The 57,671-nt window shown below is 70.6% G+C and carries 46 protein-coding genes and 1 pseudogene (2 of these 47 running past the window's edge); 25 read left to right on the plus strand and 22 right to left on the minus strand.

Annotated features, from left to right (window positions below; genetic code table 11):
* Positions 1 to 682, minus strand: the 5' portion of a protein-coding gene (locus ABZ463_RS21560; RefSeq protein WP_352015995.1) for an SDR family oxidoreductase. It extends 89 nt beyond the left edge of the window; 682 of the gene's 771 nt are visible here — the first part of the coding sequence; the start codon lies at positions 680 to 682; the stop codon falls past the left edge of the window.
* Positions 683 to 782: 100 nt separating this feature from the next.
* On the opposite strand from ABZ463_RS21560, the gene ABZ463_RS21565 reads away from it, so the two are divergent.
* The 5 genes from ABZ463_RS21565 (at position 783) to ABZ463_RS21585 (ending at position 4,577) form a co-directional block, all read left to right on the plus strand.
* Positions 783 to 1,379 carry a CGNR zinc finger domain-containing protein gene (locus ABZ463_RS21565; RefSeq protein ID WP_362778285.1) on the plus strand — a complete coding sequence of 199 codons (597 nt, stop codon included), beginning with the start codon at positions 783 to 785 and terminating at the stop codon, positions 1,377 to 1,379.
* A gap of 395 nt (positions 1,380 to 1,774) precedes the next feature.
* A complete protein-coding gene (locus ABZ463_RS21570) occupies positions 1,775 to 2,563 on the plus strand; it encodes a hypothetical protein (RefSeq protein ID WP_362778288.1) in 789 nt (262 codons plus the stop codon).
* A gap of 15 nt (positions 2,564 to 2,578) precedes the next feature.
* Positions 2,579 to 3,454, plus strand: a complete 876-nt coding sequence (locus ABZ463_RS21575; protein WP_362778291.1) for a DUF3037 domain-containing protein — start codon at positions 2,579 to 2,581, stop codon at positions 3,452 to 3,454.
* A 60-nt stretch (positions 3,455 to 3,514) separates the two neighbouring features.
* On the plus strand, positions 3,515 to 3,721 hold the full coding sequence (locus tag ABZ463_RS21580) for a hypothetical protein (protein WP_362778294.1): 207 nt from the start codon (positions 3,515 to 3,517) through the stop codon (positions 3,719 to 3,721).
* A gap of 157 nt (positions 3,722 to 3,878) precedes the next feature.
* Positions 3,879 to 4,577 carry a hypothetical protein gene (locus ABZ463_RS21585; RefSeq protein ID WP_362778296.1) on the plus strand — a complete coding sequence of 233 codons (699 nt, stop codon included), beginning with the start codon at positions 3,879 to 3,881 and terminating at the stop codon, positions 4,575 to 4,577.
* Here the strand turns inward: ABZ463_RS21585 and ABZ463_RS21590 are convergent.
* On the minus strand, positions 4,526 to 5,728 hold the full coding sequence (locus ABZ463_RS21590; protein WP_352015990.1) for a histidine kinase: 1,203 nt from the start codon (positions 5,726 to 5,728) through the stop codon (positions 4,526 to 4,528). The genes ABZ463_RS21585 and ABZ463_RS21590 overlap by 52 nt on opposite strands.
* Positions 5,722 to 6,405, minus strand: coding sequence for a response regulator transcription factor (locus ABZ463_RS21595; RefSeq protein ID WP_362778299.1), 684 nt, complete (start codon positions 6,403 to 6,405; stop codon positions 5,722 to 5,724). Before ABZ463_RS21595 ends, ABZ463_RS21590 begins: the two co-directional genes overlap by 7 nt.
* A gap of 235 nt (positions 6,406 to 6,640) precedes the next feature.
* Here ABZ463_RS21595 and ABZ463_RS21600 point away from each other — a divergent pair, with 235 nt between their 5' ends.
* The gene (locus tag ABZ463_RS21600; protein WP_362778301.1) at positions 6,641 to 7,753 is read left to right on the plus strand and encodes a sensor histidine kinase; all 1,113 of its coding nucleotides are present in this window, start codon (positions 6,641 to 6,643) and stop codon (positions 7,751 to 7,753) included.
* On the plus strand, positions 7,750 to 8,406 hold the full coding sequence (locus ABZ463_RS21605; protein ID WP_362778303.1) for a response regulator transcription factor: 657 nt from the start codon (positions 7,750 to 7,752) through the stop codon (positions 8,404 to 8,406). The genes ABZ463_RS21600 and ABZ463_RS21605 overlap by 4 nt, the downstream gene beginning before the upstream one ends.
* Positions 8,407 to 8,416: 10 nt before the next feature.
* Here ABZ463_RS21605 and ABZ463_RS21610 read toward each other — a convergent pair whose 3' ends face one another.
* On the minus strand, positions 8,417 to 9,070 hold the full coding sequence (locus ABZ463_RS21610) for a response regulator transcription factor (RefSeq protein ID WP_362778305.1): 654 nt from the start codon (positions 9,068 to 9,070) through the stop codon (positions 8,417 to 8,419).
* Complete coding sequence (locus tag ABZ463_RS21615) at positions 9,060 to 11,126, minus strand: histidine kinase (RefSeq protein ID WP_362778307.1); 2,067 nt, start codon at positions 11,124 to 11,126, stop codon at positions 9,060 to 9,062. Before ABZ463_RS21615 ends, ABZ463_RS21610 begins: the two co-directional genes overlap by 11 nt.
* A 175-nt stretch (positions 11,127 to 11,301) precedes the next feature.
* On the opposite strand from ABZ463_RS21615, the gene ABZ463_RS21620 reads away from it, so the two are divergent.
* Positions 11,302 to 11,934 carry a hypothetical protein gene (locus ABZ463_RS21620; protein WP_362778309.1) on the plus strand — a complete coding sequence of 211 codons (633 nt, stop codon included), beginning with the start codon at positions 11,302 to 11,304 and terminating at the stop codon, positions 11,932 to 11,934.
* A 216-nt stretch (positions 11,935 to 12,150) separates the two neighbouring features.
* On the opposite strand, the gene ABZ463_RS21625 is transcribed toward ABZ463_RS21620, so the two are convergent.
* Positions 12,151 to 12,822, minus strand: a complete 672-nt coding sequence (locus tag ABZ463_RS21625) for a DUF2306 domain-containing protein (RefSeq protein ID WP_352015983.1) — start codon at positions 12,820 to 12,822, stop codon at positions 12,151 to 12,153.
* A gap of 128 nt (positions 12,823 to 12,950) precedes the next feature.
* The gene (locus tag ABZ463_RS21630) at positions 12,951 to 13,553 is read right to left on the minus strand and encodes an ABATE domain-containing protein (protein ID WP_362778312.1); all 603 of its coding nucleotides are present in this window, start codon (positions 13,551 to 13,553) and stop codon (positions 12,951 to 12,953) included.
* A gap of 98 nt (positions 13,554 to 13,651) precedes the next feature.
* Between ABZ463_RS21630 and ABZ463_RS21635 the strand changes: the two genes are divergently transcribed.
* Genes ABZ463_RS21635 through ABZ463_RS21650 form a run of 4 tightly spaced genes read left to right on the plus strand, consistent with a single transcriptional unit; the run spans position 13,652 to position 15,679 of the window.
* Positions 13,652 to 14,104, plus strand: a complete 453-nt coding sequence (locus ABZ463_RS21635) for a VOC family protein (RefSeq protein ID WP_352015981.1) — start codon at positions 13,652 to 13,654, stop codon at positions 14,102 to 14,104.
* 10 nt (positions 14,105 to 14,114) lie between these two features.
* Positions 14,115 to 15,011 (plus strand): pyridoxamine 5'-phosphate oxidase family protein, encoded by an 897-nt coding sequence (locus ABZ463_RS21640; RefSeq protein ID WP_362778315.1) that lies wholly within the window; start codon positions 14,115 to 14,117, stop codon positions 15,009 to 15,011.
* Positions 15,012 to 15,036: 25 nt separating this feature from the next.
* On the plus strand, positions 15,037 to 15,219 hold the full coding sequence (locus tag ABZ463_RS21645; protein WP_352015979.1) for a ferredoxin: 183 nt from the start codon (positions 15,037 to 15,039) through the stop codon (positions 15,217 to 15,219).
* Between the two features lie 13 nt (positions 15,220 to 15,232).
* The gene (locus tag ABZ463_RS21650; RefSeq protein ID WP_352015978.1) at positions 15,233 to 15,679 is read left to right on the plus strand and encodes a nuclear transport factor 2 family protein; all 447 of its coding nucleotides are present in this window, start codon (positions 15,233 to 15,235) and stop codon (positions 15,677 to 15,679) included.
* Here ABZ463_RS21650 and ABZ463_RS21655 read toward each other — a convergent pair.
* Positions 15,668 to 16,858, minus strand: coding sequence for an MFS transporter (locus ABZ463_RS21655; protein WP_362778319.1), 1,191 nt, complete (start codon positions 16,856 to 16,858; stop codon positions 15,668 to 15,670). The genes ABZ463_RS21650 and ABZ463_RS21655 overlap by 12 nt on opposite strands.
* Positions 16,859 to 16,942: 84 nt before the next feature.
* Between ABZ463_RS21655 and ABZ463_RS21660 the strand changes: the two genes are divergently transcribed.
* Positions 16,943 to 17,395 (plus strand): helix-turn-helix domain-containing protein, encoded by a 453-nt coding sequence (locus ABZ463_RS21660; protein WP_362778321.1) that lies wholly within the window; start codon positions 16,943 to 16,945, stop codon positions 17,393 to 17,395.
* A 17-nt stretch (positions 17,396 to 17,412) separates the two neighbouring features.
* Here the strand turns inward: ABZ463_RS21660 and ABZ463_RS21665 are convergent, their stop codons facing one another.
* Positions 17,413 to 20,286, minus strand: coding sequence for a BTAD domain-containing putative transcriptional regulator (locus ABZ463_RS21665; protein ID WP_352015975.1), 2,874 nt, complete (start codon positions 20,284 to 20,286; stop codon positions 17,413 to 17,415).
* A 402-nt stretch (positions 20,287 to 20,688) separates the two neighbouring features.
* Between ABZ463_RS21665 and ABZ463_RS21670 the strand changes: the two genes are divergently transcribed.
* On the plus strand, positions 20,689 to 21,228 hold the full coding sequence (locus ABZ463_RS21670) for a GNAT family protein (protein WP_362778324.1): 540 nt from the start codon (positions 20,689 to 20,691) through the stop codon (positions 21,226 to 21,228).
* Positions 21,229 to 21,276: 48 nt separating this feature from the next.
* On the opposite strand, the pseudogene ABZ463_RS21675 reads toward ABZ463_RS21670, so the two are convergent.
* The 3 genes and pseudogenes from ABZ463_RS21675 to ABZ463_RS21685 form a co-directional block, all read right to left on the minus strand.
* Positions 21,277 to 21,411 (minus strand): annotated as a pseudogene (locus ABZ463_RS21675) (IS5/IS1182 family transposase); the annotation flags it as partial.
* A gap of 173 nt (positions 21,412 to 21,584) precedes the next feature.
* Positions 21,585 to 21,857 (minus strand): hypothetical protein, encoded by a 273-nt coding sequence (locus ABZ463_RS21680; protein WP_352015973.1) that lies wholly within the window; start codon positions 21,855 to 21,857, stop codon positions 21,585 to 21,587.
* A 489-nt stretch (positions 21,858 to 22,346) separates the two neighbouring features.
* Positions 22,347 to 22,982 (minus strand): hypothetical protein, encoded by a 636-nt coding sequence (locus ABZ463_RS21685; RefSeq protein ID WP_362778327.1) that lies wholly within the window; start codon positions 22,980 to 22,982, stop codon positions 22,347 to 22,349.
* 126 nt (positions 22,983 to 23,108) lie between these two features.
* Between ABZ463_RS21685 and ABZ463_RS21690 the strand changes: the two genes are divergently transcribed.
* A complete protein-coding gene (locus ABZ463_RS21690) occupies positions 23,109 to 24,212 on the plus strand; it encodes a hypothetical protein (protein WP_362778330.1) in 1,104 nt (367 codons plus the stop codon).
* Here ABZ463_RS21690 and ABZ463_RS21695 read toward each other — a convergent pair.
* Together ABZ463_RS21695 and ABZ463_RS21700 are read right to left on the minus strand one after the other, a co-directional pair.
* Complete coding sequence (locus ABZ463_RS21695) at positions 24,140 to 24,814, minus strand: response regulator transcription factor (protein ID WP_352015969.1); 675 nt, start codon at positions 24,812 to 24,814, stop codon at positions 24,140 to 24,142. The two genes, ABZ463_RS21690 and ABZ463_RS21695, sit on opposite strands and share 73 nt — an antisense overlap.
* On the minus strand, positions 24,811 to 25,863 hold the full coding sequence (locus tag ABZ463_RS21700) for a histidine kinase (protein WP_362778333.1): 1,053 nt from the start codon (positions 25,861 to 25,863) through the stop codon (positions 24,811 to 24,813). Before ABZ463_RS21700 ends, ABZ463_RS21695 begins: the two co-directional genes overlap by 4 nt.
* Positions 25,864 to 25,950: 87 nt before the next feature.
* On the opposite strand from ABZ463_RS21700, the gene ABZ463_RS21705 reads away from it, so the two are divergent.
* Positions 25,951 to 26,508, plus strand: coding sequence for a hypothetical protein (locus tag ABZ463_RS21705; RefSeq protein ID WP_362778336.1), 558 nt, complete (start codon positions 25,951 to 25,953; stop codon positions 26,506 to 26,508).
* 21 nt (positions 26,509 to 26,529) lie between these two features.
* On the opposite strand, the gene ABZ463_RS21710 is transcribed toward ABZ463_RS21705, so the two are convergent.
* Positions 26,530 to 26,925, minus strand: a complete 396-nt coding sequence (locus ABZ463_RS21710; protein ID WP_362778339.1) for a DUF6069 family protein — start codon at positions 26,923 to 26,925, stop codon at positions 26,530 to 26,532.
* A gap of 131 nt (positions 26,926 to 27,056) precedes the next feature.
* On the opposite strand from ABZ463_RS21710, the gene ABZ463_RS21715 reads away from it, so the two are divergent.
* The gene (locus ABZ463_RS21715) at positions 27,057 to 28,205 is read left to right on the plus strand and encodes a histidine kinase (protein ID WP_362778342.1); all 1,149 of its coding nucleotides are present in this window, start codon (positions 27,057 to 27,059) and stop codon (positions 28,203 to 28,205) included.
* A complete protein-coding gene (locus tag ABZ463_RS21720) occupies positions 28,193 to 28,846 on the plus strand; it encodes a response regulator transcription factor (protein ID WP_362778345.1) in 654 nt (217 codons plus the stop codon). The genes ABZ463_RS21715 and ABZ463_RS21720 overlap by 13 nt, the downstream gene beginning before the upstream one ends.
* Here the strand turns inward: ABZ463_RS21720 and ABZ463_RS21725 are convergent.
* On the minus strand, positions 28,839 to 29,996 hold the full coding sequence (locus ABZ463_RS21725) for an FAD-dependent oxidoreductase (protein WP_362778347.1): 1,158 nt from the start codon (positions 29,994 to 29,996) through the stop codon (positions 28,839 to 28,841). The two genes, ABZ463_RS21720 and ABZ463_RS21725, sit on opposite strands and share 8 nt — an antisense overlap.
* A 138-nt stretch (positions 29,997 to 30,134) precedes the next feature.
* Here ABZ463_RS21725 and sigJ point away from each other — a divergent pair, with 138 nt between their 5' ends.
* Complete coding sequence (gene sigJ / locus ABZ463_RS21730; protein ID WP_362778349.1) at positions 30,135 to 31,055, plus strand: RNA polymerase sigma factor SigJ; 921 nt, start codon at positions 30,135 to 30,137, stop codon at positions 31,053 to 31,055.
* A 291-nt stretch (positions 31,056 to 31,346) separates the two neighbouring features.
* Here sigJ and ABZ463_RS21735 read toward each other — a convergent pair whose 3' ends face one another.
* Entirely contained in the window at positions 31,347 to 32,231 is an 885-nt protein-coding gene (locus ABZ463_RS21735) for an NAD(P)H-binding protein (RefSeq protein ID WP_362778351.1), read from the minus strand.
* 102 nt (positions 32,232 to 32,333) lie between these two features.
* On the opposite strand from ABZ463_RS21735, the gene ABZ463_RS21740 reads away from it, so the two are divergent.
* Entirely contained in the window at positions 32,334 to 33,239 is a 906-nt protein-coding gene (locus tag ABZ463_RS21740) for a LysR substrate-binding domain-containing protein (RefSeq protein WP_352015960.1), read from the plus strand.
* A 60-nt stretch (positions 33,240 to 33,299) separates the two neighbouring features.
* Here ABZ463_RS21740 and ABZ463_RS21745 read toward each other — a convergent pair whose 3' ends face one another.
* Positions 33,300 to 39,863 carry an RHS repeat-associated core domain-containing protein gene (locus ABZ463_RS21745; RefSeq protein ID WP_362778355.1) on the minus strand — a complete coding sequence of 2,188 codons (6,564 nt, stop codon included), beginning with the start codon at positions 39,861 to 39,863 and terminating at the stop codon, positions 33,300 to 33,302.
* Between the two features lie 283 nt (positions 39,864 to 40,146).
* Here ABZ463_RS21745 and ABZ463_RS21750 point away from each other — a divergent pair, with 283 nt between their 5' ends.
* The 4 genes from ABZ463_RS21750 (at position 40,147) to ABZ463_RS21765 (ending at position 53,772) form a co-directional block, all read left to right on the plus strand.
* On the plus strand, positions 40,147 to 44,526 hold the full coding sequence (locus ABZ463_RS21750; RefSeq protein WP_362778357.1) for a LamG domain-containing protein: 4,380 nt from the start codon (positions 40,147 to 40,149) through the stop codon (positions 44,524 to 44,526).
* A 2-nt stretch (positions 44,527 to 44,528) separates the two neighbouring features.
* Positions 44,529 to 46,049 carry a right-handed parallel beta-helix repeat-containing protein gene (locus tag ABZ463_RS21755; RefSeq protein ID WP_362778360.1) on the plus strand — a complete coding sequence of 507 codons (1,521 nt, stop codon included), beginning with the start codon at positions 44,529 to 44,531 and terminating at the stop codon, positions 46,047 to 46,049.
* A gap of 196 nt (positions 46,050 to 46,245) precedes the next feature.
* Complete coding sequence (locus ABZ463_RS21760; protein ID WP_362778363.1) at positions 46,246 to 50,493, plus strand: hypothetical protein; 4,248 nt, start codon at positions 46,246 to 46,248, stop codon at positions 50,491 to 50,493.
* Between the two features lie 147 nt (positions 50,494 to 50,640).
* Positions 50,641 to 53,772, plus strand: coding sequence for an AAA domain-containing protein (locus tag ABZ463_RS21765; RefSeq protein WP_362778365.1), 3,132 nt, complete (start codon positions 50,641 to 50,643; stop codon positions 53,770 to 53,772).
* Between the two features lie 89 nt (positions 53,773 to 53,861).
* Here ABZ463_RS21765 and ABZ463_RS21770 read toward each other — a convergent pair whose 3' ends face one another.
* From ABZ463_RS21770 to ABZ463_RS21785, 4 genes are read right to left on the minus strand one after another with little or no spacing between them, the layout of a single operon-like run.
* Entirely contained in the window at positions 53,862 to 54,770 is a 909-nt protein-coding gene (locus ABZ463_RS21770; protein WP_362778367.1) for a class I SAM-dependent methyltransferase, read from the minus strand.
* A complete protein-coding gene (locus tag ABZ463_RS21775; RefSeq protein WP_362778369.1) occupies positions 54,743 to 55,366 on the minus strand; it encodes a cysteine hydrolase family protein in 624 nt (207 codons plus the stop codon). The genes ABZ463_RS21770 and ABZ463_RS21775 overlap by 28 nt, the downstream gene beginning before the upstream one ends.
* On the minus strand, positions 55,363 to 56,418 hold the full coding sequence (locus ABZ463_RS21780) for an isocitrate/isopropylmalate family dehydrogenase (RefSeq protein WP_352015952.1): 1,056 nt from the start codon (positions 56,416 to 56,418) through the stop codon (positions 55,363 to 55,365). The genes ABZ463_RS21775 and ABZ463_RS21780 overlap by 4 nt, the downstream gene beginning before the upstream one ends.
* A 47-nt stretch (positions 56,419 to 56,465) precedes the next feature.
* Complete coding sequence (locus ABZ463_RS21785; protein ID WP_362778373.1) at positions 56,466 to 56,987, minus strand: EF-hand domain-containing protein; 522 nt, start codon at positions 56,985 to 56,987, stop codon at positions 56,466 to 56,468.
* Positions 56,988 to 57,452: 465 nt separating this feature from the next.
* On the opposite strand from ABZ463_RS21785, the gene ABZ463_RS21790 reads away from it, so the two are divergent.
* Positions 57,453 to 57,671, plus strand: partial view of an isochorismatase family protein gene (locus ABZ463_RS21790; protein WP_352015950.1) — the 5' portion only. It continues 336 nt past the right edge of the window; 219 of the gene's 555 nt are visible here — the first part of the coding sequence; the start codon lies at positions 57,453 to 57,455; its stop codon lies off the right edge, out of view.

Below are 57,671 nucleotides of genomic sequence, written 5' to 3' on the forward strand. Positions count from 1 at the left end.
CGACCTCCATGGGCTCTCCGATGCGGTGCAGGGCCGCGATGCGCTCGATCACGTCGGCTTCGAACTCCGGGTCGGCCAGTGCCGCGGCCGTCCCGGGAGTACGGACGAAGGTCGGGGCGACGTTGTTGACCGTGATCCCGTACGGGCCCCACTCCACCGCGAGACAACGGGTGAGGTGGGCGACGGCGGCCTTGGTCATGCAGTACACGGACTCTCCGGGCAGGGCCACCTCGCCGGCCTGCGACCCCAGGTTGACGATCCGTCCGTATCCCTGGCGGATCATGACCCGGCCCGCGGCCTGGCTGGTGAGGAAGACGCCCTTGAGGTTGATCGCGACCGTCCGGTCGAAGTCGGTCTCGGTGACGTCCTCGGCCGGGTTGCCCGGCGCCACGCCCGCGTTGTTGACCAGGATGTCGATCCGGCCGAACCGGTCCGTCACGGCCTCCACGGCTCCGGCGATCTGGCCGGGGTCGGCCAGATCCATCTGCAGGGGCAGCGCCGTACGGCCCAGCGCCCGGATCTCGGCGGCCAGGCCGGAGTCCGCGCCGACGTCGCGCAGTCCCAGGGCGACGTCGGCCCCGGCGTTGGCCAGTGCCAGCGCGATCGCCCGGCCGAGGCCACGCGCCGCACCGGTGACGAGGGCGACCCGCCCGGCCACGCCGAAGTCGGGAAACGATGTCACGGAGCCTCCTGTCGACGGCGGAAGCCCGCACGTTCGTCATTACCGTAATGGTTTAGCTCATGACATTACACCGCTGCCGACGAGCCCGTAGGCTGCCCCTGTGTCCACCGTTGTGCCCGCCGCACCCGCCGCGACGACGGGCGGCAGCCCACTGACGCCCTCCCCTGCCGCCGAGCTGGTACTGGCCTTCGTCAACACCCGGGCGCTGCGCGGTGAGCGGGAGCGCCTGGCGGACACCGAGTCCTTCCGCGACTGGCTGGCCGCCGCCGGGCTGGCGGACTCCGGCGTCCGCGTCACCGCGACCGACCTGGCCGCGGCACGCGAACTGCGCGAGGCCCTGATCGGCGTCCTGCTCTCACACGCCGGCGCCCCGGTCCGCGACGAGGACGTCGACCGCCTGCGGCGCTTCGGGGAGCTGTATCCGGTCCGTCCCGTCGTCGGCGTCCTCGACGCCGCGCTGTGCCCGGTCGCCGGAGGTACGGCGGGCGCCTTCGCCCGGGTGCTCGCGTCCGCCGCCGAACTGGCCCTGCGCGGGACGTGGAGCCGGGTGAAGGCGTGCCGCAACCCGCCCTGCGAACTCGGCTACTACGACCGCTCCCGCAACCAGGCCGCGGTTTACTGCGACGCCCGCACCTGCGGCGCCCAGATGGCGACACGGGCGTACCGGGCCAGAGCCAGGGCGAACTCCGGTCCGTAGGTTCGGAGGCCGGATCCAGGCATTTTCTTGGTCAGACATCGGTCCCCTGCCGGACCCACCCGGAAACGATCACATTGGCGTTCTCACAGCAATCAGACGTGTCCCCAACCGTCCGTTTCCGCGCCGCATACAGGTCCATCAACGTCCCCGACAACCAAACGTCCCGCAGGCGGTGATCTCCGGGATCCGCGCCACCGGCATCCACTCGGCCGGCCCTGCCCCCAGTTCACCCATAACCCGACCTCACGCGTGAGGAGGCAGGTTGCGCTCGGGGACGACCAGGATGGTTCCTCTCATGTTGGCGGATCTCCCGGATATTTCCCGCTGCCCGTACGAAGACACATGTGATCCTCTATGGTTCTGCCGGTCGGGCAGGACGGCAGGCAGGAGGGCCAATGGCCGACTTGAGCGAGTGGTCGAGCCTGGTCACAGGCCGCCACGACGATTTCGACTCCCTCACCGTACGCGCCTTGACAGGTGGTGCGATGGGCCAGTCGTTCGCCAGCCCGTTTCCCGTGATCGGCAGTGACAACCGCAGGTATTTCGTGAAGGCGCTGGAAGGCTGTCCTGAACACGCTCGCGGATCTCTAGCCGTGGAATACGTCGTCGCCCAGGTGGGACGACTCATCGGGGCTCCTGTCTGTGACAGCGGCCTGATCCGCATCCCGGATGATCTCGCGGGTTGGCCGATGCCGTTCGGCAAGCTCCAGCCAGGGATCGCTCACGCCTGTCTCGCACTGGACCGTGCCATCGAGACTCGGCCACAGCTGACCAGCCGGACTCAGGATGACAACCGTAGACGTCAGGTCGGTGTCTACGCCCTTTACGACTGGTGTTTCGGGTCAGACCCTCAGTGGCTGCACGATCTGAGCAACGACCGCTCGATCTACAGCCACGACCACGGTCTCTATCTGCCTCCCAACGACGGGACTGTCCGTCGTACATACCTGGAGCTCAGCGTCGATGAGCCAAATGAGTTGCCGGACCCCCCGAGTGGACTCGACCCTGGTGCGATCGACGAAGTGTCGGCCGCGCTTGAGAGAATAGGTCGCGATGCTCTCGTCAAGGTTGTGCGTGGCGTGCCAGCATCGTGGCCGGTGAGCGACGACGATCTGGAAGCACTCGGCTGGTTCCTGGAACGCCGGGCGCCCACCACAGCCGCCAGGTTGCGAGCATTGATCTGAAGGGAGGTCGGTCCAATGAGTCGTTACGTTTACTCGATTGTCCGCTGTCTCCCGGACCCACGCACAGGTGAGTTCGTCAACGTCGGAGCGGTCGCCGGCGATCCGGTGACAGGCGACTGGACGATCAGGCAGATCAGCAACCTGGACCGTGCGCGGAAGTTCGCCGGTACTGCGGCGCTGGAAACCGCGATCAGTCAACTGATCCATCTGGACGAGGAGATCGACAGAAGTCGCACGGCTCTACTGGAGGATCGCGGCGAGCCCTTGGGCGAGGAATGGCTGCTCAAGCTTCACCGCGATCACCGCAATGTGGTGCAGTTCAGCGAACCAGCGCCCCTGCTGGCTCACAGCGCCGAAGAGGCGCTGGCGTTCGTCTTCGAGCACCTCATCATCGACCCCGTGTCCGCGTCGAAACACCCCTCGGTCACTAAGCGTGATCTACATCGCGATCTCCGAGAGGCGTTCCGGGCCGCTTTGATCTCGGAGGAGTACATCCGGGCAAAGGTCCAGATCCACGTCGGAGCGCGAGTTCACACCCCGGTTGACTTCGCCATCGCGAACGGTCGAGTGGTCCAGCTCACGCAAACCTGGTCGTTCCGGCTTGCGCAGGTTGAAGATGTTCCTCTCCAGGTGAAGGCGTGGGGTTATGCCCTGGAGCGACTTCGCCGAGGCGAGGATGCCAGAGTCATCGACTCGCTGGGCCGGACCAGCACCATCTCACCGGACGTGGATCTGCAGGTTGTGATCGCGCCACCGGAGACACGTAAGCAGACAGAGGCCTTCGAGGAGTCCCAGCAGGTTTTCGACACGCTCTATGCGCATGTCCACTCCCTCGACGAAGTCCAGGCCGTCACCTCCCGGGCCGCAGAACTGGCACAGGCCCTCCACTAAGTGGTCCGCGCCGCCGCCTTCCCGGGTCGCGGTAGGAGGCGTTTGGGTACCGTGCGCGGTATGACCGCCGGTCGGCGCCCGCCTCTGGTGGAGGTGTTCCCCGATCTCTTCGTTGACATCATCACTCTGCTATGCGCCGCGGACGAGGACGGCCCTCTGGCGGACACGGTCAGCGACCTGCTGTTCCTACGGCATGTGCACCTGTCGTACCGGCACCGGCGAGGTCGAGCGCGTTTCCTGGACCCCATGTGGACGGCCGTGAGCTGAGCCGAACGCCCGTCGTGTGGAGGTGGGCGTGGGTACGGCTCCGCTTGGGCGAGGAGTGCCGGTCGGTCCTCAGAAGGACGACGCCCGGTGGTTTCCGCGCCTACCTTCCCAACCTGACCGCCCTGTTCGTCGCGGTCTTCATGGAAGGGGAAGGTCAATGTCGGTGCTCGCGGATCCCCGCGCCTTTCGCAGAACGGTGGCCGGGCTCAGCCTGGTCGTCGCGCCGCTGCTCTATGTGGTGGCCGTCGTCGCCGACCCGGCGCTCAGACAGGGCGGCGACACCGTCGGCGTCTACGGCCGATATCCGGAGCAGGTCTCGGTCAGCGCCTCGCTGCTCCACTGGAGCTGGGTTCTGCTGCTCCCGGGCATCGTCGGGATGGTCCACCTGATCCGGGGGCGTGGTGTCGTCTTCGGGCACATCGCCGGAGGGCTCGCGTTCTTCGGCGTCGTGAACTTCTCCGGGCTGATGCTCGGCGACTTCTTCTACTCGTATCTCGAAAGGGCTCTGCCCGCCGCGCAGGGCGCCGCGCTCGCGGACCAGGCGATCACCGACCCCGGGGCCCGGTACGCGTTCCAGATCCCGGGGTTCGTCGGGCTCGTCGGCCTGCTCCTGCTCGGGCTGGCCCTGGCCTACGCCCGGCGCGGGCCGTGGTGGGCTCCCTTCGCGATGCTGGCCGGCATCCTGACGGGGCCGATCTTCCCGTTCGGCACGATCGCGGGCGGGGCGCTCTACATCGCCGGTGCCGGAGTCATCGGGCTCAGGATGCTGCGCATGAGCGACGAGGAGTGGTCGGGAGAGCCGGTTCAGCCGACCCCCACCGGGTCGCCGAGCGGGAACCTCGCGAACACCCGGTAGTGCCCGCCCGGGATGGGGCCGACGGACAGTTCGCCACCGTGCATCTCGATCCGTTCCCGCATTCCGATCAGGCCGTGTCCGCCCTCTGGCGGACGGCGGGCCGTGTCGCCGGCGGCGGGGTCCGCCCCGTCGTTGATCACGAGGATGCTCAGCTCGGCGGGGCCGTACGCGATGGTGATGTCGACGTTGGAGGCGCGCGCGTGTTTCAGCACGTTCGTCAGCGCCTCCTGGATCAGGCGGTACGCGGACAGGTCCAACCCCGACGACAGGGGCGTCGGGGTTCCGATGATCCGCGGCTCGATCCGCGGCCCCGCCTCCCGGACCTGGGCGATCAGCTCGTCCAGACGGTCCAGGCCGGGCTGGGGGGCGGGGACGTCGCCGTCACCCAGGGACCGCAGCATCCCCAGCATGAGCGTGAGCTCGGCGACGGCCTCCCGGCCCGCCTGTTCGACACCGAGCAGCAGGGTGCGTTCGCGTTCCCTTTCCCGGTCGTCGCCGAGCATCCTGCGTACCCCGCCCACGTGCAGGGTCATCAGGCTCACGTTGTGGGAGACGATGTCGTGCAGTTCGCGGGCGATCCGCGCGCGTTCCTCTGCCACCGCCCAGCGGGCCCGCTCCTCACGTTCCATCTCCAGGCGGGTGGTGTGCTGGGCCAGCCGTGCCGTCCGGTCCATCTGCCTGCGCAGCAGGATGCCGCTGGTGTACGCCACCCCCACGAAGATCGCGCTGATCAGGACCTCCGGGATGTCGACCAGTCTCAGGGTCTGCAGGTGGCCGTAGGCGATCAGCAGGCAGAACAGCCCGGCGATCCCCCGGCGGCTGCGCAGCTCGGCGGCGCTCGCCACGCTGTGCAGCAGGATCAGGGTCGAGTAGAAGTGCCACGCGGCGTAGTACTCCGGGTTCGTCGTCCTCTGCATGGTGAAGCCGAGCACGGTCAGCATCAGGAGAGCCGTCATCGGAAACGCGCGCCGGAAGAGCAGCAGCACCCCGGAGACGATCGCCCCCGCCGCCATCGTCATCGGGTTCTCGATCTGGCCGTATCCGGCCCCCTGACGGCCGTAGGACTCCACCAGTCCGGCCACGGTCACGGCGAGGGAGAGCAGCAGGTCGGGCCAGGTGGGACGTCGGCCGTTGAGCAGTCGCGTCAGCACGACCCGTCCCTCACGTCGTCCCGCCCCCTGCCTGGCCGTACGACTCCGGCCTCGTAGGCGAACACGACCGCGTGGATGCGGTCGCGCAGGCTGAGCTTGCGCAGGATGTGCCCGACGTGGGTTCGTACGGTCACCTCGCCGATACGCAGGTCCCGCGCTATCTCGGGGTTGGACATCCCGTCCGCGAGCAGCCGCAGCACCTCCAGCTCACGTGGGGTGAGCGTGGCCAGCTCGGGCGCCGGGACCGGCTGGGGCTGGGCCGCGAACGAGTCGATCACCCGCGGGGTGACCGCGGGGTCGATGACCGCGCCTCCGGCCGCCGCCACGCGCACGGCCTCGATGAGTTGCTCGGCCGGTGAGCTCTTGAGGAGGAAGCCGTGGACCCGCGCGCGCAGTGAGGCGTGCAGGTTGTCGTCGGTGTTGAAGGTGGTCAACATGATGATCTTGGGTGGTTCCGGATCCTCAAGGAGTTGCCTGGCGGCGCTCAGTCCGTCCAGTCCCGGCATGGCGATGTCCATCAGCAGGACGTCCGGTCGCAGCTGACGGGCCACGGTGAGAACCTGACGGCCGTCGGCCGCCTCCCCCACGACCTCGATGCCCGGCGCCGTCTCGATGACGAGCCGCAGCCCGGTGCGGATCATCGCCTGGTCGTCCGCGATGACCAACCTGATCGCCACTGGATTCTCCGGTCTTTCAGCAGGACAACAGGGTAGAAGGTACGGCAGGCGGGGGCGGTGCGCCTCCTCCACGTGGCGGACCCCGCCTCCACCACGTGCACGACCCGGTCCCCGCCGGAGCTCCGCGCGCTTTCGGCGCCTACCAATCCGGTGAGCGAAATGTCTCGTACTTTGGGCTGATTGTGGGAGGTGGGGGCTCTCGTACCATGACTTCGTGCGCGGCCTTATTCGCTCTGTGTGGCATGAGCCCCGTTCCCCCGACGCGCCACAACGGGTGTGGCGAGACTGGGTGCTCGTGGGGGTGTTGCTGCCGGTCGCGCTGCTCGAAGGAGTGGTACGGCCGGACATGCCCTCGCGGGTCGTCTCGGTCGGCCTCGCGGTCGGCCTGGTGCCCACCCTGTTGTGGCGCCGCACCCGGCCGTTGCCGATGGTCGTGATCGCGTTCGGCCTGTCGGGTGTGGCCCAGGTGCTGACGGGTGGGGTCTCCCCCGAGTCGAACACCATGGTCTATCTGCTCCTCCTGCCCTACGCGCTGTTCCGGTGGGGGTCCGGGCGGGAGGCGATCGTCGGGTTGGCGGTCATCCTCGTCAAGACCGCGTTCTCGGTGGTCGTGGACTACCGAGGTCCCGCCGACACGGCCGCCGCGTTCGCCGTCGTGTTCTCGGTGGTCGCCGTGGGAGCGGCGTTCCGGTACCGGACGAGGGCGCGGACACGGGAACTCGACCAGGTCAAACTGCTCGAACGCGAGCAACTGGCCCGGGATCTGCACGACACCGTCGCCCATCACGTCTCGGCGATGGCGATCCGGGCGCAGGCGGGACTGGCGATGGCGGCCTCCCAGCCGGACGCCGCAACCGAGGCGTTGCGGGTGATCGAGGCCGAGGCGGCCCAGGCGCTCACCGAGATGCGCGCCATGGTTCACGTCCTGCGCAGGAACACACCCGCCGACCTGGAGCCGGGGCGCGGTATCGCCGACCTCTCCCAGCTGGAGGGTCCGGGGCGGTCCGGGCCGTCCGTCCGGGTGGAGGTCGAGGGGGACACCGCCGGTCTTCCCCCTTCCGTCGAGGCCGCGATCTACCGTCTCTCCCAGGAGTCGGTCACCAACGCCCGGCGGCACGCGCGGCACGCCACCCGGGTCCTGGTCCGGATCAGTGCGGGCGACACGTCGGTCCGTCTGCACGTGAGCGACGACGGCGATCCCGTCCGCCCCGCGGGGACACCCGGTTACGGGATCACCGGCATGATCGAACGGGCCGACCTCCTCGGGGGGACCTGTGTGGCGGGTCCCAATCCCGACCGGGGGTGGAGCGTCACCGCCGTACTGCCGCGCACCGGGGTGACCGGGTGAGCGTCCGGGTGCTGGTCGCCGACGACCAGGAGATCGTCCGTACCGGGCTGGCGATGATCCTCAACGCGCAGCCGGGGATCGAGGTGGTCGGCGAGGCCCCGGACGGGCGGCGGGCGGTCGACCTCGCCCGGCGGATCCGGCCTGACGTGTGCCTTCTCGACATCCGGATGCCCGTGCTCAACGGCATCGAGGCCACCCGGATGCTCGCCGGGCCCGCCGTGGAGGACCCGATCCCCGTCGTGGTCATCACCACCTTCGACCTCGACGAGTACGTCTACGCGGCGCTGCGCGCGGGGGCCAGGGGGTTCCTGCTGAAGAACGCCGGCGCCGAACTGCTCTCCCAGGCCGTGCACACCGCGGCGGCCGGTGACGCCCTCATCGCTCCGAGCGTCACCGCCCGTCTGCTCACCGCCTTCGCGCACGCCGGGCCCGCCGCGCCGCCCGCCCGTCCCGTCGAGGCGCTCACCGAGCGTGAGGAGCAGATCCTCGTCACGGTGGCCCGGGGGCGTACCAACAACGAGATCGCCGACGAGCTTCACATCTCGCTCAGCACCGTCAAGACCCACATCGCCAGCCTGATGGCCAAGCTCGGCGCCAGGAACCGGGTGGAGATCGCCATCTGGGCGTACGAGACCCACCGGGTCAGGCTCTGAACCGGGAAGGTCAGTGGCCGAGGCCGGCGTCGCGGGCTCGGATGATCGCCTCGGCCCGGTCGGCGACGTGCAGCTTGGCGAAGATGTTCGAGACGTTGTTACGCACGGTCTTCTGCGACAGGAACAGCGTGGAGGCGATCTGCGCGTTCGACCTTCCCGCGGCGAGCAGCGACAGGACCTCCCGTTCGCGTGGCGTGAGCTGCGGGAACACGTGATCACCCGACGCCGTCGGCCCGTTGGTGAGGAACGCCGCCACACGGCGCGCGACCGCGGGACCGAAGATCGCCTCACCGTTGGCGACCGCGGTGATCGCGCGCCCGATCTCGGCCTGGTTGGCGCCCTTCAGCAGGTAGCCGCGTGCCCCGGCCCGCATCGCGGCGAACAGGGTGGCGTCCTCCTCCGACATCGTCAGCACGACCACCGCGATGTGCGGGCTGTGCGCGGAGATCCGCCGGGTCGCCTCGATCCCGTCCAGTCCCGGCATCCTGACGTCCATGACCACCACGTCCGGCTGTGTCTCCGTGGCCAGTTCGACCGCCTCCAGCCCGGTACCGGCCATGCCCACCACCTCGATGCCGGACATCGAGCTCAGCAGCGCCGCCAGGCCTTCGCGGTACACCGGGTGGTCGTCGGCGAGGAACACCCGGATCGCTTCATGGGACACCCTCCACCTCCACCACCTGTTCCAGCGGAAGTCTCGCACGGACCAGCGTTCCGCCGTCGGCCAGGCGGGTGATCTCGCAGTCGCCGCCGAGTTCGGCGGCCCGTTCCCGCAGTGAGGACATCCCCACACCGGCTGTGACGTCCGCCCCGATTCCCGCGCCGTCGTCGCGCACCAGGACGTCGAGGACCCCCTCGTGCACGCTCAGGGCGATGTCGCAGCGCGAGGCGCCCGCGTGCCGGACGACGTTCGTCAGCGCCTCCGACACGATCCGGTACGCCGCCACCTCCACCGCGGCGGGCAGCGCGCCGAGCGCCCCGCCGCCGGTGACGACGACCTCAAGGCCACTCGGACGGAAGCGGTCCACCTGCTGCCGGACCGCCTGGATCAGGCCCAGCTCGTCGAGTGCCGGTGGACGCAGGTCGTGCACTATGCGCCGGATGTCCGCCACGATCGTGGCGACCTCGGCGGCCGTCCGGTCGAGGATGCGCTCGGCCTCGCCGGGTGACGTGCGGGTCAGGTTCCTGGCGGTCTCGATCCGCAACGCCACCGCGCCGAGGTTCGGTCCCAGCCCGTCGTGCAGGTCGCGTCGCAGCCTGCGACGTTCCTCCTCACGGGCGACCACGAGCTGGGCGCGGATGCGCTGCAGGTCGGTGCTGAGTTCAGAGGCGCGTGCCGCCGCGGCCGCCTGCCGTACCAGGTCGCCCAGGAGCCGCTGGTCCCGTTCGGTCAGGTCGGTCCGGCACAGCACCAGCCGCCCGACCAGCTCGGAGCGGTACGCGACCGGCAGTGAGAGCGACGGCCCGCGCGGTGACCCGTACTCCACCACGGAGCGTTCTCCCCCCGGGCGTTCGATCTCCACCCGCACGTAGGACAGCCGGAACGCCTCGGCCAGCGTCCGTGCCACCGCGACCAGCTGCTCCCGCGGGTCGGTGGCCAGTTCGAGCCGCTTCGCCAGCGTCGAGACCGTCGCGTACGGGTCCTCCCGCGACCCGCGCACCAGCACGCGGACCACCCGCATCAGCCAGGTCCGCAGCGGCATGTAGACCGCCGCGACGATCACGAGGGCGGCGAGCGCGGCGTTGCGTTCGTCGATCACGGTGCCGACGACGGTGAACACGGCGATGTCGACCAGGATCACCAGTGCGGCGAGCATGCCGTACAGGGCCGTCGCCGAGAGCAACCGGTCGATGCCGTACAGCCGGTACTTGGTCACCGCGACCACCACGGCGGAGGAGGTGAGCGCGATCGCGAGGCCGAGCGTGGCCCCGGAGAGCTCCGGCGGCAGCATGTACCCCAGCAGCAGCACGAACATGTCCACCAGCGCGGCCCACATCAGCCAGCGGATCTGGGCCCGCCGGTCGGGGTCGGCGGCGCGGTAGCGGCGCACCATGACCGCGAACGGCACCACCAGGCTCACCACGATCCCGGTGTAGGCGATCTTCAGGGCCGGATGCCAGAAGCCGTACGGCAGGTCGACGCCGAACGGGTCGGACGCGATCCGCGCGATCTCGGGAGGCAGCGGCGTGGCGAGGTAGCGCGTCAGGACGGCCTGCGGCACCACCATCATCACCGTCGGCAGCAGCGCGGTCAGCGCGAGGCTGACGACGGACAGCCAGCGCCACAGCCTGTCCTTCGGCAGGCGCCCGTCGGGGAACACCAGGATCAGCAGCGGCAGGCCGAGCAGCAACGTCGCGCCGAACCGGGCGTAGAACCAGTGGGCGGCCGACGCGCCCGGCGTGCCCGGCGACACGTGGACCGCGTACGTGGTCCAGGCCGCGGCGAAGCCGTCCAGGACCCAGACGAGGCCGGAGACGGTCAGCACCCAGGCGACCGAGTGCCGGGGCAGCCGCCGGAGCAGGAGAACACCGGGGAGCACCTGCGCGAGGCCGGTCAGGGCCAACGTCCAGCCCGGGTCGATGCCGCTCGGTGCCTTCACCCCCCGGTTCAGGACGTCCAGAACCACCGCGCCGACGGCCAGCGCGACGGCGACGGCCGGTACGGCCACCAGGAGGGATCTGCGTGTCGCCGTCGGACCACGTGGGGTCACGTTCTTCACGAAATGCATTCTCACCAAGAGTGTCCCGATTGTCGCGAGACTGCCGTCCCGCCGGGATCGGGAACTTCGAGGGCCGGGATCGGGACGGCCGGCTCTGCTCAGCCGGGGCCGAGGACGCCGATCGTGGAGGCCGGGCGGCGCACCGGCGGCCCTCGTGGAAAGGAGCCGACCGACGATGGATGCGCAGGGGCGTATGGATGCGAGGGCCGTCGGCTCCCCGCCCGCCGGGCACCGTGACACGATCCGCAACCTCGGGCTCGGGCTGACGGTCTGCACGCTGCCCTGGGTGGTGAGCAACGTCCTGTTCGGCCCCCACGGTGACGGGCCGGGTTCGCGGATCAACGACCTGACCGCGCTGCTCTTCCAGATCGGCCTGTTCGCGCTGGTCACGGCGCAGCTGCGGACCCGGGCGACCGGGACCTCGCGCGCCTCCGTGATCCTGCTCAGGGTCGAGACGGTGCTGCTCGTCCCGGCCTGCCTGTGGTCGCTGCTGCACGGGATCCTGCCCGTCGAGACGCGCGGCGCCACATGGCTGGCCGTACTCGACGTCTTCTGGCCGCTGTCGATGCTGGGCATGTTCACGATCGGGGTGAGGCTCGCGTTCGCCGGACGGTGGCGGGGAGTGCTGCGGTGGTGGCCTCTGGTCGCGGAGAGCTGGGCGTTCGTGGCCATCCCGTCGCTCTGGCTGCTGGGCGAGCCCGTCGGACGATGGATCGGCGCCGGTCACCTGGTCGCCGGGTACGCCACGCTGGGACTGCTGCTCGCCCGGAGTCCGGAGCTGACCGTCACCCCGCGTGAGCGTGGCTAGGGCCTGTTTTGTGGATCTTCGCCGTGGCGAGGATCGTCCAGGTGGATGCCCCGCAAGGCGGAGGAGGAGCTCATAACGGAGTTATGGGCGACAGATTCTCCCCGGGCCCCCGCGGCAAACGCGGAGCCTGCGGAGCGTTTTCGTGGGGTGGGGCGACAACGCGGCGGGGGGCCGCCTGGACGACCGCAGTAGGCGGAAAGATCCACAAAACAGGTCCTAGGGCCTGCGGATGATCCACTCGGCCACGGCGAGGTTGATGACCCATCCGGCGCCCACGAGCAGGGCCCTGGGGATCTCGTCGAGGGGGCCGACGAGGAGCATCCAGGGGAGCTGGGTGAACGCCTGGGTGCCCGCGGCCACGCCGATCGCGTAGCCGCGGATCATCCAGGCGCGGTGGCGGCGGAGGTCCCTCCGCAGGACGGCGGCGAGGCCGAGCACCAGGGAGACCGTCATCGCCGTGCCGAACACGAGCCGGAACAGCGCCAGGAGGTCGCCGTCGCCCGGTGGGCGAGGGTAGAACACGGTCATCCACAGGCCGGAGAGCGCGGCGACGAGTCCGCACCCGACGAGGACCCGGCCTGCCGTACGGTGCCAGCCCGGCCTCCGGCGCCGGAACTCCCCCGCGAACTGGAAGGCGCCCACGATGCCGTAGACGGACGCCCCGATGATGTGCAGCACCACGGGGAGCGGCGTCGCGAGGAACCGCGCGTTGGCGGGGGTGACCGCCGCGCCTCCCGCCACCTCTCCCAGCCGGAGCGCACCGGCGACCACCGGGATCACGCTGAGCGCGATCAGGCCGGTCGGCCCCACCCATCCGGGGACCCTGGAGCCCCGCCGGGCCTTCTGGATCTTCTGGGGCCTGGCGCCCCTCACGCTGCTCTCGGTCATGAGGGGATCGTGACTTTTTCGCCTATATCAACTCATCGCAAGAAAGGCCGGATTCGAGTCGGCCGATCGTCCGGGGATCGGGCGTACTTTCGGCTGAACCGGCGGCGTGGAGGGCCCTCGCACGCCGATCAGTCGTCGTCCCCCTTCCGGACCCTGGCGTAGTGCCGGGCCGCTCGCGCCCGGTTGCCGCAGCCGGGTGAGCACCACTCGCGCCGCGGGGTGTCGCGGACGAAGTGCAGGACACAGCCCGGACCGTGGCAGGCGCGAAGTTGACGGCGCGACGGCCCAGCGAACAGGTCGGCGGCCTCCTCGGCCAGCGCGGCGAACACGGCGGCGACGGGACGGCCCTCGAAGCGCACCACCGTGTGCGGCTCGGGAGCGGTGCGCAGCTCACGCCAGCGGGGGGTCCGGCCCGCGTGCCGGTTGAGGGTCGCGACCGCGTCCGGATCAAGGTCGCGGCCGTCCACGGTCGCGGCGGAGAGTGCCCCGATGACGTCCCTCAGCTCCCTGGCCAGGCACAGGTCACGGTCGGTCACGCCGTGGATGTCGGCGTCGGTGAGGTCGACCGCGAGGCGCGGGCGCATGTCGCGCAGCCACGCGCCCAGGTGCTCGACGCTTCGCAGACCGTCCTTGGGACGGCCTCTCACGGCGTACGCGGTGTTGCCCAGCTCGACGGGCGGCGGTTCGCCGAGGAGCGGAGCGCCACCGCTCACGAGGTCTGCCACTTTCACCCTTCTAACGGTACATCCCGGTTGACAGCGTTAGAGACACCGGGCATATTCTAATGGCGTCAGAGGAATTGAACCGTTAGAAAAGCTGGAGGCATCCCATGAGCACACCGGCCCTGCGAACCGGGCACGTCGGCCTGAACGTGACCGACCTGACGCGCTCCGTCGCCTTCTACCGTCAGGTCTTCGACTTCGAGGTCCTGGACGAGCGGAGTGACGGCGAGCGCAGATTCGCCTTCCTCGGCCGCGAGGGAACCCTGATGGTCACCTTGTGGCAGCAGAGCGGCGGCGTCTTCCCCGTCGACCGGCCCGGCCTGCACCACCTGTCGTTCCAGGTGCCCGACATCGAGGCCGTCCGTCGTGCCGAGGCCACCCTGCGCGAGCTCGGCGTGCGGCCGGTCCACGACGGGATCGTCCCGCACGGCGAGGGGGCGTCCTCCGGCGGTGTGTTCTTCACCGATCCGGACGGCATCCGCCTGGAGATCTACGCGCCGAGCGGCGCCGACACCGCGCCGGCGCCCACCCAGGGCGCACCGACCTGCGGTTTCTTCTAGGAGGATCGCCATGTTCCACCAAGGCGAACACGTGGTGCAGCGCCACGCCGGGGTGACCGCCGACGGCTGGGGGTCCGCCGGTGTGGGGACGAGCATCCCGCCGGTGGCCGCGGAGTTCCTCGGTCTGCAGCGTCTGGTGGTGCTCGCGGCCCCCGACGGGACAGGCGCGGCATGGGTCACGATGCTCACCGGCCCGCCCGGATTCACCACCGCCGCCGACGACCGCACCGTCGCGGTCGACCGGTTGCCCGGGACCGGCGATCCCCTCGAAGGCCTCTTCGACGGCCTTCCCGGCACCGGGCGGCAGGTGGGGATGCTAGCGATCGAGCCCGCCACCCGGAGACGGATGCGCGTCAACGGCCGGGGCCGCCGGCACGGGGACCGGCTCCTGATACACACCGAGCAGGTGTACTCCAACTGCCCGAAATACCTACAAACCCGCACCTATGTCGAAGACTCGTTCCCGGCGCGCGGGACAGCGCTCGTCACCGAGGAGCTCACCGCCGGGCAGCAGCGGTGGATCGCCGCGGCCGACACGTTCTTCGTCGGCACGTACGCGGCGGGGCTGGGGGCCGACGCGTCGCATCGCGGCGGCAACCCCGGCTTCGTCACGGTGACCGGCGGCCGTCGGCTGACCTGGCCCGACTATGTCGGCAACTCAATGTACATGACGTTGGGCAACCTCGAACTCGAACCACGCTGCGGGCTGCTGTTCCCCAACTGGGAGAACGGCAGGACCCTGCATCTGACGGGCCGGGCCCGGGTCGACTGGGACCCTGACCGTGCGACCGCCGTACCGGGTGCGCAACGGCTGATCGATTTCGACGTCGAGCGAGCCGTCGAGATCACCGGTGGTCTCCCCCAGCGGTGGTCCTTCGGCGGACACTCCCGTTTCAACCCCGCCTGAGACCTCTCACCGCTGAAGGAGAACCATGCGCGTCCGTGTCGACATGACCCTGTGTCAGACCCACGCCCAGTGCGTGTTCGCCGCCCCGGAGGTGTTCACCCTCGACGACAACGACGAACTGGTGTACGACGCCGCACCCGCCGACGCGTCGTGGCCCGCCGTTGAGCAGGCGGCCCGCGCCTGCCCCGTGCAGGCCATAATCCTCTGATCAGGGAGTACTCATGACCCGTCCACCCGTCCCGCCCTTCACCTCAGAGACCGCCCGCGCCAAGGTCCAGGCCGCGGAGGACGCCTGGAACACCCGCGACCCACGGCGCGTGGCACTCGCCTACACACCCGGCTCGGTCTGGCGTAACCGCGACGAGTTCGTCACCGGCCGGGATGAGATCATCGCCTTCCTGACCCGCAAGTGGGCGAAGGAACTCGGCTACGCGCTCCGCAAGGAGCTCTGGGCGTTCACCGGCGACCGGATCGCCGTACGGTTCCAGTACGAATGGCACGACGCCGACGGACAGTGGTGGCGCAGCCACGGCAACGAGCTCTGGGAGTTCGACGCCGAAGGACTGATGCGACGACGCGAGGCGAGCGTCAACGACCTTCGGATCACCGCGGACCAGCGACGTATCCTCGGTCCGCGCCGGCCCGGCGAACAGGACCTATGGCGTTGACCGCGCTCGCGCCGGGGTGGTGAGACGCCGGGTCGAGAGGGCGGTGAGGAGTCCGAGCACGGCGTAGCCGGCACCGAACAGGCTCGCGGCCGGCCATCCCGCGACGCTGTGGGCCCAGGTCGTGGTGACCGCGCCGAGCGCGGAGCCGAGGGAGTAGAAGACCATGTAGGCGCCGATGACGCCGCTGCTGCGGTCAGGGTGGGCGGTGGTGAGCAGGTGCTGGCTGCTGACGTGCACGGCCTGTACGGCGAAGTCCAGGACGACGACGCCGACGACCAGCAGCCACAGCGACGTCCCCGCCTGGGCGATCAGCAGCCAGGAGGCGGTGAGCAGGGCCAGCGACCAGCCGGTGACCGAGGACGCCAGGCCCCGGTCGGCCCATCGGCCGGTCCTGGCCGCACCCAGCGCCCCGGCGAGGCCCGCGAGCCCGAACAGGCCGATCTCGGTGGTGCCGAGACGCCACGGCGCGGCACCGAGCGGGAGCGCCAGCCCGCTCCACAGCGTGCCGAAGGAGGCGAACAGGAAGAACGCGACCAGTCCACGGCTGAGCAGGAGCCGGTCGCCGACGACCAGCCGCCCCAGCGACGCGAGCAGCGGGCCGTACCGGACCCGGGGGCGGCGGGTCTCGGCCCCGAGGGTGAGCCGGACGGCGAACGCGAGCGTCACACAGAGCCCCGCGATCACGAGGTAGGCCGTACGCCAGTCGGCCAGCTCGCCCAGCGTGCCCGAGAGCACGCGCACGCCGAGGATCCCGACGACCACGCCCGAGGTGACCGTCCCGATGTCGCGGCCACGTTCACCGGCCGGTGAGACGGCGGCGACGTAGGCCACCGTGGTCTGGACGACCACGGCGAACAGCCCGGCCAGGGCCAGTCCCGCGATCGCGACGCCGCCGTTGGGCGCGGTCGCGGCCACCCCGGCGCCCACCGCCGTGAGCAGCATGTGCGCGGCGATGAGGCCGCGGCGGTCGAACAGGTCACCGAGCGGGACCAGCAGCACCAGTCCCGCGAGGTAGCCGATCTGCCCGGCGGCGGCCAGCCGGCCCAACGCCCCTTCCCCGAGCCCGAGGTCCTCGCCCGCGGCCTCAAGGACGGGCTGGATGCCGTAGACGGCCGACACCGCCACCGCGCACACCAGCGCGAGCACCATCCGCTGCCTTCCGGTCAGTCCTGACGACATGCCGACCCCCAAAAGGTTTCAAAATGCAACCTATCCAGAGTGGGGCATAATGGTTTCAGATTGCAACTCATCATGGAGGGGCCGGTGGACGTCACACCCGCTACGGGAAACGCCTGGACAGACCCGGCCTGCCCGGTCGCACGGACCGTCGACCTGGTGGGCGACCGGTGGAGCCTGCTGATCGTCCGCGACGCGATGGACGGGGCGACGACCTTCACCGAGTTCCGCCGACGGCTCGGGATCGCCCGCAACATCCTCACCGACCGGCTCCGCAGGCTCGTCGAGTACGGCATCCTCGACCGGAGCGCCACAACCGACGGCAGACGGCACACCTACCGGCTCACCGAGGCCGGGCAGGACCTCTTCACGACCGTCGTCGCCCTCCGCCAGTGGGGTGAGCGCCACGCCTTCGCCCCGGACGAGCCGCGCTCCGTCCTCGTCGACGAACGTGGGCGGGAGCTCGCCCGTCTCCGTCCGCTCAGCCAGGACGGCACACCGCTCTCGGCGGGAACGTCACACGTCAGGAAGACCGGCTGAGCCCGGCGGTCACCGGCTCACCGGTGGCCGGGGAGCGTCGCCCGTGTTCCGCGGTCTCCCTGGGCGTCTCCGACCAGCTCGCGGGCCATCGCCGTCACGTCGTCCCTGCTCAGAGCCTGACCGGCGGTGAGGGCCCGGCGGAAGTCGTCCTCAGGAAGCGCCGAGCGTACGGCGGCGACGTTACGCCGACCGTCCACCGGGTCCATGATCTCGGGGGAGTAACCGACCCGGCCGCCGATGGCCTGCACCGCGCCGAGCAGCATGGCGCCCTCCTTCGCCCTCCCCGCCATGCCGAGCGCGCCGCCCAGCACGTGCACGACGGCCAGCCAGCTGGTGACGTCGAGGCTCCGATCGAGCTGGACGACGGCGTGCGCGGCCTGCCGGATCGCCCGCTCCGCTTCGCCCAGGTCCATGGACACCTTCGCGGCGATCCACCACGCCGAGACGGACGCCCAGTCGTGCCCGCACAGGTCGCTGATGTCCGCGGCCTGGATGAGCTGTGTGGCGGCGAGCGGGAAGTTCCCCGTCGCCCTGGTGATCTGACCGCGGATCATCATCATCTCCGCCTCGACCCATGGCAGACCGACGGCCGGGACAAGCCGGGCCGCCTCCTGGATCAGCTCCTGCGCCAGCGCCGAGTCGCCGGTGAGCTGCTGGAAGTAGGCTCGGTACGGCAGGCTGCGGGCGAGGATCTCGATCTCACCGGACCGCTCCGCCGCCTCCGAGGCGTGGACGGCGTCGTTGTTGCCGCCCACGGCGTCGCCCACGAGGTAGCGCAGCATCGCCCGGCCAAGCAGTGCCTGCCCACGCCCCTGGTGATCGGGACCGGCGGCGTCGAGCGTCCTGGTCAGCCAGCTGATTCCCTCGTGCGCGTACCCGGTGCGATACCAGTACCACGACAGGGCGCAGGCGAGCCGCAGGGCGCGGTCGACGTCACCCGTGACCATGGCGTGGCCCAGCGCCGCCCGCATGTTGGCCTGTTCGTGCTGGAGTCGGCGCATCCAGGTGTCGGCGTCGAGCGACCTCAGCCGCCGGCTCGCCGTCTCGGCCAGCTCCGTCGCCCAGGCGAGATGCCGGTCCGCCCAACGGCCCGCCTCGTCGCCGGTCAGCAGGCGCCCCGCGTACTGCCTGATCGTCTCCAGGATCCGGTAGCGCCGGGGAGTGCCCTCGGTCTCGGACCTGACCAGCGACTTGGAGATCAGGGCACTCAGGTTCGGCAGTATCCGGGACCGGTCGGTCAGCCACTGGGCCGCCTCCAGGTCGAATCCCCCCTCGAAGAGGGCGAGGCGGCCCAGGAGCTCCCGCTCGTCCTCGGTGAGAAGGCGGACGCTCCACTCGATCACCGCTTCCAGGTCGCGGTGCCGTGCCGGGGCCGTACGGGATGTCGTGGCGAGCAGGCCGAACCGGTCGGCGAGGCCGTCGGTGATCTGTTCCAGTGACAGGACGCGCGTCTGCGCGGCGGCCAGTTCGATCGCCAGTGGCAGTCCGTCGAGGTCGCGGCAGATCTCCGCCATGAGCTCCCGCTCCGAATGGCGGGGCTGCCAGCCCGGCCGCAGGGCCGTGGCCCGTTCGACGAACAGCTCGACGCCGGGGCCTTCGGGGTCCAGCGGCGGGATCTCCCAGGTGACCTCTCCCGTGATCGCCAGCGCCTCCCGGCTCGTGGCCAGCAGCCGCAGGTGCGGGCAGCGCGACAGCACCATCTCGGCCAGGGCGGCCACGCCCTCCACCAGGTGCTCGCAGTTGTCGAGGACGAGCAGGACCTCCCGGTCACCGATGATCGTGATCAGTTCCTCGGCGCCCCTGACGAACGGCGCCCCCATCGCGGCGCCGACGAGGCTGGGCAGGAGTGCCAGGTCGGTCAGGTCGGCCAGGAGCACCGCCCACGGCCCCTCGCCCGAGCCGTACCGCCTGGCCGCCTCGAACGCGGTGCGTGTCTTGCCCGCCCCGCCGGGCCCGGTGATCGTCACCAGTCGATGAACCCCGAGCAGGTCCCCGACGGCCGCCACGTCGTCGTCTCGGCCGATCAGCCTGGTCAGCGGTGTGGGGACCCGGATGCCCGGCGTCGAGTCCGGCAGCGGCCGTGTCACGACGGAACGCGAGTCCGACGGTGAAACGTTCTCGTCCAGCGCCGAATCCTGGTTCAGGATCGCGGACTCCATGGCACGCAGCGCGGGGCCGGGATCGACTCCCAGTTCCTCCAGCAGATGGTCACGGGCGGTACGCAGCGCGCCCAGCGCGTCACTCTGCCGTCCGGTCCGGTAGAGGGCGAGCGCGAGCAGTTCCCAGGCGCGTTCGGCCAGGGAGTCCTCGCGGACCAGCGCCTCAAGCTCGACGACGGCCGAGGTCGCCGCACCGGCGGCGATCAGAGCGAAGGCATGGTTTTGGCGGGCCTCAAGCCGGGCGCTCTCCAGCCGGGCGATCTCGGCCGCCACCACCTCGCTGTCCCGCAGGTCGAGGTAGGCGGGGCCCCGCCAGAGGGAGAGCGCGGCCGACAGGTCCTCCACCGCGGCCGCGGGATCGCTGTCCAGCGCCCGGGCGCCGCGTTCGGCGAGTGAGACGAACCATTCGGCGTCCACCGACTCCGGACGTGCGCGGAGCACGTACCCGGGGCCCTGCCGGTCCACGATCCCGTGTACCGCCCTGGGAGGCCGGTCCGGCTCGATCGCCCGGCGGAGGTTGGTCACGTAGGAGTGCATGGTGGCGACGGCGGTTTTGGGGACGTCCTTGTTCCACAGGGCGTCGATGACGCGGTCGACGGAGACGACCTTGCCCTGGGCGACGAGCAGTGTGGCGAGCAGGGTCTTCAGCCGGGGGGCGAGATCCAGTTCGACGCCTTTCCGCGTCACGGTCAGCGGACCGAGAACGGAGAACCGGATATCGGAGCTCGTCACGTCTACACCGACCGTTCCCATGCGCCGTTCCTAAATTACGCAGAATATTGGCATTTATACCTTGCTTCCCTGCCGTACGCACGGGTGGCCCACGGTCCCGGCGAAGGTCGGCGCATGAGTCTTCCCAGTTGGACGGCGTGGCGGGGGGAACGAGGGCGACCGCCGCGTGCCCTTCCACGTCCACGGCCCAGGACCGAAAAGAAGGCGCCCGCCGGGGCGTCCCACATCCGCGGAACCGACCTGCCCGGGGGGCGGCCTCCTGGACCGGCTCTCCCCCTGGGCACGCGGGACGGCGAGCCGGGTCCGGGGCGCCCGTCGACGTCCGTCGACACAGCGCCGGAAAAATCACTACAAAGTATGCTGTCCGCACGTGGAGGACCACGACCAAGGCAGGTGCCTCGCATGGGCAACACACGGCTTGTCTCAGTGGAGGACGCACCCTCGCTGGTGGAACGACTGAGAGAGAACCGCGACTTCCTGGCCCCGTGGGAACCCACCCGCGACGACGACTTCTTCACCGTCGCCACACAGCGCGACCTCCTCGAAACGGCGCTCAGGGCGTACTCCGACGGCACGATGCTCCCGCTCGCGATCGTCGACGACGCCGGAACACTCGTCGGCAGGATCACCGTCAGCGGCATCACCCGGGGCGCCTTCCAGTCGGGCAGCGTCGGTTACTGGGTCAGCAGGACCCACAACGGCCGGGGAATCGCCACCAGGGCCGTGGCCGAGACCAAGGAGATCGCCTTCACAGAACTGGGGCTGCACCGCCTCCAGGCTGAGACGCTCATCCACAACACGGCATCCCAGCGCGTCCTGAAGCGCAACGGATTCGTCCCCTACGGAATCGCTCCGCAGTACCTCAAAATCGCCGGAGAATGGCAGGAACACGTTCTCTACCAGGTCCTGAACCAGGCGCCTGAGAAAGCCGGAGGCCGGTGAGGTCGCGTGCGACCGATGGATCCGGCCGAGTCTGGCGTGGACGACCGCACCGACCCCGAACCCGGCTGCGCCCTCGGCAAGGGTCTCTCCTTCACGGAGATGCACGAGAACGAGCAGGGCTTGGCGGCCGGGGTCGATGCGGCGCCAGAGAGAACCGGTCGCCGGGCGGTGGCGACCGGTCAGGCCGGACGACGTCTGATGTGACGACGAAAGCCCGGCACGATATGAAAACGGCCGAAAGCAGCCGGCACATAGATTGATCTTGATCGACGACTGACGATCAGACGCGACTCACCACGCCGCGTCCACGCCCTACGGCTTCAGGCCGAAAAAGGCCCAGCCGGAAAGGCTCGGGGTCAATAGGGGAGATGAACGTCAAGGTAGTAGGTGCCGATCCCGCCGTAGCACCCGTCCACCCAGTAGTTCACCAACTGGTATCCCCGCTTGTCCTCGTTGCACTGGTCCCAGCTGTTGTACCAGTAACGCTCCCAGTGGCCCTCTTCACTGACATTCGCCGTCGGTGCCGAACCGCTGTTCGCCTGGGCGGCCTGGGCGGCCGTTCCCCACAGGGTGACCGCAGTGGCCGCGACCACACCGATCGTGGAGATCTTTCGTGCGACGCGAATCATGTCGCCACCTTCCTCTGACAGCCGTACGGAGGGAGCCGCACCGCACCGTGAAATGCGAGGTGGATCCTCCCCGGCAGGTGCGATGAACCAAAGACTTTCACGGAACCCACACCGGGCCGTGAGCGGGTGAACTGCCAACATCAGCAGGTTTCCTGCCACGAAAATCGTGATCACCACGGTGGACAGAAAGCGCTTTCACGCTTACTGGAGTGCGGCCGAGAACCAGGGCGCGGACATTGTCCAGGAGCTCACGAAGGCTCATCTTCCTGGCGGCTACTCGGTTGAGGTTCCCGCATCCCGGCGGTGACTCCACCCGGCTGAGACCACGGCGGCCCTCACTTTCCCTCCTCGGGGACCAGGTCGAAGCGGCCGTCGACGAGTGCCGTGATCGCGGCTTCCATGTGGGCGCGGGTGACCTGGTCGATCACGATGAGGTTGGGCTCCCTGAAGGCGGCGTGGAGCGGCGCGGAACCTGCGAAGGCCGGGGGCTCATCTGACGCGGCCTCGGCGCCGGGGCAGAGGAGAAAGTTCGCCTATCGGGGCCACCGTGTGTCCTTCATCGGCCGTGCAGCGCCATACGGCGGTCTCGTTCTCCGCTTCGGTGTACAGGCCCCGGTCGTGCACCGGGCAGACGGGCCACGCCCTCCAGATCACCTCCATGATCGCCTCCTGGGCGGCGTCGGCCACGTTCAGGACTCCCCCGGCTCCGGGCGGGATGCCGTTGCCCTGGAAGGCGCCGTCGAACTCCACCCACGCCATGCCCATGGAGTCCCAGTCGGGGATGACCATGCGGAGCGTCCCGGTGACCCCCGTGGCGCGGAGGTCACGTTCCACGACCTTCAGGTCCTCCTCCAACTCCGCGAACAGGGCCGGTTCCAGCGCGTAGGTCGGCACGAAGTTGACCTCGTCGAGAAGGGCCCCGCCCAGCCGGAGCACGTCGGCGACCGTCAGTTCGGCGGTGCGGCGTTCGAGGAGTTCCCGGGTCGCGGGGGTGGACACGGTCCAGTCCTCGACCAGGCAGGCCAACTCGACGAGAAGACCGGCTTCGAGGCCGCCGTCACGCAACGCCGTGTAGACGCGGGCACCCAGCTCTCTGAAGGTCTGACGCAACTCGTCGGGATCCATGCCGCAGTGTCCCCCGCCCCGGTGATCGCGGCAACGGATATACGCCCTCCCCCACATGGGAGAGGCTCCGCCGTCCGCCGACGACCAGGCTCGGGGCCGGTGGGTTCCGGATCGGGAGGATGAGCAATGCGCCGGTTGTCGGCATCGGTGGTTTCCCTGGTCACGCTGACGGTAGCGGCCCTGTGGTGGTTCGTCCCCGGCGGTTATCCGTACGGCGCGGCCAGCAGGGTCACGGTTGGCTTCAACCACTGGATCGAACGCGACGTGGGCGTTGGCCTGCTGGTGGCCTCCGGTGTGCTGGGGGTGCTGCTGACGCTGGGCATCCGGTCCCGGCCGAAACTTGTCGGTGTGGGCGCTGCGGCGCAGAGTGTCTTCTTCCTCCTGGTCATGTCAGACGCGTCCGTACTGTCGTCCATCGGCTATCTCCTGGTCCCGGTCGTCTTCCTGGCAGTCGGAGCGCTGGTGGTCGTGGGGTGCGTACGGCGGCGACCCGTCGCGTACGTGACGGCGGTCCTGCTCCTGACCGGGCTGGTGCTGGGACTGACCACGACCGACGTGATCTCGCGCTACCTGACCAACCTCGCCGTCGGGTTCGGCGTGTACGGCGGGCGGATCGCCTGGTCGTGGGTGATGGCGGCCATCACGGTCGGGTGGGCGTGGCTGGCGTACGGATCGTTCACCCATGAGCGTGGGACGGCGAACCCGAGGTGGGGGAAGACCGTCACGATCCTGACCGCCTGCTGCGGCGTGCCGTACGCGCTGGCACGGTTGTCCTGGGCGACGCCGTGGCCGTTGGGCGGTTACGACCCGAGGACCGGCCACATCGAGTTCCTCGTCTCGGCGAACATCGACGCGGCCACCCGGCTTCAGGGGTTCACGATCGGCATGGGTTCGGTCCTGTCCGTCGTTCTGACGCTGGGCCTGATCAGCCGCTGGGGCGAGGTCTTCCCCCGGTGGGTGCCCCGGGTCGGTGGGCGGCCCGTCCCGGTGGTGCTGGCCGTCGGCCCCGGCCTGTTCGCGACCGTCGTCCTGTGCGTCTCGGCCCCGGGGGTGCTGGCCGGGGCCGTGCAGAGCGGCTCGGCACTGGACGGTGTCCTGTTCGTCCTGTTGTTCCCGTGCCCCGTCTGGGGACCGCTGATGGGCGCCGCGCTGCTGGCCTACTCACGGCGGCGTAGCGCGCCGCCACGGGAGTCGGCGAGGGTACCCGCGAAGATCAGGCCGAGTTCGTAGGCGAGAACGGCCGCCTGGGTGCGGTCCCGGGCGCCGAGCTTGTCCAGGACGTTGCCGACGTGCGTCTTGACCGTCTCCCTCGTCACGCGCAACGCCGCCGCGATCTCCATGTTGTTCTCCCCGAGCGAGATGTGCCGCAGAACGTCCAGCTCACGGGGGGTCAACTCGACCGGAACGCGGCGCCTGGCCGTACTGACGTGGGGGGAGGCGATGCGGCGCAGCGCGTCGGGGAAGAGGACGGCGTCGCGCGAGTGCACCAGCCGTACGGCCTCGACCAGTTCGTGGACGGGGGCGCGTTTGAGCACGTAGCCCGCCGCACCGGCACGCAGCGCACCCCAGACGAGCTGGTCGTTCTCGAACGTGGTGACCACGACGACGCGGGTCGCCGGGGAGCGGTGAACGAGTTCCTGGGTCGCGGCCAGGCCGTCCATGCGGGGCATCCGGACGTCCATCAGCACGACGTCCGCGCCGACGCCCGCCTCGACGGCCTCCCGGCCGTCGGCGGCCTCGGCCACCACCTCGATGTCGTCGTGGAGGGAGAGGATGGTCGCCCATCCCGAACGGATCAGCTTCTCGTCGTCGGCCAGGACGACCCGGATCACAGCGGCAGCCTCGCCTGGACGCGCCACGTCTCTCCCTCCTCCTCCCAGGCGCACGTCCCACCGGCGAGGCGGGCCCGCATGCGCATACCGGTCAGGCCGCGTCCCTGTTCACCGGCGGTGCCCGTGGTCGTGTTCCTCACGGTCAGGACCAGGTCGGCACCGACGGTGACGTCAACGGTGACCGGGCCGTCGCCGTGGCGCAGGGCGTTGGTGAGCGCCTCCCTGAGGATGGCGTAGGCCGTACGCGAGACCGGGGCGGGCACCCTGCCGAGGTCGGCGACGTTCGTCCGCACGTCAAGACCCCGGGTGAGCATGCCGAGTTCCTCCAGCGTGGGACCCTCGGCGGTTGTGCCGTCGTCGAGCACGGTCAGCAACACGTCGAGGTCCTGCTGGGCGTGTCGGGCGATGTCCGTCAGATGGCCGAGCGACCGCGCGACGAGTGCGGGCTCGGTCCGTCCCAACGCCACCTCGGCGGCCATGGCCTGCACCAGGACGACGCTGAGGGCGTGGCCGACGGAGTCGTGCAACTCCAGGGCGAGGGTCTGGCGGCGGCCGAGTTCGTCGATCACCTGTGACGGCTCGGCGCGCAGCAGACGGCGCGCCGCCCACCGCTGGCCGAACCCCGCGGCGACCATCGCGGCCAGTACGGCGACGGCCAGCGCGAGCGCCTCGGGCAGGTCACCGGACGCCCGCCGTGACCCGAACGACGGCAGCAGGGCGGGAGACAGCGCCAGCGCGCCGGCGCTGAGCGTGGCGCCGCCGTACAGGTGCAGGCTGGTCAGGACGACCAGGTAGACGCGATCGGCCCGCCCGGGCACGGTGACGTCGAGCAGTTCCGACAGGGCGGTCGCCTCAAGGCGCCGCATCAGCGGTGTCATGGCGAGCAGCACCGCGGCGGGCAGGCACGCGGCCCACAGCACCACCAGACGTCCCGGTGTCGGTTCGGCCAGGATCAGCAGGCCGAGCACCACGGCGACCGGGGTGAGCAGCGCGGCGCCGAGCAGCTGGTAGATCCCGGCCCGCAGGGCCGTGACGATGGGGCGCCTCACGGGGACCGACGTTAGCCGACCGGTCTCCGGGCCACCTCCCCCACCTGGGGGAGGTCGTCCGGCCTGGCCGTTCATAGCGTGAGCGGCATGACGAGAACCGACGCGCCACCGGCCGGTGGCCCGACGCGCGCCATGTGGAGAGCGGCCCACACCCCGGTGGCCGGGGTTCCCCGCTGGGCGCGGACCACCGCCTACGCCGTGCCGTTCACGGTGCTGCCGTCCGGCCTCTGGCGGCTGCCCATCGTGTTCGACGGCGGGGTCGGCGTCGGCGAACGAGCGTACGTCGTCCTGCTGTCGATCGTGTCGGAACTGGTGGCGTTCACGGCGGTCGGACTGGTCGCCGCCTGGGGTGAACGGTTCCCGCGCTGGGTCCCGGGGCTGCGTGGCCGGGGAATACCGAGACTGTTCGTCATCGTCCCGGCGGCCCTCGGCGCCGTGGTCCTGACGACCGTGTGGACGATCACCTTCGTCACCCACTTCGCCGGAGTCACCCTGCGCGGCGAGCCGATCCCCTCGGCCTTCCCCACCGAGGCGGGCGGCTGGGAGGCCGCGGCCTTCTACGTCTGCTACCTGCCGTTGCTGCTGTGGGGACCCCTGCTCGGCGTCACCGCGTACGCCTACCACCGGCGCCGCAGGAACCGGTGAGGGCACGACCGGGCCACCGGTTCACCCCCGTTCCTCCCCGGGAGCCCGGCCCAGGCCCACGACGATGACGGCGCCGACGACCAGGTGCATCAGGAGCAGCACGAGCATGGTCCCGCCGCCGGCGGAGCTGCCCAGCGGGCCGAGGAACGACAGCAGCCACACGGTCACCGCGACGATCGTCCAGGTACGGCGCGGCCGGGAGACCCGGCGCCGGAGAAGGGCCAGGAGCGCCCAGCCGGCGAGCCCGGCCACCAGACCGGCCACGACCACCGGCACCGGGCCCAGAGTCTGTGTTTCCTCGCCCATCCGTACGGTCACCCTCGTCCCGCTCACGGGAACCGCCAGGATCCAGACGGCCAGGGCGGCGACGGGGGCGACGAGCACGGTGCTGAGGTGTCTTCCACCGGAGATGTTCATGCCGAGGAGGATGGCCCGGCCGGGTGGTCCGCCACATCCGGCGCGTGGCCGCCTCCGGCCCTCCCCCGGCAGGGCCGGGGTCCTCCTTTGGTAGGTGACGGCGTCGCCGTACCCGTGGTTAGCCTGAGCCGATGAGCGAGATGTTGTCCCCGTGGTCGGCGGCGGTCGCCGGTGTGGTCCTCGGGATCGGAGCGCTCACCGGCGCGACGCTGTGGGGGTTGAGCGGCGGGGCCCTGATGTGGCTGGACGTCGCGGTCGCGGTGGCGAGCCTGGTCGCGGCGCTCGCCCAGCTGTGGTGGCCGGTTCCCGGGGCGCTCGCCGCCACGTTCCTGGCCGCGGTCTCCCCCACGGGGACGCCCGCGGCGACGATGGGCGCGCTGCAGGTGGCCCAGCGCGGGCGTTTTCCCCTCGCCGCCGGGGTGGCGGTCGCGGGTGCCGCGGCCCATCTGGTCCAGGGCCTGTGGCGGCCCAGTTCCGGCATCTCCCTGGGCTGGTGGCTGCTGCTGATCTGTTCCTCGTACGGCGCGCTCCTCGGCTGGGGGACGCTGGCCCGCTCCCACCGCGCCCTGCTCGCCTCGTTGCGTGAACGCGCCCACCGCGCCGAGGCCGAACAGGGCAGGAAGGTCGCCGAGGCGCGGACGGCCGAGCGCCGCAAGCTCGCCAGGGAGATGCACGACGTGCTGGCCCACCGCCTCTCGCTGGTGGCCACCCACGCCGGGGCGTTGGAGTATCGTCCCGACTCCTCCCCCGAGCGGCTCTCCCGGGCCGCCGGGGTGGTCCGCTCCGGGGTGCACCAGGCGCTTGAGGAGTTGCGCCAGGTCATCGGCCTGCTGCGTGAGGAGGACGACTCCTCGGACGACCTCCCGGGCGGGCTCTCGGACAGGCGGGAGCCCTGGCCCACGCTGGCCGACCTGCCGAGGCTGGCCGACGAGGCGCGGCAGGCGGGCCAGAGCGTGTACCTCAGCGACGAGACCGCCGGCGACGTGCCGCCCGCCGTCGGGAGGACCGGCTACCGCGTCGTCCAGGAGGGGCTGACCAACGCCCGCAAGCACGCCCCCGGCCGGCCGGTCGAGGTGTCGCTGGACGGTTCCCCGGGAACCCGCCTGACGATAACCGTCACCAACCCGCTGCCTTCCCCGGACGCGCCCCCGGCCCCGCCCGGTGGCGGCGTCGGCCTGGTCGGGCTCACCGAGCGGGTACGGCTGGCGGGAGGGCGGCTCGACCACCACGAGAGCGACGGGCGGTTCCTGCTCCGGGCGTGGTTACCATGGCCCGCGTGATTCGTGTGCTTCTGGTCGACGACGACGCCCTGGTCCGCGCCGGATTGTCCATGATGCTGGACGGCGCCGCGGGCATAACCGTCGTCGGTGAGGCGGCCGACGGCATGCAGGCGATCACCGAGACCGACGCCCACGCCCCCGACGTCGTCCTGATGGACCTGCGGATGCCCCGGGTGGACGGCATCACCGCCACCCGCCGGTTACGCGCCAGGACGCGCCCGCCGGAGGTGATCGTGCTGACGACCTTCGACACCGACGAGAACATCCTGCACGCGCTGCGCGCGGGCGCCGGCGGGTTCCTGCTCAAGGACACCCCGCCCGCGCTGATCGTCGAGGCGGTCACCCGGGTCGCGGCGGGTGACCCGATCCTGTCGCCGGGCGTCACCCGGCGGCTGGTGGAGCGCACGCTCACCCATGCCGACTCCTACGAACGGGCCCGTGCCACGTTGGCCACCTTGACCCCGCGCGAGCACGAGGTGGCCCTCGCGATCGCGCGGGGCCGGTCGAACGCCGACATCGCCGCCGAACTCGCCATGGGCGTCACGACGGTGAAGAGCCACGTCTCCAGCATCCTCACCAAGCTCGGTCTGGACAACCGCACCCAGATCGCGCTTCTCGCCCACGACGCGGGTCTCATCTGAGAGCGGCGTCGCTCCGTGGGCCGCCCTTGAACCAGGTCGCGGAACCCGGCCTGCGGGCCTCGCGGCGGATCCTCGACATCGCGAACCTGCAGGTGAACTCCTTGTACATCGCCGCCACCCGGCCGTCGAAGTAGAGGTTCGTCGCGGTGTCGTCCTTGCGGGCGAACTGCCGGACACCCGCGTGGCGGCCGAGGCTGACGCACGACCCGACGAAGGCCAGGTCAATCAACGCCGGGGCGGCCCCCGCGACGCGGCTCAGCACCGTGTCGGCGGCCCGCGCCCCGAGCGGCGCGGCGGCCTGGCAGCTCATCCGCAGCGGCTGTCCCGATGGGGCCGCGGCGTCCCCGGCGGCGACGACACGCTCGTCGTCGAGGCTGGTCAGCGTCTCGTCGGTGAGCAACCGGCCGAGCGCGTCGGTGCGCAGCCCGCTCGCGGCGGCCAGACCTGGCACGCCGAAACCGGCCGCCCAGATGGTCAGCGCGCTCGCGCGCACCCCGCCGTCGTCGAAGACGACCGCGTCCCGCCGTACCTCGCGCACCGTGGCCCCCTCGATCACCGCCACGCCGTGCCGCGTCAGCCATCTTGCCGTTGACCTGCGGCCCGGCTCGCTCAGTGAGGGCGCCAGCGCCCTGCCGCACACCAGCGTGACCTTCCGTCCCTGTTCGGCGAGTTCGGCGGCCGTCTCGACGCCGGTCAGGCCGCCACCGACCACGGTGACCGGGGCGTCCGGGGCCAGCTCCTCCAGACCGGCGCGCAGCCGTCGTGCGGACTCCAGTTCGGCGACGTCGAAGGCGTACTCGGCCGCGCCGGGCACCGAGGCGGGGATCGCCCCGGTGCTGCCGACCGCGTAGACGACGTGGTCGTAGTGCAGCGCCTCGCCCGAGGCCAGCCGTACCGTGCGGGTGGCCGTTTCGATGCGGGTGGCGCTGTCGACGACCAGCCGGACGCCCTCGCCGAGCAGTGTGTCGTAGCCCGCCGTGGCCTCGCCGGTACCGGCCACGAGCTGGTGCAGCCGGATCCGCTCGACGAACTCCGGGCGGGGGTTGACCAGCGTGATGTCGATGCCGGGGTGCGCACGCAGACGGTTGGCCGCGAGCGTGCCCGCGTAGCCGCCTCCGATGACGACGACCCGGTGGGAAGGTGTGGACATGGGGAGGTTTCCCTTCTCGATTCCTGACCTGCCCCGTCCGACAGCGTGGAGACCCGATGTGTGAGGACCTCACAGTTCGCCACGCTGTCCTGTCGGACGGGTGAGGGCGGAGACGAACGAAGGGGGTGCGGAGGCACCATGGCCATTCCGTCGGAACCGGTTGATCCCGGCCTGAGCGTGATCATGGGTGAACGGCGTCAGCTGATCAATCTGGCGTACCGGATGCTGGGTTCCCTGGCCGACGCGGAGGACGTCGTCCAGGAGACCTACGCCCGCTGGTACGCCATGTCCCGGCCGGAGCAGGACGCCATCGTGTCGCCGGGGGCCTGGCTGACCAGGGTCGCCAGCCGGATCTGTCTCAACGTGCTCTCCTCGGCGCGGGTCCGGCGGGAGACCTACGTGGGTGAGTGGGTTCCCGAGCCGCTGCCCGAACCCACGGAGTGGACCAGCGTCGATCCGGCGGACCGGGTCACCCTGGACGAGTCGGTCAACATGGCCTTCCTCGTCGTGCTTGAGTCGATGACCCCGGCCGAACGGGTGGCGTTCATCCTGCACGACGTCTTCCGCTACGCCTTCGCCGAAGTGGCCGAGATCGTCGGCCGTACTCCGGCGGCCTGCCGCCAGCTCGCCTCGTCGGCCCGCCGCCGCATCCGCGACGCGCACACCCCCGCGGCCCCGGCCTCCCGGCAGGCCCGGATCGTCAAGGACTTCAAGCACGCCCTGGAGGCCGGGGACGTCACCGCCCTCATCGGTCTTCTCGACCCCGGCGCCACGGTGACCAGCGACGGCGGCGGCGTGGTCAAGGCCGCGCTTCACCCGGTCGAGGGCGCCGAGCGGATCGTGCGCTCCCTGCTCCGCCTCCGGGACAGGTTCCAGGGCCAGACGCTCCTCGAACGCACGGTCAACGGCCAGCCGGGCCTGGTCGCCCAGGAGGACGGCGTCACCATGACGGTCTTCGCGTTCGAGATCACGGACCACTGGATCACCCACATCTGGGCGGTCCGCAACCCCGACAAGCTCCGGCCGTGGGGCGTGGACATCACTCAGGGGGAAAGGTGATCCCGGCGTTCGTGTTCTCGGGGAGCAGGAAGTATCCGATGGGGGGTCGAAGCGGGCGACGCGCGCCCCCTCGGGTGCGTTGTCGCCGCACCAGGCCAGGACGATGAGGGGATGCCCCTGGGGGTCGACACTGATTCCGGCCATGCCGACCACGCGGGGCGTGCAGCCCGTAACGCTCATGACCCCGATGACCAGCAGGACGATTCCACATAAGCGCCGCATGACCGCACCGTAGGTCTCCCTGGGTGAAGATCGGCGCCCTCCTCATGAACCGCCTCCCGGCCGTAGTGCTCAGGCGAGGACGGCGGGGCTGAGCACCTCCTGGCACCACTGACGGAAGCCGGTGGGGGAACCGCCCCCCGAGGCGCGGGACACTCCGTTGTCGAGACCGGCCTCCTTGGCCCGCATCATGTCGAGCATGCTCCGGGCCACGGCCTCGGTCATCCCGAAGCCGACCAGCCTGGCTCTGAAGTCCTCGTCCGGGACCCGCTGGAAGCGGACCGGGCGGCCCAGCACCTCGGACATGATCCGCGCCATGTCGTCGTGGGAGAGGTCCTCCGGGCCGAGCACCGGAACCTCCTCGACACCGGTCCAGGTGTCGTCGCGCAGTAGTTCCGCGGCGACCGCGGCGATGTCGCCGGTCGAGCAGGTCGGAGCCCTGAGGTCCCCGGAGACCGGTGCGGTGAACACGCCCCGGTCCCTGATCGTTTCGGCCTGGCGCAACAGGTTGTCCATGAACGAGGGCAGCGCCAGGGCCCGGTAGGCGACGCCCGTGCTCGCGATCAGGTCGTCCAGGGCGAGCGTCGCGGTCACGTGACCGGCCTTGCCGGCCATCGCCGTACCCCGGCCGAGGGCGGAGACGCCGACCACCCGCGCGACCCCCTGGGCCGTGAACGCCTCGCAGGCCGGGCGGCTGAAGTCGAGGTAGGCGGCCTCGACGCTCTCGGCCCGGGGGTTGGGCGGTACCAGCCAGAAGACGGCGTCGGCTCCTGCGAAGGCCTTGGTGACCACGTCGAGGTCGCGGTGCGAGCCCTCGACGACCTCCACGCGCTCGCGTGCCCCGGCGGGCAGGCGGGCGGCGTCACGGACGATCACGCGGACGTGCTCACCTTCGGCCAGCAGGCGGCCGAGAACCTGTCGGCCGATCTGACCGGTGGGCGCGGTGACAACGATCATGGAAGCTCCATGGAAGGGTTGGTTGAGGGAACGCCGCCCAGTCAACCGGGGGCCGCACCGAAGCTGAAGGACCGATCTTGTGGCGATTGATACCTTACGGGTATGAATGACCTTGAAGTCCGTCAGCTCCGGTATTTCGTGGCCGTCGCGGAGGAACTGCACTTCGGGCGCGCGGCGGAGCGGCTCGGTATGGCGCAACCGCCGTTGTCCAGGATGATCCGGAACCTGGAGCGGCAGCTGGGTGTGTCGCTGCTGACGCGCTCCACCCGCCAGGTCGCGCTGACCTCGGCGGGCGAGGTCCTGCTCCGCGACGCCAGGACCGCGCTCGACGCGGTCACCGCCGCCGGACGACGAGCCAGGAACGCCGGTCGGCCCGAACCCGAACTGCGGCTGGCGTTGAAGGCCGACTACGACGGCGGGCTGCTGCCGCTGATCCTCACCCGCTACCGGGAGGAGGCCGCGGCCCTGCCGGTACGGCTCGTGCTGGGCGGGCGGGGAGGGCAGGCGCCCGCGCTGCGCGACGGCCGCGCGGACGTCGCGCTGCTGCCCGCCCCCTTCGACGACCACGGTCTCGACGTGGAACCGCTGCTGACCGAACCCCGGCTGGTCGCCCTGGCCGCGGCCGATCCGCTGGCCGCCCGCCCCCGCCTGCGGCTGGCCGACCTGTCCGACCGGGTCCTGCCCGACGGGACCCCTGCCGACCGGGAGGGCCTCCCGCCCGTTCCCGGCGACGACGACCGGCGTCCGCGCGGGGCGGTGGCCGGGCCCAGGTCGAGGACCCTGGACCTGGCCCAGATCTTCAATCTGATCGAGGTGGGAAGCATCGTCTGGTTCCCACCCGCCTCGGTCGTCCGGCGCCATCCGCGCCCCGGCGTCGTCTACCGGCCCGTCGAGGACCTCCCGCCGCTCACCCTCGTCCTGGCCTGGCCGAGGGAGTCGCGGTCACCGGCCGTCGCCGCCTTCGTCCGTACGGCCACAGCCGTCGCGGCCGGTCCCGCAGGACCGTGACGCCCCGGCCAGGGTCCCTCCCGGCCCCGTGGGACCGGGAGGGACGTCAGAGGTGACCGGTCACCGGCCGCCGGGCATCGTGAACCAGTACCTTCCGAAGGTCACCGCCGTCACGACGCCCACCTTCGTCGGCGGGGGCATGCCCACGACGCCGAACTCAACGGCCTGCTGACTCGGGTCGGCCACGGAGGCGACCCCGGCGACGGCGACCCCGAACAGGCGGTGGGCGGGCACCGCGATCCCGGCGCTCGCGGCCTCGCCCTGGACGAAGCCGTTGACCGACGCGGGGTCGTTGCCGCCGTTCGTCCAGCCCAGCCGTGCGCTCCCGCCGAAGCCGGGAGCGCCCAGGCTGCCACGTGGTTCGTTGACGGTCACCTGGCCGTACCTGGTGATCGTGAGCCCCGCCGTTCCCCCGGCTCCGCCCATACGGCCGGTGGGCACGATCGCCGTGTAGTCGACCGAGATGTAGTCGGGAGTGAGGTCGTGCCCCATCTGCTTCAGGATGTGGTTCGAGGGGGGAAGTATGTTGGCCCAGGCGCCCTCCCATGCGCAGTTGAAGAGGCCGTCGACGCAGAAGGGCGCCGGCTCCGAATTGTCGATCTTCCGGTCCCAGCCCATCGGGGCGACCTCGTACTCCTGGCAGGGCCGGGCACCGCACGGACCACCGTTCAGAGGCGACATGTTGTCGCCGCGCGGGCGGGCGCCCTGCGGCCCCCAGTCCGCGTTGTCCGCGGTGGGACACGGCCTGGCACCGCACGTACCGCCCTTGAAGCCGGGGTTGTAGGGCGGGTTGTAGTCGTGCGCCGGGTTGTGGGCGCGGTTCTGGTGGGCGCCTCCCTTGCCGTCGCTGCACTCGCCGTCGGGGCACGAGCGGTGGATCAGCCCGTCGGGGTCGGTGAAGGAGAGCGGGTTGTTGTTGGCGTAGGTGTAGCCGTTGACCTGCTGGGAGTCCTTGATGTCGATGAGCGGGTCCACCGAGATGAACCGGCCCATGGCCGGGTCGTACTCCCGGGCGCCGAGGTGGGTCAGCCCGGTCTCGTCCATGGTCCCGCCGACGAACCCCTTGTTCATGGAGGTCGGCCACGTCCCGGTGAGGCCGCGCGCCTCGCCGAACGGGGTCATGCGGCGTACGGCGACCGCCTGGGTGTCGGTGTTGGCGATGACGTTGCCCGCGGTGCCGTGCTGGTCGCCGCTGAGCCAGCTGACGGTCGTCGAGGTGTTCCCCGAACGGGTGGCGACGACCTGTCCGCCGTGGGAGTAGTAGCGGGTGCCGGTCTTGGCCCCGCCCGAGGTGGTGTAGCGCAGCTCCTGTCCCGGCAGGTACAGCGTGGCCCCGGCCGGATCACGCTGGACCAGCCGGCCGCCGTCGGCGTCGTAGACGTAGCCGGTCGTGCCGGTGCCGTCCTGCACGGAGGTCAGGCGACCCTCCCTGTCCCAGGTCATGGTCTGGGTCCCGGCGGCCGACGAACGGGTCTTCATGTTGCCCGAGGCGTCGTAGGTGTGGGCGGTCGAGCTCGTGCCCACGCCGTCGGTGGTCGAGGAGGCGCTCAGCCGGTGCGCGCCGTCCGGCACGGTGTAGGTGGTGACGGCGTCGCCGGAGGTGGTGCCGTGTTTGACCATCTGTGTCCGGTTGCCGATGTCGTCGTAGGTGTAGGACTGCCAGTACGGGTTCGTCCCGCCGACCACCCCGGCGCCGACCGTCTGCGCGCACGTCGTGGACGTCTGCGTCCACGCCTGTTCGAGCCTGCGCAGGAAGTCGACGCCGAAGCACTGGGTGTCGCCGCCGGCCAGGTCCGACATCCGGGTGACGTTGCCCCCGGCGTCGTAGGCGAGGTTCAGCTCGGAGACGACGGCGGGAGAGCTCTCCTTCACGGTCTTGATCGTCTCCAGGCGCCGGGTGTCGCTCTCGTAGACGCGGGAGATGTCGGCGGTCCTGCCCGCGTTGTTCCTCAGCTTGATCTTGGAGACCTCACCGAAGCTGGTGTGGTCGGTCCCCGTCACGTAGCTGCCGCCCATGGTGGTGCCGAGCGTGGTCGGCAGGTCCAGCGCGTCGTAGCCGTGGCTCAGCTCCTCCTGGCCGAGGGTGCCGACGGCGGGCAGGCGGGTGGTCCTGGGCAGGCCGTTGGGCCAGTAGGTGTTGACGTAGGTGTAGGTGTTGTTCAGGCCCGTCTGCGCGGCCGGGATGCCGTAGACCACCTGGGTCGGCTGGTAGCCGACGGTGTACCCGGTGATCGTCTTGGTGTACTGGTCGGTGCCGTCGTACCTGGTCGACTTCGAGAGCTGTCCCTTGGCGACCGTGTCGTAGACCCATTCGGCACGCTTGTCGCCGGTGACCGAGTCGTCCCTGACGATCGTCCTACGTCCGAGGGCGTCGTAGGTGAAGGCGGTGACCTGGCCGCTCGCGTTGGTCGCGGTGACCAGGTCACCGGCGTCGTCGTAGGTCTTGGTGACCGTCCCGATGTCGGGGTCGGTGCTGCCGACCAGGCGACCGCGCAGGTCGTAGGTGTAGAGCCACTCGTTGCCCTCGGCGTCGGTCGTCTTGGCGAGCCTGCCCTTGTTGTCGAAGGCGTACGACGTCCTGATGAATCCGGCCGCGCTGCCCGCGACGTTCCCGGTGCGGTACTGACGCGTCTCGACGACCCGTCCGGCCGCGTCCTTCACCGACGAGGTGACGACGCCGCCCGCCGGCGGGGTGACGTCCTCACGGTCGCCGCCGTAGCCGAACACCGTGCGCCAGCGCTCGTCGACCCCTCCCGGGCTGGCGGGAGCCTCGTCCACCAGGTGCACCTGGGCGCTCGTACGGCCCGCGGAGTCGAAGAGGGTGTACTCGGCCGAGGGGACGTCCTGCGCGGGCACGACGAGCGTCGGGCCGGGCGCGGCGTCGGCGAGGTAGGGGTTGTGCGTCTTGAGGACACGTCCGGCCGAGTCGTAGAAGGTGTCGGTCACGACCACGTGGTCGGCCGTACCCGCCGCGTCGGCGCTCTGCGTCTGCCGCTGACGCATCAGGCTGTCGTAGAAGGCGTAGGAGGTGATGTAGTCGCCCGCGTGGTTGAGCCTCCTGCTGGTCACCACGATCGGCCCGGTGTCGCTCACCTGGTAGGCGTGGCCGATCGACGGCTTGTCGGCGTTGGACGACCTGTCGTTGCCCGGCAGCCACACCGCGGTCAACCGGCCGAGGCCGTCGTGGGCCAGGGCGGTCACCCGGCCGTTGGCGTCGGTCGTGGTCCGGGGAAGGCCGAGGGCGGGGTCGAGGACGGTGACGGTCGTCCAGCCGAGCGGGCCGGTGACCGTCTTCCCGGTGAGCGGCGCGCCCGAGGCGGGCGTGTACGCGGTCGTGACGGTGGCGCCGCGCGCGTCGGTCTCGGTCAGCACCCGCCCGTAGGCGTCGTAGGTGACCTTCCTGTCGGTCACGTACGACCAGGTGGACCCGGTGAGGGCCTTGACCGACTCGACCAGGGTGACGTCGCCCTTGGTCGGGGCGGGCGCGCCCTCCCAGGCCGTGGCGCCGTCGTAGGCGGTGCGCACGTCGGTGATCAGGTCCGTCTCGGTCACCGTGCCCGCGGTCACCTTGGCCTTGGCCGTGGCGCAGTCCAGCGCGAAGCTGCGCACGCGCGAGACCCGGTCGACCAGCCAGATGCCGGCGTTGCGGGTGTACTCGGTGGTGGAGCACTCCTCGTCGCCGGTGACCGCGTCGTCCCCCTTGTCCTCGGCCCACACCGGCATGCCGTAGGCGTCGAACTCGGTGAAGGAGGTGGTCGTACGGGGTGCCCTGCCGCCGTCCCTGGTGGTGCGGGTGTAGGTGGCGCCGTTGTCGACGAGGCGGGCGTGGACCGTCGAACCGTCGATCGTACGGCTGGCGGTCGGGTCCGACTGCCAGGGCCGGTAGACCGTGGCCCCGATCTCCACACCGTTGACGTCGCGGGAGACGACCTCGCGGACCATGCCGGCGAAGGCGTCCTCGTCGGCCGTCGCGGGGGCGCCGCCCGCGGCGGGCATCGTCACCGACCGGGTTCCCGAGGGCAGCCGGTCGCCGTTCATCCCCCGGAAGTAGCGGGTCTCCTCCAGGACGCGGGTGGGTCCCTCACCGGTGGTCCTGGTGACCAGGCCGTAGCCGCGCCACACCGACCAGGTCTTGTCGTCGTCCTGGAGCAGGCCGTCCTCGTCGGTGTAGTGCCAGGCGGGGGCTCCGCCGTACGTGAAGCCGGTGATCGTCCGGGGGGAGGAGCCGGTCGCCTCGGCCTGGGTCACCTGGGACACCACGTACTTGTGGAAGAAGTCGGTGATGGGTTCGGTGTGGCCGGACGGCGTCCACTTGACCGGGTAGCACCGCAGGCCGTGGTCGTGCAGGTTGTCCAGGGCGGGCGTCCTGGTGCCCGCGACGCAGTCGGCGCCGGCGTAGGTGACGTCGATCGTGCTCCCGGTCTCCGTCTTGATCGCACCGATCCGGTACCTGTTCATCGCCGGGTACTGGTCGCCCGCGGTGTCGACGCGGTTGGGCAGCAGCTTGGGGGTGAACCGCACCTTGGGCAGCGTCACCGCCGAGCCGGTCTCGGTGCTCGCCCGGCCGGTGTGGGTGATGGTGTTCAGCCACAGCACGGGGGTGACCGAGGTGCCCGAGCCCCGGTCGTCGGGGTCGGGGAAGGTGTGGTCGAAGGTCCACGACTCCACGTCACGCCAGGCGGACCCGGCGGTGTTCCACACCTGGGTGGTGACGGTCGAGAGCCGCTTGGTCGTCCAGAAGGTCGGGGAGATCTGCTGCGGCTTGCACGGGGAGGCGGTGCACTCCTGGTCGAAGGGAACATCCGGCCAGTGGGCGGCGTCCTTGGTCCCGCAGTCGGCCAGGCAGCGGTCGGCCGTGCCGAGCACCACCCGCATCTGCGGGGCGTCGTCCAGGCCGCGCGTGCCGTACTCGATCTTCTCCGGGTAGCCCGCCCTGTCGTAGTCGGCGGCGTCCGTCGTGGTGGAGTTGCGGCTGTAGCGGTTGGTCTCCTTGGCGTAGGAGACGCGCATCGTGTTGCCGTGGGTGTCGACCACGTAGTCGAGCTGCCAGCGGAAGGCCTGACGGCAGCTCGACGCGGCGAAGGTGCTCTGGTGGCACGCCTCCCCCGCGTGGTTGCCGAAGACCGGCACGCTCAGCGTGGACTGCGAGCCCGCGCGTCCGCCGAACCAGTACTGGGTGCCGTCGGTGTCGGTGGCGACCCACCACTCCCCGTTGTCGTCGCCGTTGGTCGTGCCGGTGCGCCGCTCGACCTTCAGGCCGTCGTCGTCGCGCAGGTGCCAGCGGTCGCCGTTCCTGATCAGCTCACCGGAGTGGCCGGGCAGTGACAGCGTCGCGTTGTCGGTGACCCAGCACAGGTCACCGGTCTCGGCCTGGTTGTTCGCGCCGTTCTCCATGTCCTTGGAGCAGGCGCCGTAGCGGCGTTCGATGAAGCCGGGGTGCCAGTCGAAGCCCTCCCCGACCCAGGAGGGCTGGGTGTTGGCCGCGGCCATGAGGCCGTCCACGCGTGCCGAGGAGTACGACAGCGTGAGCTGCGGCTCGGGTCCGCCGAGGCCGGGCGGCACCCGCATCGGGTAGGACCAGGTGAAGTCGCCGCTGTTGCCACCGGTGTTCCACGTCGACGACGGGGTGAGCGAGGTGGCGGCGTAGTCCCCGGTGGGACCGGAGGAGTCGGCGGCGAGCATGACCAGCCCGGTGGCGTTCACCTGGGCGCTGACCGTGCCCTTGTCCCTGTCCACGGTTGAGGGCAGCTCGACGGGGCCGCACCCGGGAGCCGTCCCGGTCGGGGCCGCGTCGGGGGTCGGGGAGACGGCCGGGGAGTCGGGGGGCTGCAGGGGCAGGGAGCCGGGGGTGGGACCGGAGGACATGCGGGTGGGGGTGGCCACGGGGGTGGCCGTGGAGGTGACGCGTGGCAGGGGCACGGTGCTGGGGGTGGGGGTGAGGGCGGGGACGGGCCCGGTCGGGGCGGGGATGGGGGTCCTGGTCCCTGTGCCCGCGGGGACGGGGGTCCCGGGCGGTGTGGGAGTGGAGGCGGCGGTGTGCTCGGGAGCGGGGGAGGCCGTGTGGGCGGGGGTGAGGACGCACGTGGAGACGCTCCACAGCCGCAGCCGGGAGGCCCAGTCGCCGCCGACGGCCGAGGCCATGCCCCGGTAGTCCACGGTGAGCCGCACCTTGTCTTCGGCACTCTGGGCCTTGTCGGTACGGGTCAGGCGCAGCGTCAGGGCGTCACCGCCCTGCCTGTCCGAGAGGTTCTCCACCCGCACGGTCGCCGGGCCGTGGCCGGCCGTGGCCGCGAGCCACACCGGCAGCCCGCCCGCGCGCACCGCCGTACCGCCGTCGGCGCTCCTGCCCGCCGCACCGTCCGGTACTGCGGGCAGGACGACATCGGCGCTCTCCCGCCCGGGCCACACGGGCCGCTCGGGTCGCCACGCCTTGACCTTGGGCACCTTGCCCGGCGTCGGTGGTTCGAACCGTTTCACCTTCACCGCGCGTTCCCGTGGGGGTCCGGTGGTGGCGGCCGAGGCGACCCCTCCGACCTCACCGGCGACAAGGGACGCGGCCAGCATGGTCGTCATCACCGTCGTCATCACCGCCGCGCCGACCAGTTTTCGGTTTCGTTTCCGCATAGGGACGTTCCTCGCCATGGGAGAAAGTGGCACTTTTCCGCCGATCGCACCTGATGGGCTTTATGCGCGAAAAGCCGCCTAACCAGGTGAAAAATAATTGCACTTCTCTTATCTCCACATCGCCGGAAATCTGCCATTTTTGGCTGGTTTACTGCCATTTTTGACAGCGCGGCGACCTTGACGAGATGCCGACGGCTACAGTCCAGCCCGGCAAGATCTACTCGGATAGGGGAAAACGGTGGCGGCACTTCGGCGGTCGGCCGTACTCGCAGCGTCGTTATTGATGATCATCGGCATGGTGTCCGCGACCGGCACCCCGGCTGCGGCGCAGTCGCCCCCGACCGCCGCCCCCGACTGCGCCGAATCGGTGCCTCGGACCGACGCGGCGATCAAGATGTCCAGGGCGTGCAAGACCAGGGTCGAGGTGGAGAGCGAACGCACCCCCACCACCCAGGTCTTCGTCAACCCCGACGGCAGCAGCACCGTCGAGCAGTACGCCCACCCCCGCCGGGTACGGCAGGCCGACGGCACCTGGACGAAGCCGGACCCCACCCTGGCGCCCGGAACCGACGGCCTCCTGCGGCCCAGGGCCTCGACGGTCGACGTCCGCCTGTCGGGCGGCGGCACCGGCCCCCTCGTGCGGGCCGTACAGGGCAAGGCCGAGCTGGCGCTCTCCTGGCCCTCCAGCCTGCCGCGGCCCACGGTGAGCGACGCCCGCGCGACCTACCCCGACGTGCTCGACGGCGTCGACCTCGTGGTGACCGCGCTCGACACCGGTTTCTCCTTCGTGCTGGTGGTCAAGACCCGCGAGGCCGCGAAGAACCCGGCCCTGCGGGAGATCACCCTGCCCACGGCCCTGACCGGCCTGAAGTGGGACGGGCCGCGCGCCGTGGACAAGCAGGGCAGGACGGTGTTCGCCGCCGACGCCCCCGCGATGTGGGACTCCTCGGGAAAACAGCCCTCGACCGCGGCCGCCCCGGCCGAGGACGCCAGGAGCGCACCCGTCGAACTGGGCGTCACGGCGGGCCGCGGACTCACCCTCAAGCCTGACACCGCCCTGCTGACCGACCCCAAGACGACGTTCCCGCTGTTCATCGACCCCACGGTCGGTTACACGTACTGGACGATGATCAACGAGGCGGCCCCGAACCAGTCGTACTGGGACTACGACCGGCGCAACTGCTCCGGCGGCTGGGACACCGACTGCGCGAAGGTCGGCTACTACCCCAGCGGCAACGACGGCGCCACCTACTCGCGCTACCGGTCGATGTTCCAGTTCTCCGCCGCCCCCTTCTCCGGCAAGCAGATCCTCACCGGCTCCCGGTTCACCATCGACCTGCTCAGCTCGACCTCCTGCTCCGACAGCACCACCTGGCTGCACACGGTCGGCACGACCCTGGGCCCGGGCACGACCTGGAACGCCGACGCCTGGAAGTGGAACGGCACCGAGGTCTCCAGCGTCGCCAACAACAGCTGCCAGTACGCCAGGAAGTTCACCGAGTTCCCGCTGGACTCGTGGGTGGTGTCCGGCAGGCAGTACGGCGGCTGGCTCACCCTCGGCCTGCGGGCCGACGACGAGGACAGCTCGTCGGGATGGAAGAAGTTCGACGCCACCACCGCCAGGCTCATCGTCAACACCAACACCGTCCCCAGCCCGCCCGGCTCGCTGACCGTGGACGGCAAGGCGTGCGCCACCGGCGGCGAACGGCCGTACGTGAGCACGCTGACGCCGAGCTGGCGCGCCTACCTGGCCGACGGCGACGGCGAGGCGATGACCGCCTCCTTCTACTGGCAGGCCATCGACCCGGCCGGAGCCCAGCAGGGACCGTTGACGCAGTCGAGCGTGGGCTCGGGGACGACGGCCGTGGTCACCCCGACCTCCGGCATCGCCGACAACACCGCCTACCGCTTCTGGGCCAGGGCGTCCGACGCCAACGCCACCAGCGACGAGTCGGTCAAGTGTGAGTTCGTCACCGACACCGTCAGGCCGCAGACGGCGACCGTGACCTCCGACGTCTACCCCGAGAGCGACAACGTCGCGGGCGGTGTCGGCCAGACCGGCAAGTTCACCTTCCAGAGCTCCCCCGACGTGGCCTCCTACAAGTGGGGCTTCTCCGACCCGCCCTCCACGGTCGCCATCCCCACCTCGGTCGGCGCCCCCGTGACCGTCGGCTGGACCCCCACCGAGGGCGGCGCCCACACCCTGTACGTGGTCGCGGTGGACCGCGCGGGCAACCAGTCGCCGCGTAGGACCCACTCCTTCGTCGTCGGCTCACCGGAGCCCGAGCTGGCCAGGTGGCTGCTCAACGACGCCCCCGGGTCGGCCACGGCCTTCGACGACACCGACAAGGGACGCGCCCTGACGATCAACGGCGGCGCCACCCTGGGCGAGCCCGGACGGCTGGCGCCCGGCCCCGACGGCAGGTCGCGCAGCGCGCTGCGCGTCGACAGCGCCGACGACTACGCCAGCCGGGCCGACTTCCTCAACACCGCGACCAGCTTCACGGTCTCCGCCTGGGTCAAACTGGCGGGCAAGGGCGCCGACAGCACCGTGGTCTCGCAACGGGGCACCGGCAACCGCGCCTTCTTCCTCTCCTACCTCGCGGCCCAGGACCGGTGGGCGATGACCGTCCCGTCGCAGGACACCGCGGGGGCCACCGCCTCGTCCGCCCTGTCGACCACCGTGCCGAGGGCCGGCGTCTGGACCCACCTCACCGGCGTGTACGACGCGGGGATCAGGTCCGTGCAGCTGTACGTCAACGGCACCCTGGAGGCCACCGTCGGCGACGTCACCGCCTGGGACGCCTCCGGCGCCTTCCAGGTCGGCGGCGGCTGGGGCGGCTCCCCCCTCGACGGCGCGGTCGCCGAGGTCAGGGCGTGGAACCGGGCCATCGCCACCACCGAGGCGGCGGCCATCGCCGACCCCACGCTGAACAGCAAGGTGGCCGAGTGGCACTTCGAGGAGGTCGGGCCGGGACCGGCCCACGACTCCTCCGGCATGTTCCGCGACCTCACCTTCTACGGCGGCGTGCAGGTCCCGCCCTCCGGCGCGGGGCACGGCGGCGCGACCGGTCTCCGTCTCGACGGCGTCGACGACTACGTGGCACCGGACGACCCGGTCGTCCTCACCGACCAGTCGTTCACCGTCTCCACCTGGGTACGGCCCTCGGACCTGACCCGCGCCCAGACGTTCGTCTCCGGCGGGTTCACCCTGTACTACGAGCCGGGCGGCGACGGTAAGTGGGTCTTCTCGATGCCCGCCTCGGCGACCGACACCGCCAACTCCACCTTCGCGATCACCTCCGTGGCCAATCCCACCGAGTACCACCACCTGGTCGGCATCTTCGACGCCCAGCAGCGCCACCTGCGGCTCTACGTCGACGGGGCGCTCAAGGTCACCGTGGGGATGCGCCCGCAGTGGCAGCCGTGGCGCTCCCAGCAGCCCCTGCTGATCGGCAAGGGCGCCTCGGGCGGCTTCGTCAAGGGCGACCTCGACGAGATCCAGATCTTCCAGGGCGTCGTCCCCGACGTCGCCGGTCCCACCGGGGTCGTGCGAGGCCTCGTCGACTTCAACGGCGACGGCAAGGCCGACTTCTGCCGCCGGGTCGGCGCGGTGCCCAACAGCAAGGTGGCGTGCACGCTGTCCACCGGCAGCGGGTACGGCATCACCATCACCTCCGGCGTGCTCGACTGGGGTCAGGACGCGGGCCGGGCCTGGGTGGACGTCAACGGCGACGGCAAGACGGACTTCTGCCGGCTGCGCGGCACCCAGAACCACACCGACGCCTACGCCAGCTGCACCCTCTCCACCGGCAGCGCCTTCGGCATGGAGGTCAACTCCCGCAACTTCGACCGGGGCTTCCCCGAGGACCGGGCCTGGGTTGACGCGACCGGTGACGGAAAGATCGACTACTGCCGCCGGGTCGGCGGTGTCCCCGAGTCCCGCCTGGCCTGCACGCCGTTCACCTCCGGCGGGTTCGGTGAGACCTTCATCTCCGACGTGCTCGACTGGGGCCAGACCACCGGCCGGGCCTGGGTCGACGTGAACTCCGACGGCAAGGCCGACTACTGCCGGATCCGCGGCACCCAGAACCACACCGACGGCTACCTCAGCTGCGCCCCCTCGACCGGCACCGGCTTCGGCAGGGACGTCAACTCCGGCAACACCGACTGGGGTTACACCGAGGACCGGTCCTGGACCGACGTCAACGGGGACGGCAACGCCGACTACTGCCGCAGCGTAGGGGCCACCTCCGCCAGGACCATCGCCTGCAACACCTCGACCGGCACCGGCTTCGGCCCGCTGTTCCTCTCCGGCGCGCTCGACTGGGGCCAGGCGACCGGCCGGGCGTGGGTGGACGCGACCGGTGACGGAAAGGCCGACTTCTGCCGGGTGTTCGGCACCCAGAACCACGTCGACACGCACGTCGGCTGCCTGACCTCGACCGGCACCGGCTTCGGCGCCGAAATCACCTCGGACACGATCGACCAGGGCTACCCGGAGGGACGCAACTGGTCCGACGCCAACGGCGACGGAAAGATCGACTACTGCCGCCGCACCGGCTTCGCCACCGACCAGAAGGTCGGCTGCACGCTGGCGACCGGAACCGGCTTCGGCACCTCCTTCTACTCGGGCGCCCTCGACTGGGGACTGGTGAACTGACCATGAGCACACGACCGACGACAAGACTCGGGACGGCCCTGCTCACGCTGCTCGTCGCGACCGCCGTACCGGGGGCCGCGCGGGCCGGGACCGGCCCGTCGTCAGCCGGCTGCATCCCGTCGGGCACCGAGACCGCGATCAACGCCGCCCTGACGGGGCCCGGCGCCCAGGCGGTGCTCTGCCAGGGCGCGGTGTTCACCCTGTCCGAGCCGGTCCGCTTCACCGCCGCCGACCAGGAGCTGTTCACCGAGGGCCTGCCCGAGGGCACGACACGCGCCACCCTGCGCCTCGCCTCCGCGACCGTCACCACCGCCGTCGACGGAGTCGGCCGGAGCCGGGTGGCCGTACGCAACGTCCAGATCGACGGCGACCGCCCCACCCTCGGGCCGAAGACCGGGTCGGCCCTGGTCCAGATGGGCGGCGCCGCCACCGGGCAGATCGTGGAGAACAGCGCCATCAGGAACCCGCGAAGCTGGTCGGCGCTGCACTACTACGAGGGCGCCGTCAGCTCGGGGACGCCGCAGTGCCAGGGCGCCCGGATCACCGGCAACCGCATCGGCCCCGCGGGCGTCGACCGGCCGAGCGGCCAGTGGGCCGACGGGATCTCGCTGGCCTGCGGCGACTCCGTCGTGAGCGGCAACACGGTCGTGGACGCCACCGACGGCGGCATCGTCATCTTCGGCGCCCCCGGCTCGACCATCGAGAACAACACCGTGCGGGCCGAACACAGCGAACTGCTCGGCGGCATCAACCTGGTCGACATCGCCCCGGTCGACGGCGACTACACCGGCACGACGGTCCGCGGCAACGTGGTCGACGCCAAGAGCGCCTTCATCAAGGTCGGCATGGCCATGGGCTGGCAGGTGTGGACGTGCGGAACCGGCACCGTCCACGGCGCGACCGTGACCGGCAACACCCTGCGCGGCCTGCACATGGGGTACGGCTACGCGGTCAACGGCGTCCGCGACTGGACCGTCACCGGCAACGTGGACGAGTCCCGGCACGTCGGCGTCCCGACCACGGGCTGCGGCGGCACCCCGCTGTCACGGCCGGGCGGCTACCAGGTGCAGGCGGCCTCGACCTCGACCCTGCAGCCGGAGTTCGCCTCCGGGCAGGTCCACCACGTGCTGGGCGTCACCGAGCCCGCGATCCTCAAGGTCGGCACCGCCCCCACGGCCTGTATCTGGTTCCAACCCGACGAGGCCCTGTTCCCCGGGGCGTCCCAGACCTCCTGCGACGGGCGTTTCAAACTGACCTACCGCCGGGACGGCGACCTGGTCCTCACCCAGGTGAACGTCACCGCCCCCCTGTGGTCCTCCGGTACGGCGGGCAGTCCCGGCGCGGTCGCGTTGATGCAGCAGGACGGCAACTTCGTCATCTACGACGCGGCCGGAGTCGCCCTGTGGTCGACCAGGACCGGCGGCTCCTCCGGCGCCCGCCTGGCCGTACAGGACGACGGCAACGTCGTCGTCTACACCCCCACCGGCACCCCTCTCTGGAGCACCCGCACCGGAGGCCGGTAACCCCTTGCGAGACGTCCTCCGGCCACGTCCGGCGAAAGATCGCATGGGCGGTGGCCGGGGCGGCGTGGGGTGGGCGACGGTGCCGCTCTTGAAACATCCGTCGTGATCGGTAGCGTTGTCCCCTCCGTATCGATGATGCTGTGGAGAGGATCTGCTTTCCCGCAGGGGAGCCACGCCTTCAGATCAGGAGCGATAGGTGGAGCGCCAGGAGGCATCGGACGGAGTACCCCTGTCTCCGGAACAGATCTCGGCCGCCCAGCAGGGGGCCCGGGGCTGGGTGCTCCGGGCGGCCGGGCGCCAGTTGGCAAAGGCGACGCCGCGACTGCTCCTGGCGACTCTGTGCGCCAGCGCGCTGACTCCGCTGGCCCTGGCTGAACCGGGGCTGGCGGTGCAACTGGCCGGGATGAACGTCATCGGATCGGTCGGCGGCAACATGCTGGCCACCGTCATCAGCTCCGCTCTGGACACCGCCATCGCCCGTACCGGCGGCACCGAGGAGGAGCGTGCCGCGCGCCTGGAAGAAGAACTGGCCGTACGGCTGGAAGAGGCCCTGCGGTTGGGGGACGCCCGTGCCGACGCGCTGGCCGAGGCCCTGGTGGCGACGCTGGAGGCGGTGGACGCCACCCGCGCGGCTCTCGGCGAGGCGCTCGCCGGTGGGCATGCGGAGCTGCTGGAACGGATGGCGTCGGGCTTCGCCGAACTGGGCCGGCAGAACACGGCACTGGCGCCGATGCTGGAGCGGCTCGACGCGGCGGCCGGGGAGATCCAGGAGATCCTCTACCAGCAGGACGCCGAGCGCCGCCACCAGACCGCGTTGCTGGTCACGGTACGCGATCGGCTGAATGTTCTGGAGCGCCGTCTCACGACGGGGGTGTCCTCGGCGCCGGAACCGCAGTGGATCGGCGGTTGCCCCTATCAAGGGCTGGCGCCGTTCGGGCCGGCGCAGGCGACGGTCTTTCACGGGCGCGGACAGGCCGTCTCCCGGCTGGTCGCCATGGTCAACGGCGGAGGCCTCGTCGTCGTGACCGGGGCATCCGGTGTGGGAAAGTCCTCACTCCTGCATGCCGGGCTGCTGCCCACGCTCACGGCTCCGTCTCCCCACCATGATCTCGATGACGCGCATCAGATCACCTTCACCCCGGGGACGACCCCCTTACGGCGCCTGGCACGGGAGCTCGCGGTCCCGTGCAGCGCCGACAGCGGCGCGGTCCTCGGCGAACTGCGTGAAGATCCCGCGCAGGCCGCCGACTGGACACGGCAGATGCTGTCCGCCGTGATGATCCGCCGGCGGCAGCAGGGCGGGAACGGTGAGGGGCCGCGAAAAGTGGTGATGGTGGTCGATCAGTTCGAGGAGCTGTTCACCCTGTCCGCTGAGGGACCCGCGGAGAGGGCCGCCTTCGTGGACGCGCTGCACTCGATCGCGACGGGAGGGTCCGGGGTGGTCGTGGTGGCCGTACGCGGCGATTTCGTCGTGGAGCATTGCGCCGCCCACAGCGCGCTGGCACGGGCCCTGGAAGAGCGCATGTTCGTGCTTGAGCCGATGCGTGAGGCGGAGTTGCTGCGGGCCATCACCGGACCCGCGGCCGCGGCCGGGCTTGAGGTGGAGAAGGACCTGGCCGAGCAGGTGGTACGGGAGCTGGCGGGGCACCTGCGAGCCCCGGAAGACGTGGGGACGGCGCTGCCTCTGCTGTCGATGGCGATGGTGCGGATCTGGGAGAACCGCGACGGCGATCGGCTGACCCGGCAGGGATACGACCGTTCCGGCGGTGTGGCCTCCGCCGTCCAGGACGCCGCCGAGAGAGTGTATGGCCGCTTGGATCCCGAACAGCAGGAGATATCCAGGCGCGTCATCATGGCGCTCGTGCTCCTGAACGACGACGGGCATGTCGTCCGCCGCCGTTTGAGTGTCGACGAGTTGACCGTCCTCTGCGCGGAGCGGCCTGAAGCCGTCAGAGAGGTGGTCACGGCCTTCACCGAAGACCGGCTCATGGTCACCACCGAGACCGTCGAACTCGCCCATGATGTGCTGACGACGGCGTGGAGTCGTCTGCGTGGCTGGCTGGACGACGACCGCGTCGACCGGATTCTGCACGGAAAGATCGAGAAGGCCGCCGCCGAGTGGGACGCGAAAGAGCGCGAATCCTCTTTTCTCTACCACGGCGCGCAACTGGAGCACGCCGGGACGGCCGGAGCGCGCTGGCGTGCCGACCCCCGGCGTGGTCTCCGGCTGACCTCCGTGGCCGAGGAGTTCCTTCGTGCCGGTACCGCCGCCGCCGCACGGAACCGGCGCCTGTGGCGAACGGTGCTCGTGGGACTTGGCGTCCTGGGCGTGGGATTGGTCGGCGTCTCGGTGTTTCTGGTCTTCTCCAACCAGGAAGTCGGCCGACAGCGCGATGCGGTACAACAGCGGAGCAACGAGATCATGTCCCGCCAGGTGGCCGCTCACAGCGAGACGCTGTCCGCCGATCCCGTGACGTCGGCCCGGCTGGCCGTGGCGGCATGGGCCATCGCGCCGACCGACGAGGCGCGGGCCGGCCTGGTGGCGGTTCTCAGCAGACCCGAACGTGCGGTCCTGGCAGGTCGCGCGGGCGCGGTCGAATCCGTGGCCTTCAGCCCGGACGGCTCCCGGCTCGCCACCGCGGAGACCGGCGGCGCCGTACGTCTTTGGGACACCGCCACCTACAGGCGACTGGGTTCCCCCATGACCGGTCACGAGGGAGCCGTACGATCCGTGGCCTTCAGCCCGGACGGGACCCGCCTGGCCACCGCCGGCAGCGACGGGACGACGCGGGTGTGGGATCTCACCACACACGAACAGCTCGGCGCCCCCATGAAGGGCCACGACGACGAGATCCGGTCCGTGGCCTTCAGCCCGGACGGCTCCCGCCTGGTCACCACCGGCGGTAAGACCCACATGTGGGACCTCACGACCCGCGAACGGGTCGGCGTCCCGATGGCCGGGACATGGTCGGCCGCCTTCAGCCCGGACGGGTCACGCCTGGTCACCGCGGACGACGACGGCGCCGTACACCTGTGGGACACCCGCACCCACGCGCGGATCGGAGCCCCGATGAAGGGCCACGACGGCGTGGTGTGGTCGGTCGCCTTCAGCCCGGACGGGTCACGCGTCGCCAGCGCCGGAATCGACGGCACCGTCCGCATCTGGGACACCGCCTCTCGTGAACAGGTGGGCAGCCCGATGACCGGCCACAAAGGGGCCGTACGGTCCGTGGCCTTCAGCCCGGACGGAGCCCAGCTCGCCACGGTCGGCGACGACGGGACAGCGCGGGTGTGGGATCCCGCCACCCGCAGGCAGATCGGCGCCCCGATGAGCAGCCACCAGCACCCGTCCTCAGTGGCTTTCAGCCCTGACGGGGCGCGGCTGGCCACCTCCGGGAACGACGGCGTACGGCTGTGGGACGTCACCGTCCACAGACAGGTCGGCGTCCCGATGGGAAGACTCGACGGCTCGGTACGCAAGGCGGTCTTCAGCCCGGACAGGACCCGGCTGTTCACCACGGGAGGCGACGGCGCGGCACAGCTTTGGGACCTGGCCACCCGCCGTCCCCTGGGAGACCCGTTGGCCGGCCATGTGGGCGAGCTCTTCTCGGTCGCCCTAAGCCCGGATGGGACTCGCCTGGCCACCGCCGGAGGCGACGGGACCGTCCGTCTGTGGGACGTGATCAATCATCGGCGGCTCGGAGAGCCGCTGGTCGGCCACACGGGTCCGGTGGAGTCCGTGGCGTTCAGCCCGGACGGCTCCCGGCTCGCCACCGCCGGTGACGACGGGACCGCCCGGCTCTGGGATCTGGCCGCCTACCGGCAGCTCGGCAAGCCGGTCAGTGAAGGCCAGGGCCCGCTCTTCTCAGCCGTCTTCAGCCCGGACGGATCGCGCCTGGCCGTCGCGGGGAGCGACGGGGCCGTTCGTGTGTGGGATCCGGAAACCCGCCGACAGCTGGGCGACCCGTTCGTCGGACACAAGGGCCCGGTCTTCTCCATCGCCTTCGATCCGAGCGGATCCCGGCTCGCCAGCGCCGGAGGCGACGGTACGGCACGGCTCTGGGAGGTGGCCACCCACCGGCAGATCAGAGCTCCGCTGACCGGGCACGAAGGTCCGGTACAGACCGTGGCCTTCAGCCCGGACGGGACCCGCCTGGCCACCGCCGGAGGCGACGGCACCGCCCGGCTCTGGGAGGTGGCCACCCACCGGCAGATCGGTGATTCCCTGACCGCTCATGAAGGGCCGGTCTACTCGGCCGCGTTCAGCTCGGACGGTTCCCGGCTCGTCACCACGGGGATGACGGTGCGGATCTGGGACGTGGAGTTGCCCGACGAGCTGGCCGGGGCGGTCTGCGCCGTCGCGGGCCGGCCATTCGACCAGCGGGAATGGCGGCAGTTCATTCCGTATGAGCCGTACCGTCAGAGCTGCTCCGCTCCCCGGTGAGCGAGGACTACATCCCCTAGACCTCTTATCTTCAAAAGGCGCGTAATCGCTCGCGTCTCGTTCGTCTAATGTGTGATCACACTCGCACCGACGGGCCCTGGGAATTCGCTCCCGGGCCTTTTCTTGCCGTCCCCCGCAAGGAGTGCCGTGAGTCACCTGAACGACGGCCGTTCCCGAATCATGGAATTCTGGCGGGCCTGTGAGCTGTTCAGCCCGCAGAGCATTCCGAAGGTCAACCCGCGGGACGAGCGTGAACCCGTGTTCCACGTCAAGCCGGGTGAACCGCTCCCCTGGCATCCGGACCATCCTCTCCGGCGCAGACGTATCAAGCCCACGATGGCCTGGCGGCACATCCTCTACGGCGGCGTCTTCCCCCTCGACCGGATGCGTGTCCTGCTGGAGCACGTCTTCGGCACCGATTCGGAGAGCTTCGACGCCGCCCCGCGAGGCTCCAGCGCCCTGTTCGCGCTGATCCTCACCGAGGAGGGCCGGCCGTTGCTCGGCACCTGGGAGTTCTCCAGTGGAGCCTGGGCCGCGGGCCGTACGGTTCACCCCGGCCCAGGTCAGGCCGACTGGCTGGAGGGGTTCGAGACCGCGTGCGGCTCCTTGGGCGTGGCGGTCGAGGACCTCGTCGCCGCCTTCGAACACGACGAACGGGCCACCGAACTCCGGGGGAAGGGCGTGTCCGTCGGACGCCCACTCGGATATGAGGACCTTGCCTCCCTGGTGAAACTGACCGCCGAAGATTTCGGCGTGGAGAGTGTCCTGCGCCCCGAGGGACTCGTCGTCAAATCCGTTCAGGTCTCGCGCAGGCGGGAGCACTCCTCGGACGAGGGGACCGATTTCCTCAACAGCTTCATCGCCGACGACCTGAAACGGGTGGCCGCCGCCGTCCGGACCGGCGCGTACGGCTCCGCCCTGGACGCCTACCTCCAGTCCCGTGAACCGGAGCGCACCGACCTGCGGCAGAATCCGCACGTGGTCCTGGAGCACGTGGCTCCCGACCTCGTGCCCGCCGGCCGCTGGCCGCAGGGGCCGGAGAAACCGCTCGCGCTCAGCCAGCAGTTCGCCGTCAACACGATCATGACCGAGCTGGCCCCGCAGGCCGGGCTGTTCGCGGTCAACGGCCCACCCGGCACCGGCAAGACCGCGATGCTCAGAGACCTGATCGCCGCCAACGTGGTGGAGCGCGCGCTGCGGCTGTCGAAGCTGGCGCACACCGCGTTGGCGTTCACCGGGGAGATGCGCTGGCAGACGGGGCACTACCGGCGGGTGGTGAGCCTGTGGCGGGAGGATCTCACCGGGTTCGAGATGGTGGTCACCTCGGCCAACAACGGGGCCGTGGAGAACGTCACGACCGAGATCCCCGCGCGAGGAGCGATCGACGCGCCGTGGCGGGATGAGGTGACCTACTTCGACGACATCGCGAGCCGTGTCCTCGGCGAACCCGCGTGGGGGCTGGTGGCCGCCAAGCTGGGCAGGAAGTCCAACCGGGTGGAGTTCGCCGGCAGGGCCTGGTACGGCACCGCCGACGAACCCGGCCTCCGCGCGGCCTTCGAGGCATGGCAGACCAACAGCGGTTCCTCATGGTCCACCGCCGTCAGGTCCTTCAATCACGCCTACGAGAAGGTCCGCGAACTGCAGCGGGAGCACTCCGCCACCCACGCCGCGCTACGCGACCTGTCGGCTCTGCGCCACGCGGTCGAAAGCGCCACCCGGGACGTCTCCGCCGCCGAGGCCCGTCTCGGTCGGCTTCGCGACGAGCAGGACCGGCTGCGGCGGCAGGAGGCCTCGGCCCAGCAGGACGTGGCCGAGTGGGAAGGGCGACGTCAGGAGCACCAGCGGTTCCAGCCGACGCTGGTCACCGCGATCTTCACCCTCGGAAAGGCCTCTCGCGAGTGGCTCGCGCAGGACCGGGACCTGGCCGGGCGGGTACAGGCCGCGCAACACGCGCTCGCCGACGTCTCCGCCCGCCTGACGGCTTCGAGGCTGCCCGTCATCGAGGCCACCTCCGATCTCGTCAACCGGAGAACGGCCCTGGACACGGCGAACTCCCGCCTCGCCAGGGCCCGGTCCCGGCTGGCCGAACAACAGGACGCGCTGGGTGCCTTCTTCCCCGGCGAGCAGTGGTGGGCCGACGCCGAGCGGCGCGAACACCAGACCCTGTGGACCGACGCGGTGTGGAACGCCGCACGCAGTGAGCTGTTCGTCGAGGCGCTCCGCCTCCATCAGGCCTTCCTGCGCGCCGAGGCGTCCCGGATGCGCAAGAGCCTGCAGGCCGCCATGGACGTCCTGGGCGGTGAGACGCCCGCGGACGTTCCCGAAGCGGCCGTCCGGGCCGCCTGGCAGAGCCTGTTCTTCCTCGTCCCGGTGGTCTCGACCACGTTCGCCTCCTTCCACCGGGTGTTCTCCCACCTCACCCAGGAGGCGCTGGGCTGGCTCTTCATCGACGAAGCCGGGCAGGCCGCCCCGCAACTCGCCGCGGGGGCGATCTGGCGCTCGCGGCGTGTGGTCGCCGTGGGCGACCCTCTCCAGCTCGAACCCGTCGTGACGCTGCCGTTCTCCGCCCAGCGGGCGCTGAGCCGTACCTTCGGTGTGCGGGAGGAGAGATGGTTGCCCGGACGCACCTCGGTGCAGCAACTGGCCGACCACGTCAACGCCTACGGCACCTCCCTTCCCGGCGAGGACGCCCCCGTCTGGGTCGGCGCGCCACTGCGGGTTCACCGCCGCTGCGACCAGCCCATGTTCGGCATCTCCAACGCCATCGCCTACGACGGACTCATGGTGTACGGCAAGCCGGAACAACCTCCGATCTCCCTGCCGGACAGCATGTGGATCGACGTGACCGGCACCGCCTCCGACGGCCACTGGGTCCGTGAGGAGGGTGAGGTGCTGGAGCGGATCCTCCGCCGCCTGACACGCGAGGGAATCTCTCCCGAGAGCGTCTTCGTGATCAGCCCCTTCCGTGACGTCGTGCGGGGGGTCAAGAGTGTGGTGCGTTCCTTCGAGGGCGTGGAGGCGGGCACGGTCCATACGGCGCAGGGCAGAGAGGCCGACGTGGTCGTCCTCGTCCTTGGCGGTGACCCGAGCAGCCCCGGCGCGAAGCGCTGGGCCGCCCAGCGCCCCAACCTGCTCAACGTCGCGGTCAGCCGCGCCAAGCGACGCCTGTATGTGATCGGGGACCACACGCAGTGGTCGAAACAGCGCCACTTCGACGTCCTGGCCCGCGATCTCCAGCGCGTCACGCTGCCGCCGCCCGCCGCCGCCCCCGACCGGTAGACGGGCGGCCCGGGGTGGGGCCTCCCCCGCTCCCACCGGTCATCGCCGTCGGCGATCCTGGCAGCTCTCCCCTGTGATCAGGTGCCGTGTCAGGACTTTCCGGCGAATATCCAGCGGTTGCTCGCCAGGGAGTCGTTCGGCACCGGGAGCGGGCCCCGGCCGTAGTGGTAGGTGAAGTCGAAGGGGGTGCGGACCGTGGTCGCCCAGCCGAGGTCCTTCAGGTGGCCGACGGAGTCGGGGCGGGGCTCCCCGTCGAACAGGGCGAGGAGATCGACGCCGATCCGCTGTCTGGTCACGGTGTAGACGGGACTGGCCCGGACCTGCGGCGACTCCACCCCGAGCTTGACCTCGCAGGCCAGGACGCTTCCCGGGGCGCTCAGCCGGTTCACGCTCTCGACGAGCCCCCGCTCGGCCCACGGCGGCAGGTAGAGCAGCAATCCCTCGGCCAGCCAGGCGGTCGGCACGGCCGGGTCGAACCCCGCCTCGGCCAGCGGCCGGACCCAGTCGTCCCGCAGGTCGGCCGCGATCGTGCGGCGGGTGGCCTTCGGGACGGCGGCGAGGCCGTCCAGCACCCGGTGCTTGAACGCCAGGACGCCGTCCCGGTCGATCTCGTGGACGACCAGGCCCGGCGGCCAGTCGAGCCGGAAGGCCCGCGTGTCGAGACCCGCCCCGAACAGGACGACCTGCCGCACGCCCGCGCGGGCCGTGTTGACGAGGAAGTCGTCGATGACCCGGGTGCGCAGGCCGAAGTAGCGTCCCAGCCTGCCCCACAGGGGGTCGGCCTCCCCGTCGGGAACCTGCTCGGGGCGCACCGGCCAACCGGCCGAGACGGTGGCGGCCCGCACGAAGTGCTCGGCGTAGGGGTCGCCCGCCAGGGCGTCAGGGCGGTGGGTCTCGATCGCCCGCGCGGCGGCCACCATGAGGGCGGTCAGGCCGACCCCCTCCTCGACGCCGACACCTACGGCCGAGATCAGGCCTTCGTCCCGGGTGTACGGCATGCTCCCTCCTCTTCCTCCGAAGGCGTCCACGGATGGTCGTGGGTGGCGAGGTAGGCGCCGTACAGAACGCGCATGAAGCGCAGGATGTCCACGTCCTGCAGGTGCAGGCCGGTGGTGCAGTCGGTCAGCACCGTGATGTGGAACCCCTTCTGGAAGGCGGTCCTGGCGGTGGAGTCGACGCAGACGTCGGCGTACAGCCCGGCGAGGACGAGCCGTTCGACCCCGCGGCTGACGAGGTGCCGCTCGAACCCCTCGCTGAGGAAGGCGTCGAAGCACGCCCGCTTGGTGAAGACCCGCTCCCTCGGCTCCGGTGAGACCGTACGGAACTCCGCGCCCCACGAGCCCTCCAGGCATTTGGGCCGTTTGCCCAGCGCGCGGTCACGGCGCCGCCAGCTGGGTCCCTGGTGCTCGGCGTCACCGACGAAGCGGACGAAGACCACCTCGGTGCCGTGGGCCCGCGCCCGGTCGACGGCCAGCGCGGTGTTCGCCGCGACGGCCTCCAGCCTGGTGGGGTCGCCCGGGTAACGGGCCAGTGCCCGGGGGCCGGCGCAGAAGTCGTTCTGCAGGTCCACGACGACCAGGGCCGTGGCCGTCACGACTCCACCGGCGGGGCCTCGAACGTCTCCAGCAGCGCCTCGACCACGGCCGTCGTGGAGTGACGTCCGCCGAGGTCGGGGGTGCCGACGCCCTGACGGGCGAGGGATTCGAGGCCGCGCTCGACCATCCGCACCGCTCCGGCGCAGCCCGCGTGCCGTTCGGCGATCGCCGCCGCGGCCCGTACGGTCGCCACCGGGTTGACCGTGTCCTTCCCTGCCAGGTCGTCGGCGGAGCCGTGCACGGTCTGGTACTCGACCAGCCCGGCCGCCTCGGGGTGCAGGTAGACGTTCTCCGTGCAGCGGTTCTCCTGGCGCTCCGAGCCGAAGCGGTCGAGCAGGACCACGTGCATGATGTCGGCCCACTCGTTGCCCGCGATGATCATCGTGCGGGGGCGCGGGCCGTACTCGATCAGGTTGCGGTTCACCGTGTCCGGCTGGAACAGGTCGATCTCGACGCCGTGCCGCGCGGCGCTCTCGGCCACCCACTCGTCGAGGGCGCCGTCGAGCAGGTGGAACTTGTAGGCCATGATGATCCGCTCGGCTCCGCCGTCCGGCCACTCCTGCCGCGCGCGCCGTACGGCGAAGGCGATGACCTGCTCGGTGATGTCCCGGCTGAACGCCATGGTGCGTACGAGGAAGCCGGGGGCGTGGGTGTTCTCCCCGGTGTAGAAGCCCTGGGCCTCGTCCCTGACCAGCAGCAACGACGTCTCGGGGGTGGTGATGGCGTCGACCTTGACCGCCCGCAGGCGCTGGCGGACGAGGTAGAGCGACTGGGCGTTGATCGCCGTACGGAAGACGGCCGGGACGCCGAGGGCGGCCCGCGTGCGGCAGAACTCCGCGTAGTGGTCGGCGTCCTGCCGCGTGAGTTCGCGGATCTGCTCCACCCCTGCGCCGGCCCTCAGCGACGAGTAGGAGTGGTAGAGCCTTTCCGACCGGGTGAGGTCGATGCCGACGGAGTGCGTGTCGGCGATGCCGGTCAGCACCCGTTCGAAGACGGCCGCGAGTTCGGGGCCCGTCCCCTGGCCCACGGCGAGTCCGATGACTGGTTCCACCTGTTGCTCCTGGTGTCGACGAAGGCCGGACGTGGGGGTTCGGCTGGTCAGCCGACCAGGTGGTCACCTGGGATGTCGGTCTTCTCCGGGCTGTAGTAGTCCTTGATGCCGGTGGCCCAGACCGGGACGGGGATCTGGTCGGCGTCGGAGGGGCCGAAGGCGTCGAAGAGCGCGTGGATGTTCGCGGGCGCGAACCCGATGGCCGTCATGAGCGCCACGAAGTCGTCCCGCCCGATGAACCCGTCACCGTCCGGGTCGCCCAGCCTGGCCAGCGCCTCGGCGAAGTCACCGATGGCCTCGTCGAAGCGCTCCGGGGAGAGCACGCACGCGACGTACTCGTCGAAGCTGATGCGACCGTCGCGGTTGGCGTCCAGCTCGGCGGCCAGGGTCGTCCAGTAGCGCCGGAAGGCGGCCAGGATGGCGGCCTTGGCGACGTCGCCCGAGTCGGGGGAGGCCGCGATGACCCGGCTCGCCATGAGCTCGAAGTCACCGGCCTCCAGGTAGCCGGTGCCGTCGGCGTCGAGCAGGGTGAAGACGAGCCTCACCCGGTCAAGGGCCGCTTTCTGCATGCTCTGCCACCTTTCTTTCAGCGCCATTCATGAAAAGGCCAAGCCGGAGGCCGGACCGCACGCGATTATGCCACAACGTGACCACGCGTTTACCATCCGACCGATAACCAAGCGGGCCGAAGGAACAAATCCCCAAAATAGCAAATATCATGATCTACTATGCGGTTCCTCCTGGCGCACACTCCGACCAACGGGCATAATTTGCCCAGCTCAGAGCCCTGCTGACGACGGCCGTCCACTCAACGACGAGAGCCCCGAGGCCCTCTCCCGGAGAACCTCGCAATCACCATAAGCGAAATCACCTTTTCCATGATTTATCAGGACTTGCGGCTGTGATTCAACGCTGAAATTTTTTCATGTTTCACAGGGGTTCGAGAGGCGGCGATGAAATCGTCGGTCGGACGGGGGCGCCGAAACCGTCGGTGGGATGGTCTAGCGTGAGGGGAGCACGAAAAGGAGACTCACGTGACAACCCTGCCCAATCGCCCCAACACCGCCCTGCTGGTGATCGACGTCCAGAACGGCGTGGTCGCGGACGCGCACAACCGTGACGGTGTGATCGCGAACATCAACGACCTGGTCGACAGGGCCCGCGCGCAGGATGTGCCCGTGGTCTGGGTGCAGCACTCCGACGAGCATCTCCAGCGCGACAGCGACGAGTGGCGATACGTCCCCGAGCTCACC

It is taken from the genome of Streptosporangium sp. NPDC020145, from assembly GCF_040631275.1.
GTDB lineage: Bacteria > Actinomycetota > Actinomycetes > Streptosporangiales > Streptosporangiaceae > Streptosporangium.

What these genes read in the sequence shown, in the direction of transcription:
- ABZ463_RS21570 (WP_362778288.1), top strand. Translation starts at nt 1,775, where the DNA reads ATGGCCGACTTGAGCGAGTGGTCGAGCCTGGTCACAGGCCGCCACGAC.
- ABZ463_RS21575 (WP_362778291.1), top strand. Translation starts at nt 2,579, where the DNA reads ATGAGTCGTTACGTTTACTCGATTGTCCGCTGTCTCCCGGACCCACGC.
- ABZ463_RS21580 (WP_362778294.1), top strand. Translation starts at nt 3,515, where the DNA reads ATGACCGCCGGTCGGCGCCCGCCTCTGGTGGAGGTGTTCCCCGATCTC.
- ABZ463_RS21585 (WP_362778296.1), top strand. Translation starts at nt 3,879, where the DNA reads ATGTCGGTGCTCGCGGATCCCCGCGCCTTTCGCAGAACGGTGGCCGGG.
- ABZ463_RS21620 (WP_362778309.1), top strand. Translation starts at nt 11,302, where the DNA reads ATGGATGCGCAGGGGCGTATGGATGCGAGGGCCGTCGGCTCCCCGCCC.
- ABZ463_RS21625 (WP_352015983.1), bottom strand. Translation starts at nt 12,822, where the DNA reads ATGACCGAGAGCAGCGTGAGGGGCGCCAGGCCCCAGAAGATCCAGAAG.
- ABZ463_RS21635 (WP_352015981.1), top strand. Translation starts at nt 13,652, where the DNA reads ATGAGCACACCGGCCCTGCGAACCGGGCACGTCGGCCTGAACGTGACC.
- ABZ463_RS21640 (WP_362778315.1), top strand. Translation starts at nt 14,115, where the DNA reads ATGTTCCACCAAGGCGAACACGTGGTGCAGCGCCACGCCGGGGTGACC.
- ABZ463_RS21645 (WP_352015979.1), top strand. Translation starts at nt 15,037, where the DNA reads ATGCGCGTCCGTGTCGACATGACCCTGTGTCAGACCCACGCCCAGTGC.
- ABZ463_RS21650 (WP_352015978.1), top strand. Translation starts at nt 15,233, where the DNA reads ATGACCCGTCCACCCGTCCCGCCCTTCACCTCAGAGACCGCCCGCGCC.
- ABZ463_RS21655 (WP_362778319.1), bottom strand. Translation starts at nt 16,858, where the DNA reads ATGTCGTCAGGACTGACCGGAAGGCAGCGGATGGTGCTCGCGCTGGTG.
- ABZ463_RS21670 (WP_362778324.1), top strand. Translation starts at nt 20,689, where the DNA reads ATGGGCAACACACGGCTTGTCTCAGTGGAGGACGCACCCTCGCTGGTG.
- ABZ463_RS21680 (WP_352015973.1), bottom strand. Translation starts at nt 21,857, where the DNA reads ATGATTCGCGTCGCACGAAAGATCTCCACGATCGGTGTGGTCGCGGCC.
- ABZ463_RS21685 (WP_362778327.1), bottom strand. Translation starts at nt 22,982, where the DNA reads ATGGATCCCGACGAGTTGCGTCAGACCTTCAGAGAGCTGGGTGCCCGC.
- ABZ463_RS21690 (WP_362778330.1), top strand. Translation starts at nt 23,109, where the DNA reads ATGCGCCGGTTGTCGGCATCGGTGGTTTCCCTGGTCACGCTGACGGTA.
- ABZ463_RS21705 (WP_362778336.1), top strand. Translation starts at nt 25,951, where the DNA reads ATGACGAGAACCGACGCGCCACCGGCCGGTGGCCCGACGCGCGCCATG.
- ABZ463_RS21710 (WP_362778339.1), bottom strand. Translation starts at nt 26,925, where the DNA reads ATGAACATCTCCGGTGGAAGACACCTCAGCACCGTGCTCGTCGCCCCC.
- ABZ463_RS21715 (WP_362778342.1), top strand. Translation starts at nt 27,057, where the DNA reads ATGAGCGAGATGTTGTCCCCGTGGTCGGCGGCGGTCGCCGGTGTGGTC.
- ABZ463_RS21720 (WP_362778345.1), top strand. Translation starts at nt 28,193, where the DNA reads ATGGCCCGCGTGATTCGTGTGCTTCTGGTCGACGACGACGCCCTGGTC.
- ABZ463_RS21725 (WP_362778347.1), bottom strand. Translation starts at nt 29,996, where the DNA reads ATGTCCACACCTTCCCACCGGGTCGTCGTCATCGGAGGCGGCTACGCG.
- sigJ (WP_362778349.1), top strand. Translation starts at nt 30,135, where the DNA reads ATGGCCATTCCGTCGGAACCGGTTGATCCCGGCCTGAGCGTGATCATG.
- ABZ463_RS21735 (WP_362778351.1), bottom strand. Translation starts at nt 32,231, where the DNA reads ATGATCGTTGTCACCGCGCCCACCGGTCAGATCGGCCGACAGGTTCTC.
- ABZ463_RS21740 (WP_352015960.1), top strand. Translation starts at nt 32,334, where the DNA reads ATGAATGACCTTGAAGTCCGTCAGCTCCGGTATTTCGTGGCCGTCGCG.
- ABZ463_RS21745 (WP_362778355.1), bottom strand. Translation starts at nt 39,863, where the DNA reads ATGCGGAAACGAAACCGAAAACTGGTCGGCGCGGCGGTGATGACGACG.
- ABZ463_RS21750 (WP_362778357.1), top strand. Translation starts at nt 40,147, where the DNA reads ATGATCATCGGCATGGTGTCCGCGACCGGCACCCCGGCTGCGGCGCAG.
- ABZ463_RS21755 (WP_362778360.1), top strand. Translation starts at nt 44,529, where the DNA reads ATGAGCACACGACCGACGACAAGACTCGGGACGGCCCTGCTCACGCTG.
- ABZ463_RS21770 (WP_362778367.1), bottom strand. Translation starts at nt 54,770, where the DNA reads ATGCCGTACACCCGGGACGAAGGCCTGATCTCGGCCGTAGGTGTCGGC.
- ABZ463_RS21785 (WP_362778373.1), bottom strand. Translation starts at nt 56,987, where the DNA reads ATGCAGAAAGCGGCCCTTGACCGGGTGAGGCTCGTCTTCACCCTGCTC.